Source organism: Paenibacillus ottowii (assembly GCF_006874425.1).
In the GTDB taxonomy this organism is placed as follows: domain Bacteria; phylum Bacillota; class Bacilli; order Paenibacillales; family Paenibacillaceae; genus Paenibacillus; species Paenibacillus ottowii.
Map to the genome: position 1 here is coordinate 1 of NZ_VIJZ01000019.1, position 53,009 is coordinate 53,009.

Below are 53,009 nucleotides of genomic sequence, written 5' to 3' on the forward strand. Positions count from 1 at the left end.
GCCTCCTGTGCAATATCTACGCCGACAACTAAATGCGATGAGGAAATGTTTTCAATGCGTTGATTTTGTTTATCTTGTGATTTAAACTTCATAGTAGAGCGACCTCCTAGATGATGGGCTTTTTAGGGCATTGACCCGTGACGTAACCCCATCGTACCGAGGCGCTCGTTTTTGTGCAAAGACCATATTATTCGTTTTACAGGAATTCTAACGGGCGGAATAGTTCAATGCGATAAATAAGTGTATAATTTAGAAGACGTGAAGAATCTAATTGGGAGGCTTGTATGATTAAAGATCATTGGTTTACAGTGCAACGGATTGATGATAATACATACGCAATTAGTGAATACGGGCATTGGGAGAAAGTACATTCATTTTTATTATTGGGGAATCAACAAGGGGTGTTAATTGATACAGGTCTTGGGATTGATAATATCAAGAGAATAACAGACCAGTTGACATCCTTACCTCTAAAAGTTATTACGACACATGTCCACACTGACCACATCGGAAACCATGGCGAATTTGAACGGATCTTTGTCCATAAAGGAGATGAAGACTGGCTAATTAATGGGATTCAAGGCTTAACAATAGAACAAATCAGGAAGGATATTAGAAGAGATATAACTTTGCCTACACCAGAAACATTTGATCCGGATACATACCAGCCCTTTAAAGGAAAGCCGACAGGATTATTGAAGGATGGTGATATATTCGATCTAGGGAACAGAAGATTAATTATATATCACACTCCAGGACATACTCCTGGCCATATTTCAGTTTTCGATGAAACAAGAGGGTATTTATTTACTGGCGACCTGCTTTATGATGAAACGCCAATATATGCTTTTTATCCTTCAACGAACCCTGTCGATTTAGTAAATTCATTAGAAAGGATTGCAAGAATACCCAACGTCAAAATGGTATATGGTTCTCATAATACATTAGGACTTAATCCAATAATTTTAGATGAAGCAAAAATTGCAGTTAAATTTCTGAGGGAAAATGATCTCGCCAAATTTGGAACTGGGATTCATAAATTTAATGGATTTAGCGTTCAGTTCTAATAATCTTGTCCAACTAACTGGGAACGTTAATTCAATAAAATAGCGACAGTCTAGGACTTTATTTCGTATTATTAGGTCAACCAGAGATTTCTGGTTGGCCTTTTTTCTTAGGCGTCATATGATGGCGATAGCCGAGAGAACGTGGACTTTATTGGGGCGGGCCCCGTCATGAAAACAGTTCTCTCACTGCCCCCAATGACCATGTTTGAGCTGGTTGAGACAGGGATCTCGTATCACAATTGAAGCTACGGGAGGTACCATCGTGGGAGTGGCGGCAGCTTTAATATTAGGGAGTATGTTATGGAGCTGGTTGTAGGATTAGATGTGGCTAAAGGAGCCAGCGTCGTTCAGGCTTTTCTAGGTAGGAATGAATCATACGGAATATTGGAGAGTATTAGCACGAGGAGAGCGGTTTTGAACGATTGGGAGACTCTTAATGCGATGTGCACGCGGACCGGAGACTTATCATGTGAAATACTCAACATAAGCAATTTACTTACTTTTTGAAAAAAATACTTAAAAACACTTAACAAAAAGCGTTAAATTGCTTATGATGAATATAGGGAAAGGGGGAGGGGTTATATTCACCAAGAGGAACGACTTTTAAAAATTTTGGAGTATCTCCAAAGCCGTAACCAATTATCAAATTCGGAAATTTGCGATTTATTAAACATCTCGAGAGATACGGCAAGAAGGGATATTATTAAGCTTGTTCACGAAGGGGGGGTTATCAGAACTCATGGAGGTATTGCCTTACCCTTATTAAAAGAAGAAATAAGAGCCTACAAGGAACGTGTAACCTCAGCAACAAAGCAAAAGATGCTTATTGCAAAAGCAGCTTCTGCGCACATCGCTGACGGAGATGTTTGTTTCATGGATGTGTCGACTACCATTCAACTGCTCTGTGGGCAATTGGACAAGAATCTGACGGTTTACACACACTCGTTGGATAATGCAGAAGCTTTATCAGCAAAAAGTGAAATTAACATAAATTTGCTCGGGGGCAGATTTAATCATGAAAACCGTTTTTTTTATGACTACGACACAGCTATGCAGTTGAACGATGTTTTTTTTGACAAAGCTTTTTTAGGAGCTGCCGCCATTATGGAAGACGGAGTGTATTTTGCAAACCGTGATGATGCTTTAGTTAAAAAGCTGGTATCGGGACGTGCCAGAGAAGTATTTTTACTTGCCGATTTCAAAAAATTTAATTTAACAAGCCCGTTTAAAGGTCTGAATTTTTCCGAAATTGATATTCTAATTACAAATCAGGATGCCCCGAAGCATTCATTGCTGATGTTGCAGGATAGCGGAGTAGAAGTTATCAAGGTGCTTGAGGAAGAATAGTGATAAAAAATCGCAAGGGAGCATGGGCCATGATACAAGCAATCTTTAGCGATATTGACGGGACGTTGTTAAATTCAAAACATCAAATTACATTCGACACCAAAAATACAATCCAAGAAGTTGTGGGAAGAAATATCCCTTTTGTACTTGTTTCAGCGAGAATGCCAAGCAGCATTTTTCCTCTTCAGCAAGAGCTCAATATTCATGCTCCCGTCATTTGTTATAGCGGTGCTCTAATATTGGGCTTTGATAGGGAAATCCTCCATAGCATCTGCTTATCAAAAAAGAGCATTAAACAAATATACGATATTGTAACGGATCATTATCCTTCTATTAGTTTTAACCTATATGGCTATGACCAGTGGATCGTTGATAACACTCAAAATCCATGGGTAATTCAGGAAGCGAGGATTATTAATGCCTCTCCCATACAGAGGGTGCTCCCCTCATATTTAGAAGAAGATCATGATACTCACAAAATTTTATGCATGGGACCTCCCGAAGACATTGAGCGGCTTGTACAACAAATCAAAAAAGAAGTTACGGGTATCAGTGTTTATAAATCCAAGGGAACCTATCTGGAAATTATGGATGAGATGGTGTCCAAATCGTATGCCATTCAGGAACTCGAGGGGATATTTAATATTACTTATCGTGAATCGATGACCATTGGAGACAACTATAATGACATGGATATGATTTTGTACGCAGGCCTTGGGATTGCAATGGGGAATGCACCGGAGGAAGTTAAGAAAATTGCCGACTGGGTCACATCGAGCAATGATGAAGACGGATTGAAAATAGGCTTGGAAAAATACATTTTGTCCGTTTGAAATGATCCAGTGACACTGGATATGCAAACACCAGAAGACGGTAGGCATTGGAAATAGAAAGGAGAGGGGGACACGTAACCTGAGGATACTGAGTTTGTATCTCCTCGGTTTGAGAGACGAGAACGGTAGAAAAAGAAAAGCAGAGTGAGGCGACAAGAAGAGATCAACGTGTTCCGACTGTTGATCTCTTCTTGTGTTGAGCCCAATCAGCACGACAGATTACAACAAATCTGAGGAAAGATAGATTGGGAGTTTGGTCGTCTAGATTTGTAGTGAAGAGCTTATTTGCCTGTAGTTTTTGCAGAGAGCAGAAGAGGTTAACAATATGGATGCAAAATGGAAAAGGAATTACTATTCCTATATCTATGTTGAATTTCTATTTATATATGAGATCTTAAAAGGTGTAAGAAGAGTAATTAAAATCATAGTTTACACAAGAAAAATATCGCATCATGTATTCAGAAATGAAAGGAGAATTTATGTATCGACTTTTTGGTCCTGAAGCATATGGGAGATATATATTTTATTTAGACCTATATTATTATCTTTGATTTTATTATTTGCGTTATTTTTTATTATGGGGTTTAATTTTAAGTTTAAATTTATGAGTTGATCTATCTAGAGCAAGTTAGTATGAATTCAATAAGTGCCTTAGTTGCTGATTAACTAATCTGTAGTTTGGATCTATCCCCTCATGATAGACAGTGGAAAAAAAGTTCATGTTACAATGAACTTAACACTGTAGATCGGAGGGATTTTTATATACCCAAGAAAGCACAACCGTTTACCCGATATAGCGAAAAGACGGTTCATCTACGAACGTACATCCCATTGCGCTAGTTTCAAAAAAATTTGATAAACAAAATAATAACTGAAAGTCACCGACACTTAAGTCATTGGCAGGCCTTCAAGCTGGAATAAGTGCATAGCTCGACCGCTATTAAAGAGTATGCCAGCTTGTTAAAGCCAGCATTGTCCAGAGCGTTGCTTAAGTTTCTTTTCCAGCTTATCCGGGACTGAAGAGACGTTTTTCAATGCGAGAAGTCCATACGGCTCTTGTCTTATAAATACAGTCCATTTAAAGCGACTCGGAGGTACAAATATGCTAAGAACGATATTAGTTGTTGACGACGATGAAGAAATCGTAAAACTCATCACAAAGAGTTTAAGGTATGAGCAATTTGCAATACTTCCGGCATATTCGGGTAGAGAAGCCTTATCTGTATTGGAAGAAAATAACATTGATTTCATCGTTCTTGATATAGTGATGCCTGATATGGATGGACTTGATGTCTGCAGAAGTATCCGAAATTCTTATAATGTTCCAATTTTGTTTTTAAGTGCGCGTGATAAGGACATTGATAAAATCGTCGGGCTTGAAATAGGAGCAGACGACTACATGACCAAACCTTTCAGTATTCAGGAGCTTGCCTCCAGGATAAAGGCTCACTTCAGAAAAGTGGATAGGCTTTTTAAAGAGTGGGATGAACTTAGTCCCAGTAACGAAAAGACGAATTCTGCGCTCATTTTGAACGATAAGACGTTTGAAGCATACCTGAATAGCAGGAAGCTCGACTTATCAACGAAGGAATTTCAGATTTTGTCTATCCTCATGCGCCACCCCAATAATGTATTGACTCGTGAGCAGATATATGAAAACGTCTGGGGAGACGAATACGGAGAAATAAATACCGTAACGGTTCATATAAAAAATATCCGTAAGAAACTTGGTCCTGAACATGACTTTATTAAAACAATATGGGGCATAGGATATAAATACACGGAAAGAGTGCAATAGTATGAAACTGAAAATAAAACTTCCGCTTTTGTTCCTGCTGATGTTTATAATGTTCATGTTTTCGGTTGGAATATACCTGAAGTTTGTCTTTGCAGTATACTCTCCTATACGCAGTTCATTGCTAGACTCGCGATATATAGCATTGCTCCTGCCCATATTTGCAATTGCCTGTTTCATATTTATTATTCTGATTATCTATATTCATTTTTGCATAGAGAAACCCATTCAGCTTCTGAATACCAGGCTTGAAGAAGTAAATATTGTACATCCACTGCCTCCGCTAGCTCTGAGAAGTAATGACGAGATCGGAGAACTTTATAAACACTTTAATAAGATGGAGCATCGGCTTCAACTCGCGCACAAAGAGCAGACCGATATGATCGCGGCAATTGCCCACGACTTGAAAACACCCTTGACATCTATTAATGGCTTTACTGAACTGCTGGCTACGCACAAGGATTTACCAGAAACTGAAAAGCAGGAATATTATGATTTAATTCAAAAGAAGTCAGGATTTATGGTCGAACTCATCAATGATTTCTCCAGCTTCACCAAAGAAAAATTGGAGTTGGAATCTATGATAGCTAAACCTGTAAAAGCATCAAAATTATTTGAAAACATTGCCCTTGAATATGAGTATGAGTTGGCGGGACTTGACAACGAGCTTACTTGCCACCATTCATTCACGGAAAATATATGGCTGATGGTCAACGAACCGATGATACGTCGGGTTTTCGGCAACCTCTTTAGCAATGCTGTAAGATATGGAGGGAAAAATAAGCTGAAAGTGTATATGACCGGATACCCGCTAGGACAGTATGCCTATTTTCAAATCGAGGATAATGGAATTGGAGTCCCGGATAAGGATATATCTTCTCTGTTCCTCAAATTTTTCACTGTGGATAAATCTCGGCAAATCCAAAAGGGCGGGCTGGGGCTGGGGCTTGCAAGCTGTAAATCCATTATTGAACATCATAGGGGCGAAATTGGCGCCTACCCTTCTGGATATGGCGGTTTGGGGATAAGATTCAGCCTTCCCTTGGCCGCACAACACTGATTTTATTGTTGCGCATTTTCTTTTACAACAGGAGTTAATGGCTGCTGCCAGCTGTGAACACCCAGGCAGCAGCCATTTTTATTTTTTCAGTGTTTTATAATTTTTTATATTCTCTTTACAAACATTTATTTTTCTTTTAAAGAAGCTTTATCTTTGTGTTGTAAAAATTACTTGTAGTAAAAAAACTACAATAACTAGAACTCGAAAAGGAGGATGTTACAATGTCAATTGAGTTCAGCCGTTGGCCCAATCACTACATGATGTCATACCAAGTCACCAAAGCTTTAGGTATGGCAAGCCTCGGTGCTACGGATGTCATCGAGATCTACGAGGCCTGCAAAAAAATCGACCCTGATGACAAAGATACGTGGCACAGGGAATGGCTCATAACGGCTCAGGCATTGGAAAGACACGGCAAGGAGGCCGAAACAGCTGGAAACTGGTATACAGCACGAAACTGCTACATTCGTGCTTGCAATTACTACAGAATTGCGGAATATGCGGTGATGGATGATGACACCGAGAAAATCCGTCTATTTAAAAAAGTAAGTGAACTCTTCGAAGCTGCCGGAAAGTACTTCGATGTCCAACCGGAGAAGATCCAAGTCGATTACGAAGATGTCAAGCTGGATGGTTACTTCTTCTCCCCTTCCTGGATAAAAGGTCCGAAGCCGACCCTTTTTGCTCTCAACGGTGGCGACGAGTGGTCAATTGAAAACTATTTCTGGTTAGGTCCCGCTTTTATTTCGTGTGGATATAACTTTCTGGTCTATGACCAGCCTGGTACCGGCCTCTCGCTGTACGAAAAGGGAAAAGGAAGACGAGCGGACAGTGAGGCTTTCCATTCTCGAGCAATCGACTTTCTTCTAACGCGGCCGGAAGTCGATCCTGATAAGATTATCGTGCACGGTGAGAGTTTTGCGGCTTACGACTCTTTGCGATTCGCTTCGTTCGATCACAGGATTGCTGCCGTCATTTCCGACGGTGGTACGCACGCCTTTGATTGGGATGCAATGCTTAAATGGATGCCACCGAGTCTGGCCGCACATGGCATGAGAATTCTGGGGGCCAAAAGCTTGGAGGACTTTGCGGATAATCCGCGTTTTGCCTATAATCTTGAGGGCGTGCTCCACCAGATAGAATGTCCGCTTCTTGTAATGCACGGAGCGGAAGAGATATTGGTTCAGCCAAATCCGCTGACACAAGCCTTGAAAAATTATGAGCAAGCGGGATCGAAAAACAAGACGTTCTTCCCGATAGAGGATAGACGACTTGGGGGATTAGAACACTGTCAGGTAGACAACATCAACGTGCTGCATGAGGTAGTGCTGAATTGGCTCTGCTCAATTGGTCTTGGGCCAGCCGCACCTCGCCCTAAGTGATTGCCAGAGGCATCCAGCGCTATATGAAAAAGCAAAATTCGATATATTGAAAGATTTAGGTTTCTGATTGAGCTTATTCAGGAGTGTCCTACTTGGAATCCTGAATAAGCTCTCTCTTTATTGAGGAGTTGAAGACTGTGAGTATTTTCGGTTTTGAATCAAGAGCCTTCGGATCTTTAGGCGGGCAGCATATTTTGGTAACGTGCATCAACTTGTAGCCCCGGAAGTGGAGCCGGCTCACAATAAACTAATCGATAAGGAGTTTGGCCGTTAAGTTTAAAGCCGACATCGCGCCCTTTATTTGAGGGCGAATGTCGGTTTCTGCTATAATTAACCGTCGTTTCATGCAATCGAGGCACATATGTCCGCGTTCAGAAGAAAACGACTTCAAAATAGATAAGTGTACTAGGGACATAACGACGGCGTATTTTATAATCAGTCGGTGAGTTCTACTATCAAAATTCTGTAACTTGACTTTTAAAACTACAAATATAATAACTGAATATTACATTTGTAATACATGTGGAAATGAGAAGAGAGGAGGACATCGGGCAAATGCGGTATAACCTGCTGGCAGGGGTTCAAATAGACAATGTATTTTTAGGTAAAGAAGGATGAATATTGAAAAAATATGTATTAAATACAAGTAAAATAGCTTTATTTGCGATGACACTCTTTCTTGTGCTACTCGTTGGCTGTACAAAACAGGGGGCTTCAACTCCGCCTACTGAGAAGGAGCCGCCAAACTCAAACGCAGCGAATGTGGTTTTTAAACAGCTTGAAACCAAGTTTGACGCGCGGCTGGGCGTATATGTTATTGATACGGGAACAGGGAAAGAGGTTGCCTATCGGGCTGATGAACGTTTTGCCTATGCATCCACCTACAAGGCACTGGCAGCAGGCGCGGTCCTGCAGGAGAAGTCTAACGATGAACTAGGCAAAGTCATTAAGTTTGCCAAGGATGATCTGGTCACGTATTCACCGATTACGGAACAGCATGTGGATACCGGGATGAATCTCAAGGAAATCAGTGATGCGGCCATTCGTTATAGCGACAATACGGCAGGAAATTTGCTGCTAAAGGCGCTCGGCGGGCCTGAAGGGTTCGAAAAAGCGATGAGAGACAACGGTGACACTGTGGTTATGGCCAACCGTTATGAGACAGAGTTGAACGAAGCGATTCCCGGGGACCTCCGTGATACGAGTACGCCCAACGCCCTTGCCAACAGCTTCAAAGTGCTGACGATTGACGATTCCATGCCTAATGACAAACAAGAGCTGCTTATCGGCTGGTTAAAGGAAAATACTACCGGTGACGAACTAATTCGGGCGGCTGTGCCAGAAGGCTGGGTAGTTGGTGACAAGACAGGCGCAGGAAGCTATGGCACACGCAACGATGTTGCCATCGTATGGCCTCCGGATCGGGAACCGATCATTATTGCCGTAATGTCCAGCCGTGATACCGAAGATGCAGAGTATAACAATGCCCTAATCGCTGAGGCAGCCAAGGCGGCCTTTAAGGCTCTGGAGTAAGCGTAGCGGAAATATAAAGGTCAAATAGCCGGGTTCATTGAAAGGCAGCGGTACTCCCACTCAAACAAGTAAGGGTGTACTACTGCCGTTTCTTTTTCAGACTCGTTTTTAGATTCCTGGGATTATAGTTGCAAACTTATATAATCAATCTAAGTGAAGCACGGCTTTGCCCGAGAATTTCCGTTCCTTAAGATTACAGGCAACCGTGTCAATTTCGGTCCAAGACGCCTCCACTTGGATTCGTGGGATTAACCGCTCATCTATGACCAGCCGGGCCAGCAAACTCAGATCGTCCGCGACTGATTGACGAGTGAGTTCCTCACCTAAAAAGAAGCTGTACAAGGTTCTTCCTCCGCTGGTCACCATATTCTTCATATCGATCATTGCGGTATTTGAAGAGGAAAATCCTACCGCAACGCAAATCCCTTGGGGCGCTAGCTGCGGCAGCAACGCCGCCAGTGTATTGCCGCCTACTGATTCGATGATCAGATCGTACGGCCCAAATTTGCTGGCTGATGAAATTGCGGAATATCCAATGATCACTTCGTCGGATCCGACCTCCCGAACAAGCTCCGCCTTTTCTTCCGTGCTTGCCGTACCTACAACGTATGCGCCGGATTGGACTGCAAGCTGATGGGCGAATAGCCCAACTCCGCCGTTAGAGCCTGTAATGAAAATCCGTTTGCCAAGCAGCAAGCCGCCTTTTCGAAGTGCATAAAGAGCCGTGAGCCCTGCTACGGGGAGGGTAGCCGCCTCTGTAAAAGTGAGTTTGTCGGGGATTTCGGCCAACAACGGTACGGGAGCAGCCACTTGCTCGCTCCAGGCTCCCTTCGGGAGCAAACCAACAACCCTGGCCCCTTTTTGCGGTCCTGCGCCGTTCTCTGCCGGCTCGATGACAATCCCGGCGAAATCCCAGCCAGGACGGCTAGATATTTCCTGATTTTTAGCGTCACTCACTTCACCACGGTTGAGTGAGACGGCCTTCACTTGCACAAGCGCTTCCCATGGCTTAGGCTGCGGGGCGTCAACTTCCTTGAAGGCCAAATGAGACGGAGCATGCGGATCAACAACAATAGTACGAATCATATCGGTTTTCCTCCATGTTGGTTATGGTCATTAGATGACCTTCATTTCAATGAGGAGTATACTTTAAATAAAGGTTCGGCCCAAGTGCAGAACTACACTTCATAAGAGAAGGGAAGAGAAGATGGATATAGATACGGAGAATTCCAGACATAGAATCGTAATGGGAGAAATTGAAGCCCTGCGGATAAAACGCCAGCAAAAGCTTGTCGATCAACCTCAACCGTCCTTGAAACGATTTACTCAACAAGAGCTGAACGACGAGGCTTTTCCTTCGTATAAAAATCTGCTGGTTGGACGTACCCGCCGCATACCGACCCGCCAGACGATAATAAATATTGCAGAATATCTTGAGTGTACATCCGACGAGCGTAACGATTTGCTTTTGGCAGCCGGTTTTCTTCCAATTCAGACCGAATTGTATGGACGGTCGTTAGAGCGTGCATTAGAGTGGGCTCAGGAAACGATGAGGAGTATTCCTTTTCCTGCCATGGTCGTAACACATACTCAGGACATCAAGGGCTTAAATGAGCCGTTTCATCAATTGTTCGAAATCCCTCTCGACCGTTCATATGATGAGTTAATGAATAGAGTCGATTTACATTTTAATTCTGGTTTTCCTATCCGGTCCCGCTCCACGTTTGACAAGGCGTCGTTTAAGCAGTGGGAGGAGCACATCATAAACGGAATACAAGCCTTTAAGAGTGAGCACATGCTCTCGCGTTATGATGCGTGGTATCAAAAATTGCTGGATAGAGTTCAGAAATATAACGCATGCGAATATCTGAGTGTGCCGGATGTAGGGGGAAATGTTGATCAAATACAAACAATTCTAGCCAGAATGGAAAGCTCCGGAGACCTTATTCCCGTACGCTACAGACAGGTATCGATTTCCGCAGGCGGCCGCTTATATCCGCAAATTGAGGTTTTCCTGCCGGTAGATTCTGCCGCGCGCACAGTTTTCGAGAACCTAGGATGTCCAGTTGATTGTGCATTTGTCTAATCCGACACTTACAAGAGAATGGAATCGAAAAGTTATTGGTAGCTGATAATTCAGTGGTTTATTAAACTTCCTCAATATGATTTAGTTTTCTCACTCAGGCTCATGAATTTGCAGGATTTCACCGGCAGCTTCTGAATATTTGGCCAGAATTTTGCGAATTCCCCGAGCGGTATATTTTTTCTTCCATGATGATTCACGCTTAATAGCCGCCTAGTTGAGGCTTTTTGTATTTTAACGATATAAGTTCTTGTCAGAACCAGAAGACAAGAACTTATATCGTTAGCCGAAAAAGACAAGAACATATATGGTTAACCGTAATGATATGTGTTATCAATTGATCAATCATATAAACTTTATTTGAGGTAAAGATGACTACGCAAGTTTCCCCCTACTAAGTCCTTGCTCAATATCATAAAGTATATTCCAAAGTTGAATTATCTCTTATAACAGAATTTTCGGGCGAATTGATCGATAAAATCAAACATTTCGAACTAGACGCGGCGTTTGTAAAAGCCCCAGCCAACGATCCTGATATTGTTAAAGAGCTTCTTTATGAAGAAGAACTTGTTCTCATTTCAAACAGTGATTACAATGACATTGAAAAAGTACTCGCGAAGCCTTTTCTGATGAACACTAAAGGCTGTTTTCAATGAGAACTGCTCGAAAGTTGGCTAAATCCGTTGGTATCCATTCCGTAAGGTACATGGAATTCAATCATCTCGACGCCATCGTCCAAGGTGTAATTAGCGGGCTTGGAGTATCGCTTGTTCCTTATTCCGTCATTCAGAGATATATAGGTGAAAATAAGTTACGATACTTTCCATTTCCAGCCGAATACAAAACAATTCAGATCAGCCTAATTAGAAAAAAGGATAGCTTAATGACATCAGCGTTTGAAAAGTTAGTTCAAGCTTTTCAAACTTATGTATGGACTTTAAAAAGCAGAATGCACATCTGAAGCAGAGAGACGAACTTTATTGGGCACATTAACTTTTGGTGTATTATCATAGCTGCTGCAAGACCAATAAGGAGTCATCTGTTATACTCGTGTATTCTTGATTGCCATATTGCCAATTCACTTTTTTCAGAACAAATGGTTTTTTTGTTACTTCGCTTAGTGAGGTTGGATCCACAAGTCCCCATTGATAACCATCAAGCACTCTACGCCCATTATTATTATTTATTAACAGCAATGGTCTGGGAAGGTGCAATGTTGTATCTGGGTGCGTGCTCAGTGATCATTTTTTGAAGTTGACGATCTCACAAGAAACCAAAATAAGGTATTCATAATTGCAAAAGATTCTGAAGAAATGGTAGGGTGATAGGGATGAGAAGACTTGTGTCTGGTATGTCAGTAGACAACGAATTATTTTCTGATATTGTCAGATATGAACACGAAACTATAAGGGGAACGGCCATAATAAACTCGAATGTTGGTTCACCTATATTTTGGAGCTGTAACCTGCATCATCTTGTTTTTGATACCTGCGATCTTACGAATGCGAGATTTTTTGCCGGTAGTATGATTGATAATTGTACATTTATTCGTTCCGACTTGCGCTCTGTTGGCATTGCCAGAGACGAAGCTGTTTTCACCAATTGCGAATTTTCCAACTGCGATATGAGAGGGATGACATTGGAGAATGCTACGTTTATCGACTGTACCTTTTATAAATGTAGATTCAATGACCGGATTTTACAAGCGGCGAATATCGTCAATTGTTCCTTTGCCGGCAAGCTAGTGGATATTACGTTTGAGGGAAATGGGAAACAAAAGCTAATAGCCAATTTTGAAAACTGCATCCTTGACGGTGTTCGTTTTGTGAGCTGTGACCTGACGCAATGTACTCCGCCAAAATCCAAAAACCATCTGTATGTTGAACAGGTATCCGCACTTGTGAAAAATGCTTTGACGAAGATAGACGATGACCCTAGTCTATCTGACGATGATCGGAAAGTACTGGTACGCAGTCTGCGCAAGCTTGAGTATATGGAACAATATATTTTTAACACGGCGCATATGAAGAAAATATATGGTGATGTTTTTGTTGAGCGATTTTTCAGTAGTCTGGAATGTAACAATGCGTAGACCTAAACAATAGAAATTATATAGGATAATGACGGGAACAGTATATATGTAAAAGGAGTTCGCTTGAAATCATTACCCTCGGCGGATCACTGTATGGTAGTTGGATAGTCTATTATGTTAAATTGAACAGCATACTACTTTGAAAAGAAAGAGCATCAGCCGCCGTAGCGCTGCTGATGCTCTTTTTTCATGCGTACATAATCCGCATCCACCTTGGCTTTATCCCATTTCACCTTGAAAATCCGTGTCGATTCCGCTTTGATCGGATGCTAACAATGGAACTCGAAGGAACAGTATCGAATACGCCAGGAAGTTTTTTTATCAGCATCAATAGATGCATTGCCGGCTAGAATAGTTTCGAGAAAGCACAGGGAATCTGAAGTTGAAACTTTAACAGCAACACAAGCAAGAATTTGTTCTTGTTTTTTTTATGCTGAATTATCGGATACTCAAATTTATCCAGAGGAGCTTACCCTTGAAAGGGGAGTGGTGGATAAACGATAAAAAGACCCTAACTGGTCAGTATTACTCAAATAGATAGAAAAACTGTTCCTATCAGGGAGGAAGTTCGTTTTTTCTTTTTAAGGAATTATAAAGATAGTGTAGTTGACTCTTAGCTGGCTTAAAATTAATAGAGTAAAACTGAATGCTTCCTTAAGTTATTTTCTCGAATTAGATGATTAAGGATGTGGCACGTCAATCAAAACTCAATTCTTCTTTAGAGGAAAATATTCAAAAACTGTATGAGCGGGGATTCATAAAGTGCGTCGCGATAACCATCAGAAGCAAAACAAACGAAGAAACGTTTGTTCAAGTGAGTTTGACACTAGCCGCAATAAGTGCGGAGCGTATCCGCCCTTATTGTATTGTTGGATTCTTGACACTCGGAACATCTTGTTCTCTGAAGTCAAATCAAACAAAAACGCGCCTGAACCATTGTGGTTTTGCGCGTTTTGCCGGGACGAAATACGGTGTCATGACGGAATGTTCATAGCGGTCTGAATGTTTTTCAGATCGAGTTGAATTTGCTCTGTAAAATGGTAAGGATGGTATAGCCCCCGCTCCATCATGTAGATTGTTATCTTTTCATGGGAGTCTAAGGCTTCGTCGAGCTGTTTCATCAAAATTTGCTTGATTTCGGGGGTGGCACATTCGGTCACGGCCATGGCGTAGTTTCTGACACCGCTCTTGGCGTTCATCAAAAAATCCATTGCGATGACTTCGTCGGTCAGTGTATGAAGCCCTGTGATGTGTTCTAATATTGTGTTCATGTTTTTATCTCCTATAGGGTCATTTTAGACAACACTCCATCGAGCTCCTGAAGTTGCTGCTGTGATAATTGCACGTCTTGCTGCAAAATTTGCATGAGCTCCGGGTCTGTCACGAGAGCTTGCATGGTTTTGGATTTAGTGTTGCAAACGGTCTTAAACGCAGCTATTTCATGAACCTCCAGCATCTCATGCAAAGCATAATTGGAATTCATTCGGATTGTCCTCCCATGTATCTATCCATATTCAAGGCTTTAAGACAACTTTGATGCAATTGTCCGTTTTCGTATCGAACACTTCATAGCCGCGCTTAGCCTCGCTGAGCGGAATGACGTGCGTAACAATGTCTCCAGGGTCCACTTTGCCCGAAGTAACCAACTCGTACATATACGGCATGTAGTGAATGACCGGAGCTTGTCCGGAACGAATATTCACGTTGCGCTGCATGATGTCGCCGAGTGGGAATCCGTTATAACGTCCGCCGTATACCCCAGTGACTTGGATGGTTCCGCCTTTGCGGACAGCCTGAGACGCAATGACAAATGCGCTCATGGTGCCACCTTGCAGCTTCAAACCACTGGCTAGAAATTCGAGGTCGCTCATCTTGCCGTCCATCCCCACTGCATCAATCACGACATCGGCACCGCCTTTGGTCATTTCCTTGAGAGTGTTGCCGATATTCTTATCCTGTTCGAAGTTTACGATTTCCACATGGTTCGTTCGCTTCGCATGCTGTAAGCGGTAATCGACATAGTCGACGGCTATGACCCGCTTTGCTCCTTTCAGCCAGCAGAATTTCTGGGCCAGAAGTCCGACCGGACCGCAGCCGAGCACAATGACCGTATCTCCATTCTTTACGCCGGCGTTATCTACGCTCCAAAACGCCGTCGTCATGGCATCGGCAATCAAGCTTAGCTTTTCATCCGGTTGTTCGCAGTTTTCAGGAATCTTGAAGTGGGTAAAATTTGCAAACGGAACTCGTAAATACTCGGCTTGCCCGCCAGGGTATCCGCCGGTCGTTCCGGAGTAGCCAAAATATGCGCCCATATCCCCGTGTTCGTTTGACTTGTCACATTGGCTTTCCAGCTGATTTTTGCAAAAAAAGCATTCTCCACATGCGATGTTGAACGGGATGATTACTCGGTCGCCTTTCTTTACATTTTTCACACCGGGGCCTACTTCTTCTACGATCCCCATCGGTTCATGCCCGATGACATAGTTCTCTTGAAGGTTAGGGATCATCCCGTGAATAAGGTGAAGGTCAGAACCGCAAATAGCGGTACTGGTAATCTTTACGATCATATCGTCCGGTTTCTTAATCTTCGGTTCAGGCACCTCTTTGACCACGACATTTTTAATCCCTTGATACGTTACCGCCTTCATGCTTTATGTCCTCCAATATGTTCATCTGGGGTCCGATCAAACATCCCTTTACGCGACGTATCATCCGGGAACAAATTCATCTGCCCGATCATCACCGTATTTTTCGCCGAAAGCTGGTCGAGTTGGTACTGTTCGTTCAGTTCGTAAGGATGAAACCATTTTTTGCGAATCATGAGCTCTGAGACTTCTTGGTGCATTGCAATCCCCTGCTTAAGATGATTGCGCAGCAGCGCTCTTACATCTGGAGAAGCCGTTTCCGTCAGGGCTATGGACAAATTTCGCACCCCCTCCTTGGCACGAAGAAGGAAGTCCATTGCAAAAGTCATGTCTGCCATTTCCGGCATGTTTAATGAATTAATCGGGTCTAAATAATCGGTATTCATTTGCGTTCCCCTTTAATGTGTTATAGGTGTCGGATTATTCGGAACAGGTGCTTGGAAAGGAGCTCTTGCATAGATTGCTTGCAGTTCAGCCAACTGTTGTGTGGATTGAATTACGTCTTTCTGCATTAACGCTTTTAACTCTTGGTCAAAGACCAAGCCTTGCATAAGTTTTGACTTAGCGAGGCAGAGCGTTTTAAAATTTAACGCTTCATGCAGTTCCATCGATTCGTGCGGCGCTAACGCTGGAGTATTCATTGACAAATTCTCACCTCCTTTTTTTCACAAAGTTAGATTTCCCAACGCATCGCATCTTATACTAAAATTGATTGCTGGAATTGTGTGATCCATTACTCCTATTTACTTGCAGGAATACAAACAAAATATTAACTGCATACTTATTACTGTTTAAATTAATGATCTTTGCTTAAGGGAGGAGGACACACCTTGCCTAATGGAAACAAAATTGATCTAGCCACTGAAGATGCAAGAAAACCGGCAGAAAGTGCACTTAACTCGAGCGGCAATACGCTGGAGCAACATGCTTCTAACGCGGTTTCTGAGGTGCAAACGGCTTTAAATCAGGCGATGAACTCGATAAGTGAACCTAACGCGGCAACAAATTCACAAGCTTTGGAGACGGCCCGGCGGCAATTAACTCAGGCAGAGGAATTTTTAGATCAAGCGCAAACTTCAGCAAACGCATTACGTCTGCCGGACCAACAATAAAATGCTCTTGGCTCAGTTAGACTTTCAGACGAACTACTTGCCAAAGACAACGGTGAGTCACCGTCAAAAGGCTTCGGCTTGCGCCGAAGCCTTTTGTTTTTTGAGATGTCTTGGACATTTTCAAAAAACTTAATTAAATTCGTTGTTATTAAGTGAATCCCAATTTATAAAATATGCCGGCTTTGATCTCTTCCTGAAGTCAGCCTATCACCATTTTAGAAATTATATCGACAAAAATTAGCTCATCTCCGTATTTGAGCACCGCACACTCATTCAAAAGACTAGTATTACAGGCAGCAAAGTGAAATCCACATCGCCAATGTGTCGCATGATGCCACTTACCTGCACGGATGTTGATGACTAACCAGCTACAAACTGGTCGGCATCATAAAATTGAGGCGCAACAACCAGCAGAGGTTACTCTACTCTGCGTCTATGTTTTGGTTAGAAAAAGAATCATTAAGAGCTAGGCATTAGAAAAAGTTTTAAACATATTATAGGTAATATAGATAATATCCGTTCAAATATGGTGGGGAGGATATCAAAAAACCTATGTTACCTATGGAAGAATATTTCGGTAAGTTAGAACTCGTTTATTCATTTTATGGGGCTATGCCTACAGGCGTTAGTGTGTCAGAAACTAGGCGTATCTTCATTTGCTTTCCGAAATGGGGAGATGACGTTAGATTTACGGTAGCAGAAATTGTTGAGGGCCAGTTGCAGCCTTATCCTAATTTAGAAACGAATTTGGTAAATCCTTTGAATATCACTATGTCCTTCATCAGTGTCCAAAGTGTTGTTGCAGATGGAAGGGGGACCCTGTGGGTACTGGATACAGCTGCACCAAATTTTTCTGAGCCTATTAATGGAGGAGCAAAATTAGTCGCGGTAGATTTAGAAACAAATACAATAAGAAAAGTATATACATTTGCAGATGATGTAGTCTTGCCGACAACGTATCTGAATGATGTCCGATTTGACTTTCGTGTAGGTAAAGCAGGTTACGCATATATAACGGATTCTTCTTCCAATGGTCCAGGCGCTATTATCGTCGTAAATTTAGAAAACGGAAATGCGTATAGACGGTTGCATGGAGCAAGCTCAACTTCACCCGATCCCTATTTTGTACCGAAAGTGGAAGGCAAAATTTTGATGAATCGAAACGCGGATGGTTCGACATCTCCCTTTCGATTGGCCTCTGATGGTATAGCCATTTCCCCTGATGGAAAAATGTTATTCTATTGTCCATTAACCAGTCGCCAGCTATACTCAATCTCAACAGAATCGTTAAGAGACAGAACGATACCGGATTTCAAGTTAAGTGATCTTGTGCAGTATTGGGGAGAGAAGGGGGCATCTGATGGGATGATCACGGACGCAAAAGGAAACGTTTATGCTGGAGATTATGAAAACGATAGTATTCGAAAGATATTGCCGAATGGAATCATGGAAACCATCGCCCATGATCCCAGAATTTTATGGCCAGATACTTTCTCTATTGGTCCGGATCAATACTTATATGTAATTGTGAACCAATTACATAGACAGGCAAGATTTCATTATGGAAAAGACCTGCGAAAAAAACCGTATAGTTTACTACGTTTGAAAATTGATGAATTACCTGCATCTACCTTTTGATAAATAGAACCCATTGTTCAAATTGACTCTATTGCGTAGATCATGCATTTTATTTTTTATTATTTTGAGGAATTTAAAGGCCTCCGAACGGCTGTCTACTGAATTAAGGGGATCGATAGCTCAATAAAACTAAAAGAGGCAGTGTTTCACGATGTTGTGATCTCAAACGGGATGACATGGTCACACGAGTACAATCCTCGTCATGGACATACCTATATAGCACTGCTATAATAGAGGTATGAACACATATGACAAAATATTAGCAGCTGCTCTTAAGGTACTCGAAGAAGAGGGCGGAGCCCAATTTTCGACGCGAGCTGTCACTTCGATCGCACAGGTTACGGCTCCTACACTCTACCACCATTTCGGTAATGCCGATGGACTCCTGAGTGCAGCTATAGTGGAAGCGTTCAAACAGTTATTTGCAAGCAAAATTGCTGCAGTGGAGTCCCCTATTCCAGAAATGGCGCTTCGTCAGGGATGGGATGACTATGTGCGCTTTGCGGCAGCCCGTCCACGGATTTATGCGGCGATGATGGGGCGGCTGCTAGAGGGTGCCCATATCGAGGCGGCAGATCAGTCGTACCAAGCACTGGTGCAAAATGTTCAAAGAGTCGCCGCCGAAGGAAAACTGGCTGTTTCAGCCGAAGTTGCGGCAGATCTGGTCTGGGCTTCCGCCAACACGGCCTCATGGCTGTATGTGACGGCCCAAATTCGCAAGGCACCTCCCCCCCAGCCCAACGTCGTTGATCTCATTCGGGAAAGCGTAATGCAGATCATTTTGATCCTAAGGCCGGACGCCGGTTCAAAATGAGGGATCGATGACAGAACCTGGAGACTCCGGACAAAGCCCCATTGGGGCTTTGTCTTGTTTCATGGTAAAGAGATGAAGCACCACAAATAGTGGCACATAAGAGAGATCGCCTATCCAAGCAGGATGGCGATCTTTTTCATTTTCAGAGGGTTTTGATGAGCTTATTCCTCACGGCACGGTATTTCGTGAGCGTCGAAGTACATCACGTTGCGCCCGCCAAAAATGATGTTCAGGTCGCGAGAGGACAACATTATGCAAAAATGTATAGCACCGCTATAGACAGTTCTGTATAGCGGTGCTATAATAATCGTATAACAGTGCTATACAGCGCTCCATAACTTATCAAACTCAGGAGGTTTACAATGCCATATAACACTCAAGAAATGGTTGTCGTCACAGGTACTTCAAGTGGAATCGGCAGGGCTACCGCGGAGAAGCTCGCCGCTGACGGATTTCACGTTTTAGCTGGGGTTCGCCGTCAAGAAGATGCCGACAAAATCAAACAAAAAAATATCGAACCGGTGATTCTCGATGTTACCGCTATCGACACACTAAGGGCGCTGGCCGAACGAGTGGAGCAAGATACGCTTGGTCGCCCTTTGCGCGCCGTGGTCAACAATGCCGGCATTGCCGTTAATGCACCTCTTGAGATGGTTCCGCTGGATGAATTTCGCCGTCAGATCGAAGTCAGCGTGATCGGGCAGGTCGCAGTTATTCAGGCGCTTACTCCGGCCTTGCTGAACAGCGGCGGACGCGTAGTCAATATCGGATCCGTTGGCGGCAAAATATCAATGCCCGGTTTCGGAATTTATTCGGCTGCAAAGTACGCGATGGAAGCGATCAATGACAGTCTCCGCAGAGAGATGTCCTCGTTCGGACTCAAGGTTATCATGATTACTCCGGGCGGTGTCAGCACCAGCCTGTCGGAGAAAGGGGTTACGACAGCCGATCGGCTGTCCAAGTTGATGACACCCGATCAGCACAGACGCCATGATCGTCTTTTTGACGCCGTGAAGGCTCAGGCTGAATCATGGGCAACGGATGGTATCCCTCCTAAGAAAGTGGCAGAAGTGGTTTCACGGGCTATCCACGAAAGTAAGCCGCGCACCCGCTATACGGCCGGCCGCGATTCGGCACTGCTGACCCGACTGGTTCGTATTCTCCCGGATAAACTCCTCGACCGGATGCTCCGCAGCCAGATGAAGCTGCAGTAAATGGGAGTATGAATGATGTTACAACAACAGTTTGAACATGCCATTATTGTTGGTGGATCTTTAGGTGGACTAATGATGGGACTTGCGTTATCCCGTTCTGGTTATGCAGTGACTATTCTTGAACGTGCAGATTCATCATTAAGGAATGGTGCTTTTATTCGCCTACACACAAAACCTTATTCTAATAGTGAAATTGAACGAGAACTAAGCAATTTGGCATCCAATGGTAACAGCAATGTTGAAGCCTGGTCAGCCATTCAAGAACGTTTGCTCAATGCGGTCGCTAAACCTGGTATTACCCTTCAGCACCATACACGAATTGTTAGTATTGGGCAAAATGAATCTTCTGCTTGGGCTACTAGTGAAAAGGGGCAGACGTTTAAAGGAGACTTTTTGATTGACGCAGATGGATATCGCAGTATTGTCCGCGTTATTTAAGCCCTGACAAACCATTTGCAGATTATGCTGGCTATTTGGTTTGGGTAGGGAAAGTGGAGGAAAAATTGCTGCAGAAGAAAGACTGGAAAAAACGTCAGCTTTCGAACGCTTATTTCAATGATAGTGCTGCCGGTACATTGACTACTGCGATGATGCCAGGGATAGAGGGGAGAACCAATCCTGGCCAGCGATGGAGAGGTTTTTGCTGGTTTGATTATTCGCATAATCAATTGCTGTCTGAATTAGGTGTGTTAAACGATGGGACTGCCCAGCATTCCTTATACGGTGAAGCTATTCCGGTTTCGCTGCTGGAAGAACTATCACAAACCAGCCAAGCCCATTGAAGCAAAGAAGATGATGCCATTTTGCAAATCGCGATCAAGGATCGCAGTTTAATTAGGGCACCTGTTCATGGACGCGATTAAAAAGTATCCGAATTCGATAATAAATGCTTTGAGTGAATACCAAACACGTCGTATAGATGTGGTTCGTCAAGATGTTCTTGCGGGCCAGGGCTATAATCGTTCTTTTGGTTGCTTATAACAGCATTATGCTAAGCCATTGATTCACCAGAATTTCATGCATAAATAGGCAATTCCATTCAAGAAAATGCTAAAGCAAAATTACGAAGTATATAAATTAGGAGGAATTAGCATGAACGATACAAAGAACCGTTACGTTACTGTACTTTGGGAGGCGAGAGCTAAGGCAGGAAGAGAAGCTGAGATGAAGGCATTCATGACGGCTGCTGTCACCCCGTCGCGCAACGACCTGGGCAACATTGACTACGAGGCTCACGAGGTAGAAGGCAAGCCTGGCACATTCATCATCTACGAACGCTGGGAAGACAAGGATGCTCTCGATCGGCACCTGAACGCCCCCCGGATGCAGAAACTGGTACCCCAGCTCTTGGAATTGATGGAGGGATCCATTGAGGAAGGGATTCGACTCCTGAAGCCGTTTCGACCAGCGCAGTAAAATACAACACCGAGCGGAATTCATTAAGTTCTGTCGGGAAAGCGTGAGAGATATTTTTGAGAGCGGCTAAAGACTTTAGAGGGGGAGGTAAAAGATTGGCAACGATCGATGATTTTGCAGCACTAGATATCCGTGTCGGAACGATTAAGGAAGCGGAGTTTTTTGAAGAAGCAAAGATCCCTGCAATAAAGCTTAAGATTGATTTTGGAACGGGGATCGGCTTGAAATCCTCAAGTGCACAAATAACTAAGCGTTACAAGGTTGATGAAGTTGTAGGAAAGCAAATTATAGGAATCGTTAATTTTCCTCCTCGGCGCATTGCTGGATTCAAATCGGAGGTATTAGTTTTGGGAGGAGTCCCGGAAAAAGGAGATGTTATTCTATTAAAACCGGATACTGAAATACCTAACGGTACTCCTATTGGATAAGTTAGATGATGAGAACTTGATAACATTCCCGATATGATGTCATCGACGTCGACAGTCGCTCTTTGATTGAACAACGCGTAGACGTTAACTCAATACAATTAAGAAAGCAGCTGAGTAGTGTGTGAACTGCACCCCAATTGTTGGACACCATCTAACAGATCGGAAGTGCAGTTTTTTGTCAAAATTTAATATGGACTTGAAGAGCATTGAGAAATCCTTAGAAAGAGTTCGACAAAGGGAATATTCGAGAAAGAGATGTAATCAAGAATTGGTTTATGCAGCAAAAATAATGGTTGCACTTATGTAGTTCACATCATAAATAACATATCATTTTTCCAAAAAGGAAACCATTTTACCATATATTTAGGCTCATTGATCTACTCTTATAAAGTTACCTATTTCATTATTTATGTTTTCTAACGGAGGAGAGCGAGTGGTTCCTAATTTAAATTATCAGCTAAATAACATTGGAAGAAAAAAGGTTGTCGGGGACAAGAACATAGAACCATTAAGTCGCTTTATAAACGGCTTTTTTGTTTTATCGGTAGAAGTTGTTGTTCCGAGTGAAGGACAACAACTTCTACCGATTGCCGTTATGGACAAGAACATGAGCTGATTACCGATTAGATTAGTATCTAACATTGTTTCCATGCAATCTCTTAAATTCAATTGGAAGTCGCTCGCATGTATATATAATAGATGAATATTGCTTAAAAATATATAAACCGCTTGATGCCTTACTCAATCGGGAACAAGCTTCTATAATGACCGGTAGAGTGCTTCAGGATGCCGAAAATGAGAGAGGGAATCAGTGGGTATTTGGACCAGGATAGAATTGCTCAGTGGGCCAAAGGAGAGATTATGGGTCTTACGAAGCTAAATATGGTCCAAGGGTATCTAGTTTATATTGTGGGATTATGCGGTAAATAAGAGAAGGAGGATTTAGGAATGGAAGTGAACACAATTGAAAAAGAATTAGAGTTACATTTAACCGTTCTTTCGCTATTCTGCTTCTTTACTTGAATAAGAAAAAGGCTTTACCCATCTTGAAGTAAAACCCCCGTTAGCCTTAACATCAAAAAAATAAAACAGTCCTCAAGTATTTATTTTATTCAAATACCATAACCCAATATTTTTCTTCTGGTTTACCTTCTTCAACAACTTTCTTCCAACCATTATTCTCATAAAACTTCATCGCTTTTTGATTTTCAGATACACATTTCAATCTTATTGGTTTATTCATTTTTTCTACGGAGGCATTAACCAATTGACCACCAACACCCTTGCCTGAGAAATCAGGGTGAACAAATAAATTATGTATAAAATTATCTGGTAAGTACAAAGAAGCAAATCCAAGGATATGGGTATCTTCCTCTGCTAAAATTATATACTCTCCTTCAGTATGCTTATCAAAGTCTTCTAAAATCATTTCTTCTATATCTGCCCAATGAAAATTTTTACGACGAGATTCTAGGTATATAAGTCTTAAATCAGGGTAGTCTAATTCACTTGCTACTCTAATATTCATATTTTCACTCTCACTTTCTTTTATATAAATAATAATAACATTTTTTTAAAAATCTATATATCTTAGATTTAAATCTAGGTTTTTCTTCTTACACACTGCCCGTTACTTTAGGTACACCTTAGCGTATAATTGTCTTCGGAAAATAAAGTATTAGACCCGACTGCCTGAAATTAAGGGTTTAATGGAAAGAAATATCGTCAGCCTTTTTAAAATAAGTATTAGACTAGCCCAAAGATGAAAAAGCGGCACACTAAGACTTGAGAAATATAGTCTTAGACTGCCGCTGCTTCTATTGTGCTATCGTCTCCTATTAAAACCAAAACCCTACGTCGATAATTTTGTCTCCGTATTCATTATAGTTCCAACTCCATAAACACATTCTCAACAACCTGAATCCCCGTTTTTCACGGGGAATTCTCTGTTCGGGTTTGGAAAATGCGCTTTTCGCTCAATAGGCGATCAAACCCATTGAATCTAAGAATTAACTTTATGGATACCCGTACAGCTCATGGCCATTCAGGTATTTGCTTCAAATTCCGAACGATACCCTATCACTTGTGGGCTAAACATTTTTTGTATGAGTTGGCTGGGCTATAATTTCTTTTAGCTGTAAAACCTGTTTGTTTGTAGGAGGAATCTTGAGCATACAGGTACAGCTTTTACAAATAAGAGAACCCTTAAAATAACTTAACTCTTCGGTGGACTGACAAAATTTACATGAATGTCCTATGCGCAGGACAAGAACATGGTACTATTGCCGATAAAATGGAAGCCTTCTACGATGAAAATATGGATTCTATATGCATCGTAGATGAATCTGATAAGGTCATCTCGTTGGTGCAACTTAAAGAATCCTTACTTTCTGCAGGACCCAAATTTAATTTCCCCTTAAATTTCCCATACATACCTAAAGAGGGGATTTTGACACACAGCAAGTACTAACGATGATATTGATAAGAAGGAATTGCCGGGAGCGGGTTGAGTGTAAGGTGAACTTTCACCTGATAATTTAGACTTCTTTTTGTTTTCTGCCACTCTTCTCCGGAAATAGGTTTTGAGAATGGATGAAGTGCTACATATCCCATAGATAACGGGTCTACATCCCACTTCTGCATTTGCTGAAGAAGTTCCGTTGTACGCTCCTTCAGAAAGTTTTCAATTTCACTTTGCAATTCCATCAGGTTGTTTGTATCGCCTAAATAACGATCTCCTTGATATTCCACCAGTCTGGCGTACAAATTGACATTCACCGCGTAAATGCTGTCGCCGCTGTTCCAATGAAGGTCTACTTTTGAGCGAACCTGGCCGAGAAGAATGGAAAACTCAGGGAGGGGCAAAAGTTTAATATAATTTACATTATCCAGCAGCTGAAAGATGTGGTCTTGCCGGAGGGAAAGTTTTCCCGCCATTTTATCCTTCTGGAAGAGGCCGGTGCCTTCATACTTAAAATCATCCGGAGTTGCTTCAAAAACGGGTAGGACCGGATCGGATAAAGGATTATGATATTTTTGCAAAAAGCGGTGCAGATTGATGACCGTCATCGTACCCTGCTGTTTGTTTTCATAATGTTTAAACATACGATACAAAAAATACTCCAGATCCTTCTGTTTCTCAGTATTAGCTATGATATATTCATCGAAATTTCCGTGGACGACAACAAGATATAAGCGCTGTGTTGTTTCCGGGTCCAATAATAGTGAGGTAATTAGAGGCGCAATTCCCTTGCGGGCCAGAGATTCGCTGATAAAGAGTATCCGAAGCTGCCCGAGCTTGTATTCGCGGTAATAATTAAGGCTGAGATACTTTCTGCCTTCTTCGAACATATGCACCTCTTTGGTAACCAGCTTTTTGGAATCATGGGTAAGCGGAGGTGCCAGAGTGCTGATTTTGATTTTACCTTCGCTGCCTTCGCTGAGAGAAAGAAAGGTTACCGGGGCAATTTCTTCGATGGTATTGTTCTCGGTAAGCGGTGCGCAAGACGTCATTAGCGGCAAGCTTAATATCAATGTCAGGATGATGAGCAATGCTCTCCGTAGTTTCATATAGATGTGTTTCCTTTCCGCCGCATTGCGATCAGCAAAAGTATGGGAACCAAAAGAAAAGTAGCCGCTTCAGAGTACATGAAAAATCCGGGCCAAAGGTTCTGGAGCGTATCGGCTTTCCAGAGTTTTTCGTTTGTAATGACAAGGAGGATGCCCATAAGGAAGCAGCTGGCTAAATATCCGAACCGGCTGTTTTTTTCGAGAGTTTTGCCTGCTGTGATCTGCAGGGCCCCATAGAACATCAACAGAAACAGCGAGACGGCAAAGACGACGTTAAACATAAAAAAAGAAATCAGCAGGATTTCAATCCGTTCGAATATAGGGGATTGCAGGTAACTGATCATATTGAGCACCGGATACCCGGCCGTCTTCAAATACTCGTGTCCATAATAGAGGACAGTGGCAACAAAAAGGAGCAGGTATTCAAGTATAGTGAATAGATTAGCAATGGTCAGGTGTTTAATCGTTTTTCGATCCGGCTTCAGCCATGGCACTAAAAAGATAAGGTACTCCGGACCCGACAATGCCGACCAGCAGATGACAATACCTCTCCAGGAGTCCAGCGGCGGGTGGAGCGGTATCAAGGGATACAGTTGTTTATAATCTGCGACCGGCGGGAAATAAAAAGGAAGATAGCAGAGGATGAGCCATACGGAACCGAGAAAAGCAATCACAATGAAACGGAGAGTCCTTTCCATTCCATGAGAGGCTACGTAACAGCTTATCAATAGAATGGCGATCAACGGAACAGTCTTATTCATCACGGGAAAAATATACTCATGTACAATCCCGCTATACCCCAGTACGATCACAGAAGTTTTGAGGAACAGCGGAATCAGCCCGACCGCAGCCAGCAGCCGAATGGTTTTGGGACCAAGCAATTCCTTAAAGCCTTCAAGCCCCCGTGCCGCCCAGGGAGATGTCAACCACTTGGACAACATCCACAGCATCAGCTGAGAGAGAAGTCCCAATCCCAGGATCACCCAAACCATATAGAAATGGGCCAGGTACATAGGCATGATGAGAAAATAATAAAGCATTTGAAGTCTGTTCATGAGCAGCCCGGCATACAAGTTGCCAAGCGTTTCCTTTTTACCGAACAGCGTGAATGCGGACATGTCATCGTCTCCTGCGGCTGTATCGCCATTTTTTCAACGGTTTCAAATAGGAAGGTCGCGTTTCCATCCAATGAAGATTTACCCTCACTACAAAATCTTTCCAGTCCTTAAAATAAAGGGGGGTCAGAGGAGCCAAATAGGGCTCTCTCAGTGAAGTTAATCCGTTCAAATGCGCCAGCAGAACGATTAAGCCTAATATAATTCCGAATATACCGAAATAAGCGGCTAAACAGAGAAAAGTCAGCTGGATGACCGTATTTGCTTTGGATATCTGGTAATTCGGCGACAGAAAAGAGGCGATCCCCGATACACCTAGAAGAACGATCAGCACTTTGCTGGCAAAACCGGCTTCAACCGCTGCCTGTCCAATAACAATACCTCCTACGACACCTAAAGTTTGGCTCGTTTTGTTAGGCATCCTTAAACTGGCCTCTTTAATAATTTCCAATATTACGAGCATGATCAACCCCTCCCAAAATGGGGTGAATGGAAGCTTGCTGCGGGATTCAATCAGGACAAAGAGAAGAGGCAGAGGGATCATCTGGTAGTGATGGGCCGTTAAGGCAACATATACCGGAATCAGTATCAGCGACAGAAAAAAGCTGAAGAACCGGAGTAAACGCAAAAAACTGGCGACTATCCAGCGGTGGATATAGTCTTCGGGCGATTGGAAAAGATGAAAAAATGTTATAGGTCCGATCAGAGCAAATGGAGAATTGTCTACCAGGATCACGACCTTGCCCATGGCCAGCGAATAAGCGCATTGATCGGGTCGATCCGTTTGCTGCAGCTGCGGAAAGAGGCTGTTGGCGTGATCTTCGATAAAAACTCCAATTTGACCGGAATCAAGGAATATATCATAGTTCAAGGCAGCTAACTTCTCTTTAGTGATGGAGATAAGGTTAGTATTAGTTAAACCCTCAATGTATAGCAGGGAGACTGAAGTAGAACTAAGCGAACCGGCTGTGAACTGTTCCGACTTCAATGTACTTAAAGGAAGCCGCCGGCGAATCAAAGTTATATTCTGATCAATCTGCTCCGTAAAGCTATCCTGCGGCCCGTAAATAATGGTTTCCGTTTCTGATTTTCCTACAGGACGACCGAGGGTAACCGGAAGAACAGTGGTCCACCATTGATTTAACGCAGGCTCATGTACGATCACCGCTGCCCGCATCAGTTGCTTTTCTGCATCTTGAAGTGTATGAATTTCTGTGAATTTACAGTTTAAAATACGCTCCGGAACCGGGCTGTCGGTTAAAGTAAGCAATGGCTTCAGGATGGATTCATTGATGCGTGCCTCATCGACCAGCGTATCCAGATATATAATCCAAATCGGATTTCCGGAAGGTGGGCAACGTTCAATGATACTGGCTTCTGATATGCCGGCAAGCATCGTTTTTAAAACATCAAGGCTTAACGGATAGGTATTTATTTCGGAAGATTTCCACATGTAATCACCATTATCTTTTTATGGATTTTTCATTAAGCTTTATTATGGGCATTTGATTGGAAAATCATCCGTTCTTAGTTGAATTTAAATGCTTTGAATGAGAAGGGACTCGTATGAATTGAGCCGCGTCTGTGCAAACGCTGGAAGAAATAATCGGGCTTAACGAGAGGAGTGACGTTAGATGTTTAAAACGAAGTAATTCGCTAGACTATTATATTCGTAAAGCGGGCAGTGCTTTGCATAAATTTTTCAAATGGCTTGACCAGCACGTGGAGTCGGATGCTTCATCTCTCGAGTATGAAGATTTTCTCGATTTGTTTGATTACATTTCAAAGAATAACGATGGAGAGGAGTTTTCAGCTAAGTATACCGGGAACAATCTTCTACACATAAAGTTATTCTTTGATTGGGGGAAAGGTTCTCATACATTTTTTCCAACATACGTTGACTGGCCCAGTGATTTATATTCTGGAATTCATCGTGAGGCCCAAGAAGAAACATATTCCGGTGATGGCCTCGCTTTTGATGACCCAAACTTCCCGATGCTCATGAAGGAAGCAATTGAAAATTATCATCCCGAAGATGATGTTGAAGTTTTATGTCGCGCTTTTTGGTTAATTATTGCCTCATCACCGGTGCGTAAAACGTATCTGCTCAATCTTCAGGCTGAAGAATGTATGCTGCCATTGCCTAATGCTCCATCAGCGGTAGGATTATACAGCCCATATTCAGGTATTGAGAAAGCTAAACATCGTAACGGCCAATTTCCTATAATTGATTTTGCAGGTCTTAGAGCGGTCGAATTTTTACAGAAAAGATCGAGCGATAAAGCCTTCCGACCGATACGGAACGAAAGAGCGGATGCATCGTATGTGCATCTTTTTAAATTGGAATATCCCTGTATCTTGAATGAAAGACAAATATATAGGTTTTTTGACAAGATAGCAGAATTTATTGGACATGGAGATAAAAAAGGGAAGGCTCATGGTTACAGACACTATCTCATAACTCACATTGCAATCGAAACCGGGAACAGTGAGTTAGCACGACTTGCTGCAGGTCATGAAAATCAAACCATGCTGAATCGATACTTACGAAGTAATCTCTCCCGTCAAGCATTGTTATTTGCTACTATTAAGAAATATCAGGATGGTGAGATTGCGGGACGGTTTATTTGGCGAATCTTCGAAGCACTTGCCAGCGAACAAACTGAGCCTGACGAATTGATAAAAGCTTTGGGATCTGAAGAGCTATCTTTAGATGAATTCTTTGCAAAATTCGGGCTTCCAGCTCCTACAGGTGTAGGAAGATGTTTAATACAGGGGGCTTGCCTTTTTGAGGCAAAGTGTTTTTCCTGTCATCATTTCGCCATACGAAAAAGTGAAGCAGCACAGGCATTTCATACTTTGGCCAGATTAACCAAGGACATGTGGAACATGATGCGAGGCAGTCGGGATTTTACAACCAAAAACGCCAAGGCGGCCGGATTAGCTACGCAATTAGCGTTGCTTGGGGACATGATTCGGCATTTCGGCTATAGTGACGAACAGATTCAAATAGAGGTTATCAGTCGACTAGTCTGAGCTTAGATTGGAAAGAGGTGAAATCGTGTCGCAAATATTAGCTTGGCAATCCCTGAGATTTGGACCCATTACTGTAAGGCGAAAGGGACAATTCGAGAGTAGAGAGCATCTGACAAGATCGGAGTATGAACAATACAGATCGGCAGAGACTTGGGGACGGGTTGAACCTATTTTATCAAGCTCCTTAACGGATTTGGTACAACCCACAATATTTTTCAAGTTACCCGGCACCCAAAGAGATTACGTATTACTGCTTGCCTTTTTACAACGGATCAGTTTGCCTTTAGAGATCGCATTTCCAACCAAGACCGAATTCAATAAATTTCCTTTTCCCGAGTTACCGAATTTTGAGTACTTTGATGCCTTTATGATAAATACTATCCGGTATTGTATCCGATGGATAGCGAAAAACAACTACAAAAGGCAAAGAAAAGGATTCCTTTGCTTCGAACTGTAGTTTGCTTATGGTTCGCAGGTTACGCCCTTAAGGAAGGGTTAGAGGGTAATCATATTATTACTTCCTCTGTATTAGCAAAAGCAAGTAAGATCGCTAAATATCATAGAAGTAGTTTAACCCTCCTAGGTAAGATGTTAGCTAAAGAAACAGATTCCTTGATTGAAAATAAACCGGTCATACCTTGCGATGAAGCGGAAAGAAGTCTCTGGATAGCCACGGGAATATATCCAACCCAAACGCCGTTTGAGGAGAGTCTCTATACCTTTGCATTTTCTTACTTGAGGCAACGTGTGAATGATTCAATAACTGATGATTATTACGACGATGAAGGAAATTTACTTTTCAGATACGGTAAAAAAACTATCAGCATAAATTATTGGAAAGCGATAGTCAAGTACATCCGGTATTTTGCAATCAAATGTCGATCAAAAGGTCTTACTGACATAAGCGAGAATTCAATATCAGAAGTATACACAGAGATTTTTGGCCAGATGAAGGGACAAGAAGATAAGACGTTTTTCCGAGTGGCGCTTCGACATTGGCTTAGGTGGCTTATAAGAACTACAAATGCTTCATACAACATAGAACGGATTATGCCAAGACCTAGACGTGTTATGTCAAAAGATCATGGACGAGTATTTAGTATGTCCAAAGCTTATATTCTTGTGCAGACCTTAATGAACGATCAAACTCCTTTAATTAACGAGAACATTCTGATGGACTTTCGTCATAGGCGGGCTTGCCTGTTGATGTTATCAACTGCAGCAAGGCCTCATGAAATAGTTAATTTGCTTCAGAATGCTTTATTTATAGATTCGCAGGATAATTCCTGGATTCGTTTTCACAAAACCAAGACCATTCGCAATCAACCCGATCGAAACGGCTATGAATGGGTTCATCACGCTCTAGTGAAGAGCGATGCTGCAAGATGGTTTAACGAATTGATTCATTTTGCCCCATCAGAACCTATATTTTTTCCAAGAGAGTGGGGTGGGGATGGCCTTACGGAACTTCGTTTACTGGCTTCAAAACATAATGATGGCCCTATACGAACTAGCGGACTGTATAATTTTTTAACTCGCATTCAATCGAAGTTATGGCCTGAACTTAGGAAGCCATATTTCACACCCCATAATCTAAGAGCGCTCCATCTTACTTATCGGCGTATCTTAGGAGACAATGATGAGCTACTAGAGAGGCAGGCCGGACATAGTCATCCTTCCTCAAAAAAGCCTTATACGGAAACAATGCCTGCAGAAGAAGTTGCAAAGTTTGGTCATCTACTTCAAAAAGGCGTTTGGAGAAAGAAACCGGAAGGGGAGGATGCTGATAAGACAGAAGGGGCTGGAATTTCGTCTACTGAATATGTAGCCATTGATGAGATAACCGAAATTTCATCTAAGTTTGAGGTCACGCCTCAAAAGCTAGATGAAGCATATAAATTAACCCAGAAAATTATAGAGGAATCACCACGTTTCCAAGGTAAAGTTATTGATTTGGAAGATGAGTTACACGAGGTTAACGTAGGTGGTTATACGCATAATTGTAATGCACATGTCTTGCTAAACTGTGGTCATACACCCGGGCATTGTAGAGCATGTGATGATTATGTCCTGATGAGGGTACAGAAGATGCGCACAAGGCCGACATATTTCGTGAAATGTTGCATTATTACTATTGTCTCGATGCAGAGAAAAATTTCAAGTCCACAGGACAACGAAAAATGGTTTTTCAGAAGGCTGAGGATATAAAGGAACGGTTGAACAAAACAGAAAGAAGTCTCTGGGTAAATAAATTTAAAATGCCGCCAAATGAGGCGAAAAAACTGCATTCATTGCTCTTTAAGAAAGCAAAGGCATACTTTCGTGAACAGTCTAAAGAGAAGCCTAATCCAACTAATGCAGAAGTGCTTTGTTATATTTTAAGTGGGGAGGTAAAGTAAATTGGCTCGTCCGGTTTCTTTCAGTAGCAGCGACTTGGCATGGGAATGTGCACAAGTAAAAAGAAAGCTTTTAAATGATGTCAAAAAGGGGCGATTATCGCGTCTTTCAAAATCAGATGTGTACGATATGATTGCAAAACGCCCGCGAATCAGATTGAAAAGCTCGCGAATGTTGTGGACGGGTTCCTATAAGGAATATTTGGAAAAATGGTTCACCAAATTGAATGAGGAAATACAATTAATCCTAGACTCGGCCTCTGAAGGAGAACCAACGATTACAAGTCCTGAGATTGTAGCCCAGGAGCACCGGGAATTGCAAGCCAAGGTTACTCATTTAACACAGCTTATAAGTACGTATAAAGATGCTTTGGACGAATTACGCATAGAGAACGGACAGTACCGAGAATTAATCAGCCAGCGTTTCGGAGATATTGACTTATTCTAATGATCCTGAATGTCCCGTGTACTGATACCCTTCGCATACATATGTGCTCCTCAATGCCGGTCACATTCGTTTGATTTTTCTTCACGACTACAGGTTCAAATTCTACATCACCGTATTCGGAGGTTACGGTTTTCTTACTGTTGTAGCCGTCGCGGCTGTTTCTCGTTTGTTTGTTTTTACATCATGTTTCTCATAACCGGGATGCGTATCCAGTTCGGCTTCTAATGCTTCTTGAAGTACATCTGCAAATAATTCCTTTAATGTCCATTGAATATCTTCTGCCGATTGAAAATTATGCTCTTTTACGAATTGACGTAATTCTTGTTTTGACAATAATCCGCTTCAGGTCACCATGTGCTTATTCCTCCAACTTTGATCTAGTAGTCAGTATTGACAAATTTATCTCAGTTGAAGTAAAGATTATGTCCAAACTAAATTGTTACTTCAAGCCTTGTACGTAATTGAATTACAAATGGGTGAATCTCTCCCGGAGCGACTATTCTTTGGTGTGACGGTTCACTCGCAATTAATGAAAGCAGGCCGCGTGATAGATTTGAGGGCTGAACGCATTCTTATCATTGGAAATAAAACTGTATTTCATGAATATATCCAATCGTTATCGAGAATTGGTAATTTGTTAGAGAAGAAGATCATTGTTGTTTATCTTGGAGGTTTTCCAGGACCGGATAAACGATTTTTCCTTCGGCAAATCCAAGATAAATTTGATAAAAATGGTCTTCAGATTGAAGTTCAGTTTTGGGGCGACATCGATTGGGGAGGGTTCCAAATATTCCGGCATTTTCAAAAATCAGTGTTTCCACAACTACGACCCTATCGTATGGATAAGACTACTTTCCATCAGCATTTGGATTGGGCAGAAACCTTCACTGCAGATTATCAAGTCAAATTGGAGCAGCTACTGGAAAACACGGATAATTCCTAGTTTCACGGATTAATTCGAGAGATGTTGTGTACGGGCAAGCGTTTAGAGCAAGAAGCTATACTATTATAAACTGTATTTCAGCCACTGGTTGTTGCCGAATTCTATAAGATTCGTGGTAATACTTTGTATTGACAGTGTATTTCACAATAGCCGCGACTTTTGCGGCTTTTTTCATTTATTGTTATTAGTTGTTTTCTTGGACTGGGACAAAAATCAAAATTGAGCCTTCTATTTTTACCATAAAAATGCAAGTAAATCCGTAACTGGCCGATCAAGGAAACAAGGTTGTTACCAGGTTGGTGTAGAGCAAGGTAACGTCTGGGTATCTTGGCGGCTTATTTAAATGGGGGATGAAGAGCCAGTTGCAGACTACATTCTCACTTCCCGGCTACAGCAAGCGATCAAATCGTCCCGGAAATGCGGGTCGCCGAAACAGACCACATCATTACTAAAAAGCAATAGGGAGCTTTTTACGGAACGGAGCTCGACCTGCAGTTGCGTCGCCGGGGAATCGACACCATCGTCTTATGCGGCATCGCTACCGGGCTTGGCGTGGATACGACCGCGCGGGAAGCGTATATGAATGGGTATCAGCTGATTTTGGCGATCGATGCCATGACCGGGTTTTCTCAAGCCGAGCACGATCACGTGAAAAATTTTATTTTTCCACGCATCGGGCGTGTTCGGACAACACAGGAAATCATTTCTGCCTTTGCTGAAGTTTGAACCCAAAGGAGATGTGCCCTTGGATTTATCAGGTTCCAGGGGTCGTTTTTTTATTTCAGGAGGTTGGTCTCTATGACCCAAAAGAGAAGTCCCAAGTCCGATAGGATGTACCCCTGGTATGTCTTATCTGTAACCAGTCTCGGAGCGTTCCTGGTTCTGGTCAATATCGGAACGCTTAATGTCGCATTGCCGGAATTAAGCCAGCAATTTCATGCGAATGCGGCAGCTTCCAGCTGGATTTTACTTTCCTATATGCTGGTAAACACTATCCTGATTTTAATCTTCGGACAAATTTCGGATATTTTCGGAAGAAGCCGAATGTATTTAATAGGAATGGCCATCTTTACCGTATCCAGTTTACTACTCGGTTATGCTTTTAATGTAGAGGTACTAATCCTTCTTCGGATCGTACAGGCTGCCGGAGGAGCGCTCGTAGTGACGAACACAACACCGCTGATTACCGATGCGTTTCCCCAATCGCAGCTGGGCACCGGTCTCGGTCTGAATTTATTGTCCGCTTCCGTCGCGCAGGTGCTTGGCCCGGTCGTCGGCGGCGTGGTCACGACCGCCTGAGGCTGGAGGTGGGTGTTCTGGTCTAATGTTCCCTTCGGGATCATTGCTCTCATCTGGGGGCTCTGGATTCTAAGGGTGAAGCCCCTAGCGCACCTCCATAAAAAAGTGGACGGATATGGAGGCATCATGATCTTTGTCGCTTTAGCGGGTCTAATCATTGCTTTATCCAAGGGGGGAGAACTGGGCTGGGGAGACAAGCAGGTGATCGGAGGTTTTGCGATATTCGCCATATTTACTACTATATTTTTATGGCATGAGCATCGTTCAGCATCACCTCTACTAGATTTAAGCCTTTTTGAAAGCTGGACGTTCAGTATGGGGAACATCGCTACATTCTTTAATTCTTTTGCCCGTACGGCGGTTGCTCTGCTCTTCGCTCTCTATTACCAATTTGCCTTCCACCAAAACGCGCTTAATGCCGGTCTAAGGATCCTTCCAATTACGATAGGGATGTTGGTCATTTCTCCGATTGCTGGCATGTTGACTAAGAAGGCGGCCATTCGAGTTCTGGCCTCACTTGGAATTCTTATTTCTATAGCAGGACTACTACTACTCCTATTCGTGGTCGGTGGAAATTTCTCTTACGGGGTCACCGCTTGCGGCATGTTGTTAATCGGGGTCGGGACCGGTTTATTCCTTACCCCCAATACGACGGAGGTCATGTCAAGCGTTCCGGAGCAAAGCCGCGGGGTGGCGAATGGACTGCGGTCCATGCTATATAACTTGGGTCAAGTGCTGAGTACGGCTCTTTCTTTAACCATCGTCGGCGCAGCGCTGCCAGCCCACCTGAAGAACGTGCTGTATTCCGGAAAGAACAATGTGATTTCTGCCGTTGATTTTGCTTTCGTCATTCACGGTTACCGCTGGGTCATCATCGCACTAATAGGGACTTCTCTACTCGCTCTTGCTGCCTCGTGGTTCCGTCCGCAACAGAAAAAAGCTTACGAAAGCTCTTCAGCGGCCTCTTGACTTTGACGCATTGATGCCGCGTCAATCCGTCCGATCCTCATCGATCGGTCCTGCGGCTGCCGCCATAACCCCAGCGCGTCCGGTAAGCCCAAACTTCTGGAGCTAGCGATATATATCCGGCGGGTAGTGGAGCGTTGCGATATACTTTCACACGACACCAAGATATCCTCTTCTCCTAAATTCCGCCTTTTGGAGGCGCGAAAAAGATGAGAGTTCTAAAGTTAGAACATGTAGGTGTTCTAACACATAACGAACATTGTTCTTTACGAACAATGTTCGTTATGGTATAAATATTGTATGAACGTCCAAATACTGCATATGCGGTAAATGATACAGTAACATATAGTGGAAGTACTTATACCTGTCTTCAGGCACATACTTCCCTTGTAGGCTGGGAACCATCCAATGTTCCTGCTTTATGGAAGAAAGGCGGCAGCGGAACTACGCCACCTACAACACCGCCAACAACGCCACCAACAGGTCCTTCAGTAACAAAGCCTTCAGAAGTTCCAAGCCACATATGGACATACACAATGAATGCGGGCGATAAATTCGGTAAAGGCGGAGATTTTGCTTTATTGCTGAGTGCTTTGATCAAAAAGGAAAGCAGCTTTGGAGCAGGCTTACCAGGCAGTCCATCAGCCGGCGACGGATTGATGCAGGTAGAACCAAACACACGTAATGCTTATTTATCTCAATTCAGTTCAAAATTTGGCCGTGCTTATAATCACGGCAGTGAACAAGATCAGGTATGCTTGGGCGGACTGATTTTAAATGAAAAGATTACTAGATTCGGCAACATATATAATGGCTTATTACACTATAACGGAGGAGATAACTGGTATCCGGGAGCTACAGACTCTTATGGCCGTCCTATTCTGGCCAATCAATATGCAGATGCAGTTTACGCTACTTATAAGGGCTATGGCGGTAAGAACTAAGATGTTATTTATTTTCCACCCTTGCAGGTTTTACAATCCTACTGTACATGTACACCCAGTTTTGTAAGTAATACCGGGAGTGGGCGGGGGAGGACAAAGGCAACGATGCACATCCACCACAAGCCGGGAGAGAACATGAATGTGGATTGGGCCGGAAAAATAAACTGAAGTTAGTGTTTAAACACTAACTTCAGTTTAAGGGAGGAATTATGAGTATGGAAATTTTTGAGCAGTATGAATCCAACGTAAGAGCATATTGTAGAAACTTCTACGATGTGTTTGACCGGGCTAAAGGTGCACTGATTTATTCAGAATCCGGAAAGAAATTTGTTGATTTTTTTGCAGGAGCAGGAGCTTTAAATTATGGACATAACAACGAATACATCAAACAAAAGATACTCGCTTATCTTGAATCGGACAGTATTACTCATGGGCTTGATATGTACACAAAAGCGAAACGTGAATTTATCGAAAAATTCTCGCAGATCATATTGGAACCCCGAAAGTTAAACTATAAAATTCAATTTTGCGGGCCTACAGGTACAAACGCTGTAGAAGCATCGCTGAAGCTTGCCCGAAAGATCACTAAACGGACTGGTATATTTGCGTTTATGGGAGGATTTCACGGAATGTCGCTGGGGAGTCTGGTTGTTACCAGCAACATTCAGAAAAGATCTTCCTCCGGCATAGCATTATCCGATGTTACCTTTTTCCCATACTCCGAGAGTCCAATTGACTCATTCGATACTATTGAATACATGGAAGCCGTTCTAAACGACGGTCACTCGGGAATCGAAAAACCGGCGGCTATTATATTTGAAACCATTCAGGCGGAAGGCGGCGTAAATATAGCTTCACCCGAATGGATGCTCAGGCTGAGGGAACTTAGCGACAGACACGGTATTCTACTGATTTGCGATGACATTCAGGTTGGCTGCGGACGCACCGGACCGTTCTTTTCATTTGAACGTGCCGGGATGATCCCTGATATTGTACTGCTTTCCAAGTCAATCAGCGGGTATGGCCTTCCCATGTCTATTCTGCTGATGAAACCGGAACTTGATGTCTGGAAGCCTGGTGAGCATAACGGTACGTTCCGGGGAAACCAGCTTGCTTTCATTGGAGCTACAGCTGCGTTGGAATATTGGGAAATGAATAATTTGGAACAGTCTGTGAAATATAAGGAAGCATTTGTAAGAGAATATTTAACCAAGCAGATTTTGTCATTACATAAGGGCCTGACCATTCGGGGTGCAGGTTTGATTCGGGGTATTGATTTTTCCAATGTGGAGGATGAGCGAATCACGCAAAAAGTAGTAGAGGAATGTTACCAAAACGGTTTAATCATCGAAAGCGCAGGAAGAAAAGACAGTGTTATAAAACTTATGCCTCCGTTAACCATCGAGCTTGAACTTTTGCAGCAGGGTTGTTCAATTATCAGACAAGCTATTCAAGAGAATATAAATAAAGTATTGGAGGTCGAAAGTTATGGATAAAATCGCCATTATAGGAATAGGATGCCGTTTGCCAGGAGGAATAAGGGGGCCTGAGGAGTTCTGGGAAGCATTGACTGCGGGAAAAGATATGACTTCCGATTTACCCGAAGGCCGCTGGGATTTAGAAAAGTTTTATGATCCTGACAAATCAAAGCCAGGCAAGCATTACACCTGTCATGGTGGATTTTTAGATAAAATAGATGAGTTTGACCCTTTGTTTTTTGGTATTTCTCCAAGGGAAGCGGCCTTTCTTGATCCACAGCAAAGACTGATGCTGGAGACATCATGGGAAGCAATGGAAGATGGAGGCTTGGATCCGGCCAAGCTAGCAGGAACCAATACCGGTGTCTTTGTAGCGGGCTTCACCCTTGACTATCAAGCAATACAATTTAAAAACGAATCGGTTGAAAGTTTAGATACACATTCGGCAACGGGTATGATGATGACAATGTTGTCCAACAGGATTTCATATATATATGATTTCAGAGGTCCAAGTTTGTCTGTAGATACAGCGTGTTCGGGCTCTTTGGTTGCAACACACCTTGCATGCGGGAGTTTATTGAATAATGAATGTAATCTCGCAATAGCAGGCGGAGTAAGTGTTATAGCTACACCTGAGTATACCATAGCGGAAAGTAAGGGTGGTTTTTTATCTCCCGATGGACGGTGCAAAACTTTCGATTCCAGTGCAAACGGTTATGCAAGAGGAGAAGGAGCCGGCGTTGTGGTTTTAAAACGCCTGTCAGATGCTATCGAAGACGGAGATAGGATTTATGCCGTAATAAGTGGATCGGGTGTAAACCAGGACGGCCACACAGACGGGATTACTGTTCCAAACGGGCAGGCTCAGGAAAACTTAATGAAGGAGGTATACAAAAAGGCAGGAATATCACCTTCAGATATAACATATATTGAAGCTCACGGCACCGGCACTCCGGTTGGAGACCCTATTGAGGCTAATGCAATAGCACGAGTGGTTTCAACAGACAGGCCAAAAGATAAAAAGTGTATTGTCGGATCTGTTAAGACAAACATTGCCCACCTTGAGGCCGCTGCAGGAGTTGCCGCACTGATAAAAGCTTCACTAATCATAAAGCATAAGCAAATACCTCCACATCTGCACTTTAAGAATCCAAACCCTAAAATTCCCTTTGACGATTTATGTATACGAATTCCTCAGACCCTGGAGCCTTTGCCGCAACCCGCATTGGTTGGCATAAATTCATTCGGTTTTGGAGGAACAAATGCCCATATCCTCTTGGAGGAAGCTACAGATCTCCAAAAAGAGGGTACTCCTGAAGTTAATGTAAATACCGGATGGCCATATATGATTCCCATATCTGCGCGCTCAGAAAAGGCGCTAAAAAACTATGCGCAAAAGTATGTTGATTTTATTAATGGAAGTGGAGAAAGTATTTCTTTATATGATATTGGAAGCATGATGAGCAAAAAGCGCACCCATCATGACTATAGACTAGCGGTTTCGGCATCTTCAAAGGAAGAACTTGCAGGAAACCTGGAAGCGTATATTAAAGGACAAGCACGCCAGGGGATGTCTGCGGGAAATGTTGAGGCAGGAAAGTACAATAAAGCTGTTTTTGTATATACAGGTATGGGGCCCATATGGTGGGCTATGGGCAGACAGCTCCTTGAAAAAGACCCTGTGTTTAGAAATATGATAGAAAAATGTGATAAACTTACACGTCAGTATGCTGGATGGTCTCTGCTGGAGGAACTTCTCGCCGATGAGGAGAATTCACGTCTGGACCAGCCCCAGTTTGCTCAACCTGCCAATTTTGCTGTTCAGGTGGGTTTGACTGAAGTATGGAAATCCTTGGGTATTATACCCCATGCGGTGGTAGGACACAGTGTTGGAGAAGTGGCTTCTACATATGTTGCAGGAATTTACAGCCTTGAAGATGCCATGTTGGTAAGTATTCACAGAAGCCGTGCACAGCAAAAAGCAGTAAACAAGGGCACAATGCTGGCGGTAGGTTTACCAGAAAAAGAAGTTGTGGCCCTGCTGGATGAGAACATAAAAGGTGTTTCAATGGCAGCAATCAATAGCCCAAATTCGGTAACTTTGTCAGGTGATCCTGATGCCCTTGAGCAGATCCAAAAACAGTTGCAGGATAAGGGGGTTTTTGCGCGGCTTTTAAAGGTCAATGTAGCGTATCACAGTTACCAAATGGAACCATATGAGCAGGAGCTATTGGAGGCATTAAAAGGAATAAAGTCCCAGCCTGCCGGGATACCGATATATTCCACGGTTACAGGGAAAATGCTGACGGGTACAGAGTGTGATGGACATTACTGGTATAAAAATGTAAGAGAGCCGGTACGTTTTGAAGCAGCAATGTATGAAATGATTTCGTTGAATTATAACTTATTTATTGAGGTGGGCCCTCACCCTGTTTTAGCAGCTTCTATTTCTGATTGTCTGTCAGCTAAAAACGTTGAAGGTAAGAAGTTGTTCTCTATAAAAAGAAATGAAAACGAACAGGTTTCAATACTGGAGAACTTAGGGAATCTATATGCACTGGGATACCCTATAGATTGGAACAAGATTTACCGGTACCAAGGTGAGTTTGTAAGTCTCCCTCTTTATCCATGGCAATGGGATAAATACTGGATGGAAACGCAGGAATCAAGTGAATTTAGGCAGGGAAAAAATAAGCACAAGTTTTTAGGACGCCGTTTGAAAACTTCCAGCCCTATATGGGAGATTGAACTTAATACTACCTATATGACGTATCTTTCTGATCATAAAATACAAGGTATAGAAGTTTTCCCCGGAGCAGGGTATGTAGAGCTGGGAATGGCTTGTGCCAGAAGCTATTTTGGAGAGGGTTTTTATACAGTTGAAGATATAAAGTTTGAAAATGCTTTATTTTTAAATCAAGGAGTATCACCTGTGGTGCAGGTGGTTTTGGATCCAAAAACCGCAAAATTCGAGATTTCAAGCAGGATACCGGGACAAGATAAGACTTGGACATGCAATGCATCCGGCACAATAAGAAAACGGCAAAACATAAAGATCACTGCTAAAGATGAGTTGATTCAAATACTTGGCAATTGTACCAAAGAATACGGAAAAGAAGTATGTTATAAAACCTTCTATCAAATGGGTTTCCATTATGGTCCTTATTTCCAAGGTATAGACAAGATATGGAAAGGTGATAACGAAGCTCTTGGCAGGATCGAGATCCCTAAAATACTGGAGATTGATAGCTCTATCTACGGTCTTCACCCGGCGGTATTGGACGCCTGTTTCCAGGTTACCATTGCGGCAGTTGCACCACTTAATGAAGATGAAAATAACGAAGGCCAATCATTCCTACCTGTAGGAATAGACAGGGTGCAGCTTTATGGAAGGCCGGAGCCTGTCATGCTTTGTCATACACAGATGGTAGATAGGAAAGATAATAATTTGAACGCCAACATCCGTCTATATAGTGAGGACGGAAATCTAATCGCCGAAATACTGGGTATAAGAACTAAGGAACTTGGAAATAGTGGAGGGTCTGATGCTGGAAGAGTTAAGGATTATCTTTATGAGATAAACTGGGAGCTTCTAAAAAGTGAAGAAGTTGATACCCGCACAGCTGCTGCTAACTCTGGAGCATGGCTTATTTTTGTGGATCATAAAGCAGCAGGAAAAGAACTGGCAAATCTCCTTGAAAAAAGGGGAGAAGAATGCTTTATGGTATATCCTGGTGAGAATTTTGGTTGGCAGTATGAAGAGCGTGAGATATATATAAACCCTCGAAGCATTGAGGATCTTAGAGCGTTGTTTGATGAATTCTCAAAAATTAAAACGAAGCTAACAGGTATTGTATATATGTGGAGCCTCAATATCCTTGAGATCCAGGAAGTTAGCAATACAGCTATAGAAAAAGCTTGTTTTGAAAACCTGTTTGTATTAAAACACCTGGTACAAGCAACCACAAATCTGGGATTAAATTTTAAGCTGTGGGTTATTACAAGAGGAGCCCAAATGATCAACAGGGCTACTCCAAATTCTGCATTCTTACAGTCGTTGGTATGGGGCCTTGGCACCGTCATAGGTTACCATGAGTTGCCTTCAAATTGGGGAGGCCTTGTAGACCTTGACATAGAGGCCAATGCGGGTGAAATGGAAATGCTGTTAAAAGAAGTCTTAGGTAATGGAGAGAACCAAATTGCTTTCCGTAATGGGAATAGACTTGCAGCAAGAATCGATAAACTGCGGATTGATATGCAGCATCAAGTACCCGTACATCTTCGCCCCGATGGAAGTTATGTTATTACAGGTGCTTTTGGTGGCATAGGTATGATTACAGCCCAGTGGATGGTTGCCAAGGGAGCAAGACATCTGGTACTGCTTGGACGCGGAGAATTTCCAAAACGTTCTGAATGGAACAATGTAGAGCCAGGCAGCAGCCTTGCAGAGAGGATTGAGTTTGTTCGTAAGCTGGAGTCCCAGGGGGCAACAGTATATATTGGATCAGTGGATGTAACTGATGAGGAAAAGCTTGCTGGATTTTTTAAAGATTTTGATAAGGAAGAAAGGCCTCCTATTCGAGGTGTTGTACATTCTGCTGGTATTACGGATGATCAATTTCTTGAGGTTAGTAAAGATGAGACTTTTTATAGGGTCCTTTCGCCTAAGGTAAATGGTGCATGGAACCTTCACCGTATGACAGAGGGACGGCCTATTGACTTCTTTATTTTATTTTCTTCAGTTGCTTCTGTATTTGGTTCACCAGGCCAGGGAGCATATGCAACTGGGAATGCCTTTTTGGACTCACTTGCACATTACCGTTTATCGAGAGGACTTCCTGCACTGAGTATCAATTGGGGACCATGGTCAGAGGTTGGAATGGCTGCAAGGTTTATGGAACGTGATCCGGAGTATTATATACAAAAATCCATAGAATCTGTAACGGTAGAAAAGGGAATTAGGGCTATGGAGCACCTTGTTGGAGAAGCTGTTGCACAGTCTGTGGTTCTACCTATACTCTCGTGGCAAACGTTTGGGGAAAAATGGTTCTCACCCATGAGTTCTCCACATGTGCTTAAAACTCTTTTGCAAGATGAGTCAGGACAACAAGAGAATATAAATAAATCAAAGGTGGATGTTGATATCCTGGAGGATATTATTTCATCTCCAATACAGAGCAGGCAGAATATCGTTGAAATGCATATTAAAACAATAGTAGCGAAGGTTTTGCGTTATAATCCTGAGGATCTAAGTACCAAACAACCACTAACTGTTTTTGGGATGGATTCATTAATGGCCACCGAAATAAAAAACAGGATGGAGGTTGCCTTTAAAACACCTGTTTCCATAGTAGAACTTCTTAAGGGTTCCAGCATATACGATCTTTCCGAGCAAATGATATCAAAGCTATACGAATCGGGAAAGATTTCAGAACAGGATTCCCTAAATATGGGTAAGGCTGAGCTTGAAAGAATACCTAAAGTTTCTGAAAAAGAGTACTATGAAACCTCATCTGCACAAAAGATGATGTATATCATTAATAATCTTGAGGGTAACAACATTGGGTATAACATACCTGTGGGAATTTTATTTGAAGGTGGGATTGAAAGGGTTGCCCTTGGGGAAGCATTAAAAACATTGATACAAAGGCATGAAGCATTTAGGACATCCTTTGAGATGATTGATGGGGAGCTTGTGCAAAGGATACAAGATGAAGTTGATTTTACTATAGAATATTTTGAGTCTGAGGAAGACGGAGTAGAGAAAATAATCGATGAATTTGTAAGACCGTTCGATTTAAGCAAAGCACCCTTAATAAGAGTAGGTCTTATAGAAATCCATGCTAGCAGGCAAATACTTTTGCTTGATGTACATCATATAGTCTCGGATGGAACTTCAATAATCAGGACTTTTGATGAAATAGTTTCTATATTAAGTGGTGAAAGCCTTCCGGCAATGGAGGTGCAATATAAGGATTTTGCCCAGTGGCAGAATGGCTTGTTTAGCACTGAGGTTTACAAAAAGCAGGAAGAATACTGGCTTAATAGGTTCAAGGGTGAAATTCCTATCCTTGATATGCCTACAGATTATCCTAGGCCTGTCCTTCAAAGCTTTGAAGGAAATAGGTTGCTATTTGATTTAGACAGTCATTTGATGGATAAATTAAATGTACTTTCCTCCCAAACAGGAGCCACCGTGTATATGATACTTCTTGCGGCATTAAATACACTAATGTATAAATACTCAGGACAGGAAGACATAATTATTGGTACTCCTATAGCGGCAAGAACTCATTTTGATACTGAAAGAATACTGGGGATGTTTATAAATACCCTGGCATTAAGGAATTTCCCAGAGGGAAATAAGGCCTTTACTGAGTTCTTGGAAGAAGTAAAAGAAAGCTCCTTAGAAGCATATGAAAATCAGGAATACAGGTTTGATCAGTTTGTGACAAAACTTAACGTAAAGAGAGATTCAAGCAGAAATCCTTTATTTACTGTTATGTTTAATATTGTTCCTTCTGATGAGCATATTATGGAACATCGTGGTGAACTAAAGTATTCCAAATATCCGGTTGAAAGTAAAACATCAAAATTTGACCTAACATTCCAGTTGATACCAGATGGTCATAATACAATATTATGGATGGAATATGCTACACGTCTGTTTAAGAAGGAGACGGTAGAAAGGCTTGTTCAGCATTACTTTAATATCCTTGAAGAGATAACCTCAAACCCTGAAAAAAAACTATCAGAAATCAATATGTTATCCCAAGAAGAAAAGGAGCGAATAATATACGGCTTTAACGATACGAAGGTTGAATTTGAACATCACCTGACGGTACACCACCTGTTTGAGCAGCAAACGAAAGTACGTCCAGACAATATAGCAGTAGCGTATGAAGGCCGTAGATTTACATATGGCCAGATCAACCAAAGGGCAAACAGGATAGCAAGGTACATGCTAAAGGCTGGCACTGGTAGAGAAGAAGCCGTAGTTGTCATGCTGGAGAGGGGACCCTTATTTGTAGAATCGGTACTTGGTATATGGAAAGCAGGGGGGGCTTACATACCTGTAAATCCAAAATACCCTACACAAAGGGTGCTTGATATATTTAAGGAATCTAAAGCTGCCTATGTGTTGACCTTATCAGATTATGTGACCCAGCAGCTTAGTGAGAACTATAAAGGCCGAATTATATACCTTGACCAGTGTGAAAAAGAGATTGAGGCTGAAAGTGGCGAAAACCTAGATCTAGATATAGACATAAATAGTTTGGCCTATGTTATATATACATCTGGTTCAACTGGTGTACCAAAGGGAGCTATGATAGAGCATCTTGGCATGATAAACCACATCCATGCGGAAATAAAGGAACTTTGTATAACTAACAACAGCATAATATCCCAGAACTCGCCTCAATACTTTGATGTATCTGTATGGCAGTTCTTTGCAGCCCTAACCATAGGAGCTCAAATTATCATCTATCCAGATGAAATAGTAAAGGATGTTGCAAGGTTTACGAATCGGATCATAGAAGATGGCATAACGGTCCTTGAGGTGGTACCTTCATACCTTGCTTTAATGCTTGAGTATGTGGAAAATACAGGGAATAAACCGGAAAAACTTCATTACTTGCTGATAACGGGAGAAACCGTAAAATCCGGCATAGTAAGGAAATGGTTTGACCTATGTCCAAATACTAAAGTAGTTAATGCCTACGGACCTGCAGAGGCAGCGGACGATATTACTCTATATACTATGGAAGCTGCTCATGAAGGAGAGAACATTCCTGTAGGCAAGCCTATACAAAATATGAATCTATATATAACAGATAAAAACATGAACCTGTGCCCTATCGGAGTAAAAGGAGAGATCTGCGTCTCTGGAACAGGTGTAGGAAGGGGTTATTTAAATGACCCTGAAAAAACAGCCCATGTATTCCTTGAAGATCCTTTCAGAGAAGAAAAGGGGATAAGGCTGTACAAAACAGGAGACCTGGGAAGATGGCTGCCTGACGGGAATATCGAATTCCTGGGCAGAATAGACCATCAGGTTAAGATCCGCGGATACCGAATAGAGCTTGGAGAAATAGAAGCTCAGCTTCTAAAACATTCTTCAATAAAAGAAGTTGTGGCAGCAACAAGGGAAGACCCCCAAGGGAACAAGTACATCTGTGCATATATAGTTGGAGAAAGTGAATTGACAATACCGGAATTAAGGGAGTATCTCTCCAAAGATCTGCCAGACTACATGATCCCTTCATATTTTGTACAGTTGGAAAAACTGCCTTTATCAGCGAATGGCAAGGTAGATAGAAATGCCCTGCCTGCCCCTGATGGAAATATTAATACAGGGGTAGACTATGCTGCACCATTCGGTGAAATTGAGGAGAAGCTTGTACTGATATGGAGCCAAATCCTTGGAGTCCAGAAGATTGGAGTAAATGATAACTTCTTTGAATTAGGAGGAGACTCATTAAAGGCAACCAATCTTGTATCAAGGGTTCATAAAGAATTTGACATAGAATTTGCATTAAAAGAAGTGTTTATGGGTCCTACAATTTCGGCAATAGCAAAAAGTATTAAAAATAGACTTAACGATACAGTGGAAATCGAAGAAATTTTAAGCATGATTGAAAATCTATAAATAGGAATTAAAAGAGATGAAATAGAGAAGAGGGACGAAGTTATGGATAATTTGATGAAAAGAATAGAATCTCTTTCTCCAGAAAAAAGAAAGCTATTTGAGACGATGCTAAAAGAAAAAGGAAAAGATGTTTCAAAATATACGCCAAATGCCTTTTCTGGAATACCTTCTGCCAGAGAGCAGGAATTTTACCCTATGTCATCTGCCCAGAAAAGGCTGTATATACTAAACGAGCTTGAAGGAGCAGGTACTGCATATAACATGCCAGGCGTCGTACTGCTGGAAGGAAACATTGATGCAGTACGCTTCGAACAGGCATTCAAGGAGCTAGTAAAAAGACATGAGGCTCTGCGCACATCATTTCATATGGTTGAGGGTGAACCAGTACAAAAGGTTCATGATTACGTGGATTTCAGTATTACGTACCTGGAACTGGATGAAGAAAAAGCAGCAGAAATAGTCAAAGAATTCATAACGCCCTTTGATCTTAGCCAAGTTCCATTACTGAGAGTAGGACTTGTAAAAACGAACGAAGACAGGCGTGTTATGATGTTTGACATGCACCACATAGTATCAGATGGTATATCAGTCAATATACTTATGAGTGAGTTTTTGGATTTGTACCAAGGGAAGCCCCTTTTGCCACTACGGATACAGTACAAGGATTTTTCTGTATGGCAGAAGGAGATGTTTGCCGGAGACTCAATAAAGAAGCAGGAAGAATACTGGCTCCAGACATTTAAGGGTGATATACCGGTACTGGATATGCCTACTGACTATCCAAGACCGGCGGTACAAAGTTTTGAAGGAGATGCTGTAAGCTTTGAAATAAACCCTGAACTTTCAGTCAAACTAAATAAGCTTGCAACAGATAATGGAGCTACCTTATACATGGTACTGATGGCTGCATATAACGTACTCCTGTCCAGATACACTGGACAGGAAGACATCATAGTTGGAAGTCCTGTAGCCGGAAGGCCCCATGCTGACCTGCAGGGTATCATTGGTATGTTTATAAATACCTTGGCCATAAGGAACTATCCTGAGGGAGAAAAGACCTTCGTCCAATTCTTGCAGGAAGTAAGGGAAAATGCGTTTTTGGCTTTTGAAAATCAGAACTACCAGTTTGAAGAACTTGTAGAAAAACTTAATCTCATGAGGGACATGAGCAGGAATCCTCTTTTTGACACTATGTTTGCACTGCGCACTTCAAACAAGACAGAATTTGCAGCATCGGGTATAAACTTCAAACAATACAACAACTGGATGGAAGGCAGAAAGGCAAAATTTGACCTTATGCTTGAAGTGGTAGAGGGTCAAGAAGGTATAACATTTAACCTTGAATATTGTACCAGGCTGTTTAAGAAGGAGACAATAAAAAGGTTTGGAACCCATTACTTAACCGTTCTTGAAGAGATAACGGCATGCCCTGAAAAAAGGTTGTGGGAAATTGATGTACTGTTACAGGAAGAAAAACAGCAAATCCTATATACCTTTAACGCTACAGAGGCACAGTATCCTAAAAACAAGACTATCCATCAGCTTTTTGAAGAGCAGGCAGAGAAGAACCCTGATCATGTAGCTGTGGTATTTGAGGGTAAAAAGCTTACATATAGTGAACTCAATAAAAAATCAAATGGGTTGGCCCATGTATTAAGGGCTAAAGGAGTCAAACCGGACAGTATCGTAGGTATTCTGGCAGAACGCTCACTTGAGATGATAGTAGCAATCCTAGGGGTATTAAAAGCAGGAGGGGCATATCTTCCCATAGATCCAGATTATCCTGAGGAAAGAATAAGTCATATGCTGGAAGACAGCCGGGCAGTGATCCTGTTGACCCAATCACATTTTATAGACAAATATACATCAATAGGTACAGTAATAAATTTAGAAGATGAGCAGGAATATTCAGATGAACAATATAACTTATCGGAGGTAAATAAACCTTCCGATCTAGCTTACTTAATATATACCTCAGGCTCTACAGGTAAACCCAAAGGGGCAATGATAGAGCATAGAAACATAGTAAGGCTGTTATTTAACAGTAAAATGCAGTTTGATTTTAACGAAAATGATGTATGGACTATGTTTCATTCTATGAGTTTCGATTTTTCCGTATGGGAGATGTACGGGGCGTTGTTATATGGGGGCAGATTGGTGGTAGTTCCTAAAATGACAGCACGCAGCAATGTAGAGTATCTGAGACTTCTAAGGAATGAGAAGGTGACCGTATTAAATCAGACACCTTCAGCCTTCTATAATATAGCCAATGAAGAAGTATCATATGAAGAAAAAGAACTTAAGATAAGATATGTCATATTCGGAGGGGAAGCATTAAAGCCTGCATTGTTGAAGGAATGGAGAAAGAAGTACCCGCAGACTAGACTCATCAATATGTATGGAATAACCGAGACAACAGTGCATGTCACATATAAAGAGATAGAAGAGGAAGAAATTAGATCTAATGTGAGCAGCATAGGAAGGCCTATACCAACCCTTACAACATATGTAATGGATAAGAACATGAAAGTTGTTCCCATTGGAGTAGCCGGAGAGCTTTGTGTAGGAGGAGACGGAGTTTGCAGAGGATATCTTGGAAGACCGGAGCTTACAAAGGAAAAGTTCGTTCAAAATCCGTACAAGCCGGAAGAGAGGTTATATAGATCTGGAGACCTGGTCCGGTTATTATCTGATGGAGAAATGGAATACCTGGGTAGAATAGACCACCAGGTAAAGATAAGAGGCTTTAGGATAGAGCTTGGTGAAATAGAAGCACAACTGCTAAAGCATCCTTCAATTGAGGAATCTTTGGTGATTGCAAAGGAAGACCATCAGGGCAGTAAATACCTGTGTGCATATATAGCGGGAGAAAATGAGCTGACAATATCAGAACTAAGGGAGCATCTCTTAAAAGAACTGCCCGAATACATGGTACCATCATACTTTGTGCAGCTTGAAAAAATGCCATTGACAGCTAATGGCAAGATAGACAGGAAGGCATTGCCTGAACCCGAAGGTAATATAAATACGGGAATAGAGTATGAAGCGCCTATAGGCGAATTTGAAGAGAAGCTTGCACTGATTTGGCAAGACATCCTTGGAATTAAGAAGATAGGAAGAAATGACAACTTCTTTATGTTAGGTGGACACTCTTTAAAGGCTACAAGCCTTGTAGCGAGAATTCACAAAGAGTTCAATATAGACATGCCTCTTAAGGAAATATTTAAGGCTCCAATTATAGCGGAAATAGCAAGGTATATGAAGGAAGCAAAGGAGAGTATATATCAATCCATCCAAACTGCTAAAGAGATGGAATACTACCCTATGTCATCAGCCCAAAGAAGGCTATATATATTAAATCAGTTTGAAGGAGCAGGGACAGCATACAATATGCCAGGCAGCTTGCTGGTTGAAGGCAGTATTGATCTGGAGCTTTTTCAGAAGACCTTCCAACAGCTTATAAATAGGCATGAGACCCTTCGAACATCTTTCCATTTCATAGAGGGTGAACCCGTCCAGAAGATCAATGATCCTGTGGGTTTTAGTGTAGTGTATCTAGAATCTGACGAAGAAAAAGTGGGGGAAATCGTAAAAGAATTTATAAAGCCTTTTGATCTTGGAATTGCTCCGCTGCTAAGAGTAGGCCTTGTGAAAACGGGAAAAGACAAGCATGTCATGATGTTTGACATGCACCATATCATATCTGACGGTACGTCCATGGATATACTGGTACATGAGTTCATGGATATGTATGGAGGAAATAACCCTTCTTCCCTCCGTATACAGTACAAGGACTATTCTGTTTGGCAGAAGGAACTATTTGCTGGGGACAAAATAAAGAAGCAGGAGGAATACTGGCTCCAGGAATTTAATGGAGAAATTCCTGTGCTGAATATGCCAGTAGATTACCAAAGGCCTGCGGTTCAAAGCTTTGACGGAGGTTTTATCCGTTTTGAAGCAGGCAGTGAGCTTACGGGAAAACTTATTAAGCTTGCAAGGGATAATGGGGCTACTCTTTACATGACATTGCTTGCTTCATACAACATACTGCTGTCTAAGTATACGGGGCAGGAAGATATTATAGTGGGAAGCCCTATAGCTGGAAGACCTCATACAGATTTACAAGACATAATAGGTATGTTTGTAAATACTTTAGCCATGAGGAACTATCCCCAGGGAGAAAAGACCTTTGCTGAGTTTCTAAAGGAAGTAAGGGAAAACTCTATAAGGGCTTATGAAAATCAGGACTACCAGTTTGAAGAACTGGTGGAAAAGCTTAATGTAAAGAGGGATATGAGCAGGAATCCTCTTTTTGATACTATGTTTGTATTGCAAAATACCGGCTCATCAGAATTGAAGATAGATAGGCTTAAGTTTATACCCTATACAAATGAATTTAGAATATCCAAATTTGACTTGACATTAAATGCTCGGGAAACCCAGGAAGGTATTGCATTTGATTTGGAATATGCCACAAGGCTGTTCAAGAAAGAGACTGTAGAAAGGTTTGCAGCCCATTACCTTAATGTTCTGGAAGAGATAACGGTTTATCCTGGAAAAAGATTGTCAGAAATTGATATGCTTTCACAGGAAGAAAAGCAGAAAATACTATATGACTTTAACGATACAAAGGTCCGGTATCCTAAGGATAAGACTATACATCAACTGTTTGAAGAGCAGGTAGAAAAGACACCCAATAATATTGCTGTAGTGTTTGAAGATAAACAGCTGACTTATAAGGAAGTAAACGAAAAGGCAAACCAACTGGCCAGAAAATTAAGAGAAAAGGGAATAAAACCTGATAGTGTAGTGGGAATTATGGTAGAACGTTCCCCGGAAATGATCATAGGGATCATGGCTGTCCTAAAAGCTGGGGGGGCTTATTTACCCATAGCTCCTGAATACCCTGAAGACAGGATCCAGTTTATGCTTGATGACAGTGGCAGCCAAATTATTCTGATACAGGATAAATTTATAAATGCTAAAGGTAGTTACAGAAATGCTGAATTTATTAGCATAGAAAATCAGGAACTATTTACTGGGGATGTATCAAATCCAAAGTTAATTAGTAAACCTGAAAACTTGGCTTATGTAATATATACATCCGGTTCTACCGGCAAACCCAAAGGGGTAATGATAGAGAACTACTCCGTAATCAACCGGATCAACTGGATGCAGAAGCAATACCCGATAGCTGAAGGTGATGTGATCCTGCAGAAAACTCCCTATACCTTTGACGTATCGGTATGGGAATTATTGTGGTGGAGCTTTACTGGGGCCAAAGTCTGCCTGCTGATACCGGGAGGAGAAAAAAATCCGGAAGAAATCGTGAAGGCAATCGAAAAAAATAAAGTTACCACAATGCACTTTGTACCATCCATGTTGAGTGTATTTTTAGAGTATGTAGAGGAAAAGGGGATAATAGAGGAAATAGCAAGCTTAAAGCAGGTATTTGCCAGTGGAGAAGCACTGAACCTGAAGCAAGTAGAAAAGTTCAACAAGCTGCTGTACAAAGAAAAAGGAACAAGCCTGCATAACCTGTACGGACCAACAGAAGCAACAGTAGATGTATCCTACTTTGGCTGCTCTACGGAAGAAGAATTGGAGCTTGTACCTATAGGAAAGCCCATAGATAACATTAAGTTGTATGTTGTCAGTAAGGAAAAGGGCCTGCAGCCGATAGGAGTAGCGGGAGAACTATG

At 42.1% G+C, this 53,009-nt stretch carries 43 protein-coding genes and 4 pseudogenes; 33 read left to right on the forward strand and 14 right to left on the reverse strand.

Annotated elements, in window-relative coordinates:
• Positions 1 to 284 precede the first annotated feature (284 nt).
• The 7 genes from FKV70_RS25005 (at position 285) to bla (ending at position 9,017) form a co-directional block, all read left to right on the forward strand.
• On the forward strand, positions 285 to 1,067 hold the full coding sequence (locus tag FKV70_RS25005) for an MBL fold metallo-hydrolase (RefSeq protein ID WP_167669753.1): 783 nt from the start codon (positions 285 to 287) through the stop codon (positions 1,065 to 1,067).
• Positions 1,068 to 1,649: 582 nt separating this feature from the next.
• Positions 1,650 to 2,414: a DeoR/GlpR family DNA-binding transcription regulator gene (locus tag FKV70_RS25015; protein ID WP_142614882.1), complete on the forward strand. Its 765-nt coding sequence runs from the start codon at positions 1,650 to 1,652 to the stop codon at positions 2,412 to 2,414.
• A 29-nt stretch (positions 2,415 to 2,443) separates the two neighbouring features.
• Entirely contained in the window at positions 2,444 to 3,247 is an 804-nt protein-coding gene (locus FKV70_RS25020) for a Cof-type HAD-IIB family hydrolase (protein WP_063212026.1), read from the forward strand.
• 1,102 nt (positions 3,248 to 4,349) lie between these two features.
• Positions 4,350 to 5,045, forward strand: a complete 696-nt coding sequence (locus FKV70_RS25025) for a response regulator transcription factor (RefSeq protein ID WP_142614883.1) — start codon at positions 4,350 to 4,352, stop codon at positions 5,043 to 5,045.
• Between the two features lies 1 nt (position 5,046).
• A complete protein-coding gene (locus tag FKV70_RS25030) occupies positions 5,047 to 6,102 on the forward strand; it encodes a HAMP domain-containing sensor histidine kinase (RefSeq protein ID WP_063211992.1) in 1,056 nt (351 codons plus the stop codon).
• Positions 6,103 to 6,323: 221 nt separating this feature from the next.
• On the forward strand, positions 6,324 to 7,484 hold the full coding sequence (locus FKV70_RS25035) for an alpha/beta hydrolase family protein (protein WP_142614884.1): 1,161 nt from the start codon (positions 6,324 to 6,326) through the stop codon (positions 7,482 to 7,484).
• A 621-nt stretch (positions 7,485 to 8,105) separates the two neighbouring features.
• The gene (gene bla / locus FKV70_RS25045; RefSeq protein WP_208738444.1) at positions 8,106 to 9,017 is read left to right on the forward strand and encodes a class A beta-lactamase; all 912 of its coding nucleotides are present in this window, start codon (positions 8,106 to 8,108) and stop codon (positions 9,015 to 9,017) included.
• A gap of 144 nt (positions 9,018 to 9,161) precedes the next feature.
• Here bla and FKV70_RS25050 read toward each other — a convergent pair whose 3' ends face one another.
• Complete coding sequence (locus tag FKV70_RS25050) at positions 9,162 to 10,103, reverse strand: zinc-binding dehydrogenase (protein ID WP_142614885.1); 942 nt, start codon at positions 10,101 to 10,103, stop codon at positions 9,162 to 9,164.
• Positions 10,104 to 10,224: 121 nt separating this feature from the next.
• Between FKV70_RS25050 and FKV70_RS25055 the strand changes: the two genes are divergently transcribed.
• The 4 genes from FKV70_RS25055 (at position 10,225) to FKV70_RS25070 (ending at position 13,192) form a co-directional block, all read left to right on the forward strand.
• The gene (locus FKV70_RS25055; RefSeq protein WP_142614886.1) at positions 10,225 to 11,103 is read left to right on the forward strand and encodes a hypothetical protein; all 879 of its coding nucleotides are present in this window, start codon (positions 10,225 to 10,227) and stop codon (positions 11,101 to 11,103) included.
• A 443-nt stretch (positions 11,104 to 11,546) separates the two neighbouring features.
• The gene (locus FKV70_RS27145; protein WP_142614911.1) at positions 11,547 to 11,756 is read left to right on the forward strand and encodes a LysR substrate-binding domain-containing protein; all 210 of its coding nucleotides are present in this window, start codon (positions 11,547 to 11,549) and stop codon (positions 11,754 to 11,756) included.
• Between the two features lie 50 nt (positions 11,757 to 11,806).
• Positions 11,807 to 12,061, forward strand: a complete 255-nt coding sequence (locus FKV70_RS27150) for a LysR substrate-binding domain-containing protein (RefSeq protein ID WP_425280386.1) — start codon at positions 11,807 to 11,809, stop codon at positions 12,059 to 12,061.
• 369 nt (positions 12,062 to 12,430) lie between these two features.
• Positions 12,431 to 13,192, forward strand: a complete 762-nt coding sequence (locus tag FKV70_RS25070) for a pentapeptide repeat-containing protein (RefSeq protein ID WP_142614888.1) — start codon at positions 12,431 to 12,433, stop codon at positions 13,190 to 13,192.
• A gap of 155 nt (positions 13,193 to 13,347) precedes the next feature.
• Here FKV70_RS25070 and FKV70_RS25075 read toward each other — a convergent pair whose 3' ends face one another.
• The 6 genes from FKV70_RS25075 to FKV70_RS25100 form a co-directional block, all read right to left on the reverse strand.
• Positions 13,348 to 13,455, reverse strand: coding sequence for a DUF4385 family protein (locus FKV70_RS25075; RefSeq protein WP_280115112.1), 108 nt, complete (start codon positions 13,453 to 13,455; stop codon positions 13,348 to 13,350).
• 711 nt (positions 13,456 to 14,166) lie between these two features.
• Positions 14,167 to 14,463 carry a spore coat protein gene (locus FKV70_RS25080; protein WP_063211982.1) on the reverse strand — a complete coding sequence of 99 codons (297 nt, stop codon included), beginning with the start codon at positions 14,461 to 14,463 and terminating at the stop codon, positions 14,167 to 14,169.
• A gap of 11 nt (positions 14,464 to 14,474) precedes the next feature.
• Positions 14,475 to 14,675, reverse strand: coding sequence for a hypothetical protein (locus FKV70_RS25085; RefSeq protein WP_064797162.1), 201 nt, complete (start codon positions 14,673 to 14,675; stop codon positions 14,475 to 14,477).
• A gap of 31 nt (positions 14,676 to 14,706) precedes the next feature.
• Positions 14,707 to 15,843: a zinc-dependent alcohol dehydrogenase gene (locus tag FKV70_RS25090; protein ID WP_142614889.1), complete on the reverse strand. Its 1,137-nt coding sequence runs from the start codon at positions 15,841 to 15,843 to the stop codon at positions 14,707 to 14,709.
• The gene (locus FKV70_RS25095; RefSeq protein ID WP_102998069.1) at positions 15,840 to 16,226 is read right to left on the reverse strand and encodes a spore coat protein; all 387 of its coding nucleotides are present in this window, start codon (positions 16,224 to 16,226) and stop codon (positions 15,840 to 15,842) included. The genes FKV70_RS25090 and FKV70_RS25095 overlap by 4 nt, the downstream gene beginning before the upstream one ends.
• 12 nt (positions 16,227 to 16,238) lie before the next feature.
• Positions 16,239 to 16,481: a spore gernimation protein GerQ gene (locus tag FKV70_RS25100; protein WP_142614912.1), complete on the reverse strand. Its 243-nt coding sequence runs from the start codon at positions 16,479 to 16,481 to the stop codon at positions 16,239 to 16,241.
• A gap of 189 nt (positions 16,482 to 16,670) precedes the next feature.
• On the opposite strand from FKV70_RS25100, the gene FKV70_RS25105 reads away from it, so the two are divergent.
• The 10 genes from FKV70_RS25105 to FKV70_RS26980 all read left to right on the forward strand — a co-directional run bounded on the left by FKV70_RS25105 (position 16,671) and on the right by FKV70_RS26980 (position 23,392).
• Positions 16,671 to 16,952 (forward strand): hypothetical protein, encoded by a 282-nt coding sequence (locus tag FKV70_RS25105; RefSeq protein WP_142614890.1) that lies wholly within the window; start codon positions 16,671 to 16,673, stop codon positions 16,950 to 16,952.
• Between the two features lie 552 nt (positions 16,953 to 17,504).
• Positions 17,505 to 18,590, forward strand: coding sequence for an L-dopachrome tautomerase-related protein (locus tag FKV70_RS25110; RefSeq protein ID WP_142614891.1), 1,086 nt, complete (start codon positions 17,505 to 17,507; stop codon positions 18,588 to 18,590).
• A gap of 238 nt (positions 18,591 to 18,828) precedes the next feature.
• The gene (locus tag FKV70_RS25115) at positions 18,829 to 19,404 is read left to right on the forward strand and encodes a TetR/AcrR family transcriptional regulator (RefSeq protein WP_142614892.1); all 576 of its coding nucleotides are present in this window, start codon (positions 18,829 to 18,831) and stop codon (positions 19,402 to 19,404) included.
• A 362-nt stretch (positions 19,405 to 19,766) separates the two neighbouring features.
• On the forward strand, positions 19,767 to 20,618 hold the full coding sequence (locus FKV70_RS25120; RefSeq protein ID WP_142614893.1) for an SDR family NAD(P)-dependent oxidoreductase: 852 nt from the start codon (positions 19,767 to 19,769) through the stop codon (positions 20,616 to 20,618).
• Between the two features lie 12 nt (positions 20,619 to 20,630).
• Positions 20,631 to 21,056 carry an FAD-dependent oxidoreductase gene (locus FKV70_RS25125; RefSeq protein WP_162305693.1) on the forward strand — a complete coding sequence of 142 codons (426 nt, stop codon included), beginning with the start codon at positions 20,631 to 20,633 and terminating at the stop codon, positions 21,054 to 21,056.
• Between the two features lie 35 nt (positions 21,057 to 21,091).
• Positions 21,092 to 21,400: a hypothetical protein gene (locus FKV70_RS25130; RefSeq protein WP_425280384.1), complete on the forward strand. Its 309-nt coding sequence runs from the start codon at positions 21,092 to 21,094 to the stop codon at positions 21,398 to 21,400.
• Between the two features lie 310 nt (positions 21,401 to 21,710).
• Entirely contained in the window at positions 21,711 to 22,034 is a 324-nt protein-coding gene (locus tag FKV70_RS25135; protein ID WP_064797155.1) for a putative quinol monooxygenase, read from the forward strand.
• Positions 22,035 to 22,129: 95 nt separating this feature from the next.
• Entirely contained in the window at positions 22,130 to 22,462 is a 333-nt protein-coding gene (gene csaA / locus FKV70_RS25140; protein ID WP_142614896.1) for a chaperone CsaA, read from the forward strand.
• A gap of 433 nt (positions 22,463 to 22,895) precedes the next feature.
• Positions 22,896 to 23,078, forward strand: a complete 183-nt coding sequence (locus FKV70_RS25145) for a hypothetical protein (RefSeq protein ID WP_142614897.1) — start codon at positions 22,896 to 22,898, stop codon at positions 23,076 to 23,078.
• Between the two features lie 179 nt (positions 23,079 to 23,257).
• The gene (locus FKV70_RS26980) at positions 23,258 to 23,392 is read left to right on the forward strand and encodes a hypothetical protein (protein ID WP_280115110.1); all 135 of its coding nucleotides are present in this window, start codon (positions 23,258 to 23,260) and stop codon (positions 23,390 to 23,392) included.
• Between the two features lie 178 nt (positions 23,393 to 23,570).
• Here FKV70_RS26980 and FKV70_RS25150 read toward each other — a convergent pair whose 3' ends face one another.
• The 4 genes from FKV70_RS25150 to FKV70_RS25170 all read right to left on the reverse strand — a co-directional run bounded on the left by FKV70_RS25150 (position 23,571) and on the right by FKV70_RS25170 (position 28,600).
• The gene (locus FKV70_RS25150) at positions 23,571 to 23,990 is read right to left on the reverse strand and encodes a GNAT family N-acetyltransferase (RefSeq protein ID WP_142614898.1); all 420 of its coding nucleotides are present in this window, start codon (positions 23,988 to 23,990) and stop codon (positions 23,571 to 23,573) included.
• Between the two features lie 938 nt (positions 23,991 to 24,928).
• A complete protein-coding gene (locus FKV70_RS25160; protein WP_142614899.1) occupies positions 24,929 to 26,032 on the reverse strand; it encodes a Ger(x)C family spore germination protein in 1,104 nt (367 codons plus the stop codon).
• A complete protein-coding gene (locus tag FKV70_RS25165) occupies positions 26,029 to 27,150 on the reverse strand; it encodes a GerAB/ArcD/ProY family transporter (RefSeq protein WP_142614900.1) in 1,122 nt (373 codons plus the stop codon). The genes FKV70_RS25160 and FKV70_RS25165 overlap by 4 nt, the downstream gene beginning before the upstream one ends.
• Position 27,151: 1 nt before the next feature.
• Entirely contained in the window at positions 27,152 to 28,600 is a 1,449-nt protein-coding gene (locus tag FKV70_RS25170) for a spore germination protein (RefSeq protein ID WP_142614901.1), read from the reverse strand.
• A 131-nt stretch (positions 28,601 to 28,731) separates the two neighbouring features.
• Between FKV70_RS25170 and FKV70_RS25175 the strand changes: the two genes are divergently transcribed.
• From FKV70_RS25175 to FKV70_RS25190, 4 genes are all read left to right on the forward strand, one after another.
• Entirely contained in the window at positions 28,732 to 30,183 is a 1,452-nt protein-coding gene (locus FKV70_RS25175; protein ID WP_142614902.1) for a site-specific integrase, read from the forward strand.
• A 396-nt stretch (positions 30,184 to 30,579) separates the two neighbouring features.
• The gene (locus tag FKV70_RS25180; RefSeq protein ID WP_142614903.1) at positions 30,580 to 32,391 is read left to right on the forward strand and encodes a site-specific integrase; all 1,812 of its coding nucleotides are present in this window, start codon (positions 30,580 to 30,582) and stop codon (positions 32,389 to 32,391) included.
• 8 nt (positions 32,392 to 32,399) lie between these two features.
• Positions 32,400 to 32,582, forward strand: coding sequence for a hypothetical protein (locus tag FKV70_RS25185; protein WP_142614904.1), 183 nt, complete (start codon positions 32,400 to 32,402; stop codon positions 32,580 to 32,582).
• A gap of 1 nt (position 32,583) precedes the next feature.
• Positions 32,584 to 33,027: a hypothetical protein gene (locus tag FKV70_RS25190; protein WP_023988780.1), complete on the forward strand. Its 444-nt coding sequence runs from the start codon at positions 32,584 to 32,586 to the stop codon at positions 33,025 to 33,027.
• Here FKV70_RS25190 and FKV70_RS25195 read toward each other — a convergent pair.
• A pseudogene (locus tag FKV70_RS25195) lies at positions 33,027 to 33,360 on the reverse strand (transposase); the annotation flags it as partial. The gene FKV70_RS25190 and the pseudogene FKV70_RS25195 overlap by 1 nt on opposite strands.
• Positions 33,361 to 33,499: 139 nt before the next feature.
• On the opposite strand from FKV70_RS25195, the gene FKV70_RS25200 reads away from it, so the two are divergent.
• The 3 genes and pseudogenes from FKV70_RS25200 (at position 33,500) to FKV70_RS25215 (ending at position 36,238) form a co-directional block, all read left to right on the forward strand.
• Entirely contained in the window at positions 33,500 to 33,970 is a 471-nt protein-coding gene (locus FKV70_RS25200; protein ID WP_280115113.1) for a Wadjet anti-phage system protein JetD domain-containing protein, read from the forward strand.
• 399 nt (positions 33,971 to 34,369) lie between these two features.
• A pseudogene (locus FKV70_RS25205) lies at positions 34,370 to 34,696 on the forward strand (isochorismatase family protein); the annotation flags it as partial.
• 105 nt (positions 34,697 to 34,801) lie between these two features.
• Positions 34,802 to 36,238 (forward strand): annotated as a pseudogene (locus FKV70_RS25215) (MFS transporter).
• Here the strand turns inward: FKV70_RS25215 and FKV70_RS25220 are convergent.
• The gene (locus FKV70_RS25220) at positions 36,211 to 36,399 is read right to left on the reverse strand and encodes a hypothetical protein (protein WP_142614907.1); all 189 of its coding nucleotides are present in this window, start codon (positions 36,397 to 36,399) and stop codon (positions 36,211 to 36,213) included. The pseudogene FKV70_RS25215 and the gene FKV70_RS25220 sit on opposite strands and share 28 nt — an antisense overlap.
• A 132-nt stretch (positions 36,400 to 36,531) precedes the next feature.
• Between FKV70_RS25220 and FKV70_RS27155 the strand changes: the two are divergent.
• A pseudogene (locus tag FKV70_RS27155) lies at positions 36,532 to 36,606 on the forward strand (carbohydrate-binding protein); the annotation flags it as partial.
• Here the strand turns inward: FKV70_RS27155 and FKV70_RS26810 are convergent.
• Positions 36,606 to 36,758: a hypothetical protein gene (locus tag FKV70_RS26810; protein ID WP_231517198.1), complete on the reverse strand. Its 153-nt coding sequence runs from the start codon at positions 36,756 to 36,758 to the stop codon at positions 36,606 to 36,608. The pseudogene FKV70_RS27155 and the gene FKV70_RS26810 sit on opposite strands and share 1 nt — an antisense overlap.
• 13 nt (positions 36,759 to 36,771) lie before the next feature.
• Here FKV70_RS26810 and FKV70_RS26815 point away from each other — a divergent pair, with 13 nt between their 5' ends.
• The 4 genes from FKV70_RS26815 to FKV70_RS25240 all read left to right on the forward strand — a co-directional run.
• Positions 36,772 to 37,179 carry a transglycosylase SLT domain-containing protein gene (locus FKV70_RS26815; protein ID WP_244310845.1) on the forward strand — a complete coding sequence of 136 codons (408 nt, stop codon included), beginning with the start codon at positions 36,772 to 36,774 and terminating at the stop codon, positions 37,177 to 37,179.
• Positions 37,180 to 37,394: 215 nt separating this feature from the next.
• Positions 37,395 to 38,675 (forward strand): diaminobutyrate--2-oxoglutarate transaminase, encoded by a 1,281-nt coding sequence (ectB, locus tag FKV70_RS25230; RefSeq protein ID WP_142614913.1) that lies wholly within the window; start codon positions 37,395 to 37,397, stop codon positions 38,673 to 38,675.
• Positions 38,668 to 47,307, forward strand: a complete 8,640-nt coding sequence (locus tag FKV70_RS25235) for a hybrid non-ribosomal peptide synthetase/type I polyketide synthase (RefSeq protein WP_025719507.1) — start codon at positions 38,668 to 38,670, stop codon at positions 47,305 to 47,307. The genes ectB and FKV70_RS25235 overlap by 8 nt, the downstream gene beginning before the upstream one ends.
• 42 nt (positions 47,308 to 47,349) lie before the next feature.
• A partial coding sequence (locus FKV70_RS25240) for a non-ribosomal peptide synthetase (RefSeq protein WP_142614908.1) occupies positions 47,350 to 53,009 on the forward strand: 5,660 nt, incomplete at its 3' end.

Excerpts from the sequence above, each read along its gene's own strand:
- FKV70_RS25150 (WP_142614898.1), bottom strand. The coding sequence starts at position 23,990 with ATGAATATTAGAGTAGCAAGTGAATTAGACTACCCTGATTTAAGACTT.
- FKV70_RS25235 (WP_025719507.1), top strand. The coding sequence starts at position 38,668 with ATGGATAAAATCGCCATTATAGGAATAGGATGCCGTTTGCCAGGAGGA.
- FKV70_RS25005 (WP_167669753.1), top strand. The coding sequence starts at position 285 with ATGATTAAAGATCATTGGTTTACAGTGCAACGGATTGATGATAATACA.
- FKV70_RS25030 (WP_063211992.1), top strand. The coding sequence starts at position 5,047 with ATGAAACTGAAAATAAAACTTCCGCTTTTGTTCCTGCTGATGTTTATA.
- FKV70_RS25035 (WP_142614884.1), top strand. The coding sequence starts at position 6,324 with ATGTCAATTGAGTTCAGCCGTTGGCCCAATCACTACATGATGTCATAC.
- FKV70_RS25110 (WP_142614891.1), top strand. The coding sequence starts at position 17,505 with ATGTTACCTATGGAAGAATATTTCGGTAAGTTAGAACTCGTTTATTCA.
- FKV70_RS25070 (WP_142614888.1), top strand. The coding sequence starts at position 12,431 with ATGAGAAGACTTGTGTCTGGTATGTCAGTAGACAACGAATTATTTTCT.
- FKV70_RS25025 (WP_142614883.1), top strand. The coding sequence starts at position 4,350 with ATGCTAAGAACGATATTAGTTGTTGACGACGATGAAGAAATCGTAAAA.
- FKV70_RS25090 (WP_142614889.1), bottom strand. The coding sequence starts at position 15,843 with ATGAAGGCGGTAACGTATCAAGGGATTAAAAATGTCGTGGTCAAAGAG.
- FKV70_RS25085 (WP_064797162.1), bottom strand. The coding sequence starts at position 14,675 with ATGAATTCCAATTATGCTTTGCATGAGATGCTGGAGGTTCATGAAATA.
- FKV70_RS25100 (WP_142614912.1), bottom strand. The coding sequence starts at position 16,481 with ATGAATACTCCAGCGTTAGCGCCGCACGAATCGATGGAACTGCATGAA.
- FKV70_RS25180 (WP_142614903.1), top strand. The coding sequence starts at position 30,580 with ATGGATAGCGAAAAACAACTACAAAAGGCAAAGAAAAGGATTCCTTTG.
- FKV70_RS25200 (WP_280115113.1), top strand. The coding sequence starts at position 33,500 with ATGGGTGAATCTCTCCCGGAGCGACTATTCTTTGGTGTGACGGTTCAC.
- FKV70_RS25050 (WP_142614885.1), bottom strand. The coding sequence starts at position 10,103 with ATGATTCGTACTATTGTTGTTGATCCGCATGCTCCGTCTCATTTGGCC.
- ectB (WP_142614913.1), top strand. The coding sequence starts at position 37,395 with ATGGAAATTTTTGAGCAGTATGAATCCAACGTAAGAGCATATTGTAGA.
- FKV70_RS25020 (WP_063212026.1), top strand. The coding sequence starts at position 2,444 with ATGATACAAGCAATCTTTAGCGATATTGACGGGACGTTGTTAAATTCA.
- FKV70_RS25165 (WP_142614900.1), bottom strand. The coding sequence starts at position 27,150 with ATGTCCGCATTCACGCTGTTCGGTAAAAAGGAAACGCTTGGCAACTTG.
- FKV70_RS26980 (WP_280115110.1), top strand. The coding sequence starts at position 23,258 with ATGAGAGAGGGAATCAGTGGGTATTTGGACCAGGATAGAATTGCTCAG.
- FKV70_RS25170 (WP_142614901.1), bottom strand. The coding sequence starts at position 28,600 with ATGTGGAAATCTTCCGAAATAAATACCTATCCGTTAAGCCTTGATGTT.
- FKV70_RS25160 (WP_142614899.1), bottom strand. The coding sequence starts at position 26,032 with ATGAAACTACGGAGAGCATTGCTCATCATCCTGACATTGATATTAAGC.
- FKV70_RS25135 (WP_064797155.1), top strand. The coding sequence starts at position 21,711 with ATGAACGATACAAAGAACCGTTACGTTACTGTACTTTGGGAGGCGAGA.
- FKV70_RS26810 (WP_231517198.1), bottom strand. The coding sequence starts at position 36,758 with ATGTGGCTTGGAACTTCTGAAGGCTTTGTTACTGAAGGACCTGTTGGT.
- FKV70_RS27150 (WP_425280386.1), top strand. The coding sequence starts at position 11,807 with ATGGAATTCAATCATCTCGACGCCATCGTCCAAGGTGTAATTAGCGGG.
- FKV70_RS25080 (WP_063211982.1), bottom strand. The coding sequence starts at position 14,463 with ATGAACACAATATTAGAACACATCACAGGGCTTCATACACTGACCGAC.
- FKV70_RS25120 (WP_142614893.1), top strand. The coding sequence starts at position 19,767 with ATGCCATATAACACTCAAGAAATGGTTGTCGTCACAGGTACTTCAAGT.
- FKV70_RS25055 (WP_142614886.1), top strand. The coding sequence starts at position 10,225 with ATGGATATAGATACGGAGAATTCCAGACATAGAATCGTAATGGGAGAA.
- FKV70_RS25115 (WP_142614892.1), top strand. The coding sequence starts at position 18,829 with ATGAACACATATGACAAAATATTAGCAGCTGCTCTTAAGGTACTCGAA.
- FKV70_RS25095 (WP_102998069.1), bottom strand. The coding sequence starts at position 16,226 with ATGAATACCGATTATTTAGACCCGATTAATTCATTAAACATGCCGGAA.
- FKV70_RS25125 (WP_162305693.1), top strand. The coding sequence starts at position 20,631 with ATGATGTTACAACAACAGTTTGAACATGCCATTATTGTTGGTGGATCT.
- FKV70_RS26815 (WP_244310845.1), top strand. The coding sequence starts at position 36,772 with ATGAATGCGGGCGATAAATTCGGTAAAGGCGGAGATTTTGCTTTATTG.